Genomic DNA, 55,712 nt, shown 5'->3' on the forward strand with positions numbered 1-55,712 from the left:
ACGATTTCAACTTCGTCGCCGACTTTAACGATGCCGCGCTCAACACGACCGGTAACAACGGTACCACGGCCAGAGATTGAGAATACGTCTTCGATTGGCAGCAGGAACGGCATGTCGATCGCACGCTGTGGCTCTGGGATGTAGTTGTCCAGGTGCTCAGCCAGCTCGATGATTTTCGCTTCCCACTCAGCGTCGCCTTCCAGCGCTTTCAGAGCAGAACCACGAACGATTGGAGTGTCGTCGCCTGGGAAGTCATAGGCTGACAGCAGGTCACGCACTTCCATCTCAACCAGTTCCAGCAGCTCTTCATCATCAACCATGTCACACTTGTTCAGGAACACGATGATGTAAGGAACGCCAACCTGACGACCCAGCAGGATGTGCTCACGGGTCTGTGGCATTGGGCCATCAGTCGCAGCAACAACCAGGATCGCGCCGTCCATCTGCGCAGCACCGGTGATCATGTTTTTCACATAGTCGGCGTGGCCTGGGCAGTCAACGTGTGCATAGTGACGAGTCGGGGTTTCATACTCAACGTGTGAAGTGTTGATGGTGATACCACGTGCTTTCTCTTCTGGTGCGTTATCGATCTGATCGAATGCACGCGCCTGGCCGCCGTAAGTCTTAGACAGTACGGTGGTGATAGCTGCGGTCAGGGTGGTTTTACCGTGGTCGACGTGACCGATGGTGCCCACGTTTACGTGCAGTTTGTTACGCTGAAATTGCTCTTTCGCCATGGCGATAATTCCTTACGTTGTGCCTTCACCACGTGGGTGAAGGCATCAGTTCAAATTTAAACCGTAGCTTATTTGCTACGAGCTTCAATAACGGCCTGCGCTACGTTGTTCGGCGCATCGTCATACTTCAGGAACTCCATGGAGTAAGAAGCACGACCTTTGGTCAGAGAACGCAGCTGAGTTGCGTATCCGAACATTTCAGACAGCGGAACTTCAGCGTGAATCTGAACGCCAGTAGCGTTAGATTCCTGCCCTTTAAGCATACCACGACGACGGCTAAGGTCACCGATGACATCACCCGTGTTCTCTTCCGGAGTCTCTACTTCAACCTTCATGATAGGCTCAAGCAGAACCGGCTGCGCTTGTTTAAAGCCTTGTTTGAAGGCGATAGACGCGGCCAGTTTAAACGCCAGCTCAGAGGAGTCGACATCATGGTAAGAACCGAAGTGCAGACGCACGCCCAGATCCACAACCGGATAACCAGCCAGTGGGCCTGATTTCAGCTGCTCCTGGATACCTTTATCAACCGCAGGGATGTATTCACCAGGAATCACACCACCTTTGATGTCGTTGACAAATTCGTAGCCTTTCGGGTTCGAACCTGGCTCCAGTGGGTACATGTCGATAACAACATGACCGTACTGACCACGACCACCAGACTGCTTGGCGTGTTTACCTTCAACGTCGGTAACTTTAGTGCGGATCGCTTCACGGTAAGCAACCTGTGGTTTACCCACGTTTGCTTCCACGTTGAATTCACGCTTCATACGGTCAACGATGATGTCGAGGTGCAGCTCACCCATACCGGCGATGATGGTCTGGTTAGATTCTTCATCAGTCCATACGCGGAATGATGGGTCTTCTTTCGCCAGACGGCCCAGAGCCAGACCCATTTTTTCCTGGTCAGCTTTGGTTTTCGGCTCAACAGCGATTGAGATTACTGGCTCAGGGAACTCCATGCGCTCAAGGATGATGACGTTATCCGGGTCACACAGGGTATCACCAGTGGTCACATCTTTCAGGCCGATCGCAGCGGCGATATCACCCGCACGGACTTCTTTGATTTCTTCACGCTTGTTAGCGTGCATCTGAACGATACGGCCCAGACGCTCACGGTTTGACTTAACCGGGTTGAACACGGTGTCACCAGTGTTAACAACACCAGAGTAAACGCGGAAGAAGGTCAGGTTACCTACAAACGGGTCGGTAGCGATTTTGAACGCCAGTGCAGCAAACGGCTCGTTGTCGTCTGAGTGACGAACAGCCGGTGTGTCTTTACCGTCGTCCAGCATACCGTTGATCGCGGTAACGTCAGTCGGTGCTGGCAGATATTCAACAACGGCATCCAGCATCGCCTGAACACCTTTGTTCTTAAATGCAGAACCACAGGTTACCAGGATAATTTCGTTGTTCAGAACGCGCTTACGCAGAGCAGTTTTGATCTCTTCTTCGCTCAGCTCTTCACCGCTGAAGAATTTCTCCATCAGCTCTTCAGAGGCTTCTGCTGCTGCTTCGATCAGCTTGCCGCGCCATTCTTCAGCCAGTTCCTGCATATCAGCCGGGATATCTTCGTAAACAAAGGTTACACCCTGGTCTTCGTCGTTCCAGTTGATTGCTTTCATTTTCACCAGGTCAACAACACCGGTGAATTTCTCTTCTGCGCCGATAGCCAGCTGCAGAGGAACTGGAGTTGCACCCAGACGAACTTCCATCTGGTTAACAACTTTCAGGAAGTTTGCACCCATGCGGTCCATTTTGTTAACGAACGCAATGCGTGGAACTTTGTATTTGTTAGCCTGACGCCATACGGTCTCAGACTGTGGCTGAACGCCACCAACTGCACAGTAAACCATTACCGCGCCATCAAGAACACGCATAGAACGTTCTACTTCGATGGTGAAGTCAACGTGTCCTGGGGTGTCGATGATATTGATGTGGTGTGGTTCGAACTGCTTAGCCATACCAGACCAGTAACAGGTGGTCGCAGCGGAGGTGATAGTAATACCACGTTCCTGTTCCTGCTCCATCCAGTCCATGGTTGCTGCGCCGTCGTGTACTTCACCGATTTTGTGGTTTACACCGGTGTAGAACAGAACACGTTCGGTAGTGGTAGTTTTACCGGCGTCGATGTGCGCACTGATACCGATGTTACGGTAGCGAGCAATGGGTGTTTTACGAGCCATTTTATTCCTCGGTTTTTCGGACGTTCAAAATTAGTCAACCCCAGCGGGTTGGCCGTTTGGGCGCCCGCTGGTTTAACAATAACTACGCGACTGTTACCAGCGGTAGTGTGCGAACGCCTTGTTGGCTTCTGCCATGCGGTGAACGTCTTCACGTTTCTTAACTGCAGTACCTTTGTTCTCTGCAGCATCAGAAAGTTCGTTCGCCAGGCGAAGAGCCATTGATTTATCACCACGTTTACGAGCAGCATCTACGATCCAGCGCATTGCCAGGGCATTACGACGAACCGGACGGACTTCAACTGGTACCTGATAGGTAGAACCACCAACGCGACGTGACTTAACTTCGACAGTCGGGCGCACGTTTTCCAGTGCTACTTCAAAGGCTTCCAGGGAGTTTTTACCTGAACGCTGAGCCAGGGTCTCAAGCGCGGTATAAACGATAGATTCTGCAGTAGATTTTTTACCATCTACCATCAGGATATTTACAAATTTGGCCAGCAGCTCTGATCCGAACTTAGGATCTGGCAGAATTTTACGCTGACCAATGACGCGACGACGTGGCATGGAAATACTCCGTTGTTAATTCAGGATTGTCCAAAACTCTATGAGTTTATTTTGACATTTAATTTAAAACGTTTGGCCTTACTTAACGGAGAACCATTAAGCCTTTGGCTTCTTCACGCCGTACTTGGAGCGAGCCTGCTTACGGTCTTTAACACCTGAGCAGTCCAGCGCGCCACGAACGGTGTGGTAACGCACACCTGGCAGGTCTTTTACACGACCGCCACGGATCAGGATCACGGAGTGCTCCTGCAGGTTGTGACCTTCACCACCGATGTAGGAAGTCACTTCAAAACCGTTGGTCAGACGCACACGGCAAACTTTACGCAGTGCGGAGTTAGGTTTTTTAGGAGTGGTGGTGTACACACGAGTACAAACGCCACGTTTTTGCGGGCAAGCTTCCAGCGCCGGCACGTTGCTCTTTGCAACTTTGCGGACGCGTGGTTTGCGAACCAGCTGGTTAACTGTTGCCATTAAATAGCTCCTGGATTTGCTTTTGCTTCGTAAACACGTAATAAATCGCCTCGTAGAATTACGAGGAGGCAGAATTTTAGGGCTGCGTCAAAAGGGTGTCAAGAAATAACCAGGTTTTAGCCGATTACCAGACCATTTGTTGCGGATGCCTGATCGTTAGCGTGACAAAGCCATTATAGTCTACGGACCGCACAGTGGTCGAAATTTGTCCAGCCAGCCCGCGCGCCTGGACATCTTCGTCCAGAACCCACAGCGTCGCTTTGCAGGCTGACAGCTGAACCCATGCCCGACTGCCAGCCACGGCAGCCAGCACACCATCCTGTAGCAGCAGCAGATCATCACCGGCTTCCGCCATTAATAACAGCGTGTCGAGGTCGCTGTGCGACGGAGAGTGCATCAGAGTATGCAGCATTTGCGCCTCTTAAAAAGTCAGAATGCGATCGAAGCTGGCCAGCTGCTGGCGCAGTTCCGGCGCGTCCAGTAGCGTCACGTCCAGCAGCCGCCCGGCGTCAGCGTCCAGTCCGCGCGCAATCAGTGATGTCCGGCAGAGATAGCACTGCTCAATGTCATAGAGTGCCAGCACGCCAAACGTCGCGGCATAGTGACGGCTCTTTATGCGTTCAGGTTGCTGATGCAGATTAAGCTGCAGCACCCCATCGCCGATAAAGAACAGGCCGATATCGTCGCTGAGTGCGCCCGTTGCCAGTGCGGCATCCAGCCCCTCACGCCCTGCGCTGCTGCCATGGGGCGCACGGGTAAAGACAAAGGCAACCCGATTCATCAGAACTGCACCATGCGTTCACAGCTCAGCGCCGCTTCTGCCAGCGCACCCAGCCCGCTCAGGGTAAATCCCGGCTGCAGATTACTGGCCGCCAGGTGCAGACGAGCTGCCTCCTGCGGGTCGCTGATTCCACGCCGCAGTGCGGCCGCCACACAAATATTCAGTTCGACCCCCTGCTCCTGATGCAATGCCTGCCATGCCCGCACCAGATCAAACTCGTCGCTGGCTGGTGCCGTCAGCTGGTTAGCATTGAGCACCCCTTCACGATAGAAGAAAACGCTTTCAAGCTGATGACCCGCCGCCAGCAGTGCCCGGGCAAACAGCCAGGCACTGGTTGCCTGTTGCGTGCCGTAGGCCGGGCCGGTCACCAGCAGGGTGTAACGCATCAGCGATCCTGTCCCTGAAAATCGCCATTTTTAAACTGGCGGATGTAGAGATAGACGGTGTGCTTCGAGATGTTCAGCCGGTCAGCGACCTGGTTGATGGCATCCTTAATGTCGAAGATCCCCTTCTCATACAGGTTGAGCACAATCTGACGGTTCTTGGCGTTGTTGGAGACATTGCGGTCAGCGCTGACCTCTTCAATCGTAAACTCCAGGGTCTGCATAACCAGGTCATCGACCGAACTGGCGAAGTTAACGCTGGAGTCAACCTGCTGCATCTCGGGCGGCATAAAGGTCGACATAATCTGCGAGAACGGCACATCAAGATTCATGTTGATACAGAGCAGGCCGATAACCCGCTGCTGACGGTTACGAATCGCGATGGTCACGGACTTCATCAGCACGCCGCTTTTGGCGCGCGTGAAGTAGGCACGGGAAACATTACTGTCCGCGCCATGCATATCATGCAGCATCCGCAGGGCCAGATCGGTGATAGGCGAACCGACCTTACGGCCCGTGTGCTCTCCATTGGCGATGCGAACGGCTGAACACTTAAGATCTTCCAGTGAATGCAGGACGATTTCACAGTGCGAACCGATCAACATCGCCAGGCCATCCACGACAGCCTCGTACGATTTCAGAATATCGTAATCAGTTTGTTCGAACGGGCGCTGCTCCAGAAGATCGAAGTCGCTCAGTTCACCCGGATTGAATGGATTAGACATTGAAGAGTATCACCCTGAATGGCTGGAGCCTGTCACAGCGGCTTATGGGCAGACTCAATGTTGGGATAATTAGGCAGGCATTAGTCTGGCAAATGTCGTCGGCTTATGCCAGAGGTTTGTCGTGAAGGCGAAATGAAACCGCCGCCCGGAGGCGGCGGTCAGCAGATTACTGCGCTTTTTCTGCGGCAGCAGGCGCAGGCGCCTGTGCTTTTTCATCGGCTTTTGGGGCCGGTTTGATATCAAGCAGCTCAACATCAAACACCAGCGTGGAGTTAGCCGGAATACCCGGAACGCCATTTTTACCGTAAGCCAGCTGCGGTGGGATGACCAGCTTGATCTTGCCCCCTTTCTTCACGTGCTTCAGGCCTTCGGTCCAGCCCGGGATGACGCCATCCAGACGGAAAGAGAGGGGCTCGCCACGGGTGTAAGAGTTGTCAAACTCAGTACCATCAATCAGGGTACCTTTGTAGTTAACCACCACAGTGTCGCTATCTTTTGGTGCGTCGCCGCTGCCCTCTTTCTCAACTTTATAGAGCAGGCCGGTTTCCGTTTTCTTCACGCCGCTCTCTTTGGCGAATTTGGTCGCGTAAGCCGTGCCCTTTTCAGCATTCTCTTTCGCATCTTTTTCCATTTTCGCAGAGGCAGCGCCTTTCACGCGGCCTTCGAACGCCTGCAGTGTCTGCTCAATCTCTTCATCAGAGAGTTTGCTCTTGCCACCGAATGCATCCTGGACGCCCGCGATCAGCTGCTGCTTATCCAGTTTGATGCCCAGTTTTTCCTGCTCCTTCAGGGAGTTGTCCATGTAGCGACCCAGTGAAGCACCCAGTGCATAGGCTGACTGCTGGTCTTCATCTTTGAAAGCCGCATTTTTCGGTGCCTGAGGCGCAGACTGTGGCGCAGCAGCCGGGGCAGCCTGAGGAGCCGCAGCGGTTTCAGCCGCCATAGCCAGCGGAGCATTCAGCGCAACAGCCATGGTGGTAGCTAACAATGTGACTTTAAACAGTGATTTCATCCATTCTCCAAAACCGAAGCGTCTAACCTCGGGAAACATTGCGGACTTCAGGGTCCACACTATAACTTTACGTGGCAGTGTCGAACACTCCCACAATGTAATTACCCGGTTAACCTCCGACCTTTATAACAGCGGGAAGTTTCATCAGAGATGATGCCGCGCCACCTTTTTTCAAGCGCAACGTCTTCGGGCATGAAAAAAACAGGTGATTCCTAGCGTTCAGGTCGTAGAATCACGCCCTGAGTCGCACCTTAACAGAGGAACAGGTCATGCAACAGTCTGAGTGGGAACAGCGTCTGGAGACGTTAGAGAGCAAACTGGCCTTTCAGGAGATGACCATTGAGCAGCTGAACAGCGCCGTTGTTCAGCACGAGCTGGAGATGAGTAAAATGCGTGAGCAGATACGCCTTTTAACCGACAAGCTCAAAGCGAACGCAACCTCACTGGTGGCCTCACAGTCTGAAGAGACGCCGCCGCCACACTACTGATCGCGCGCTGTCGGCCCCTGTCCGTCCGGACCAGCGCCGGATAGCCGCCAAAAGAAAGGCCACCCGAAGGTGGCCTTAACCGATTGTCAGACTTAGTGGCTGCAGCCGCAACCGCCAGTGCCACAACCGCCTTTACCGTGATCGTGGTCGTGATCATGGCCGTGATCGTGGTCATGATGATGACCGTCTGCACCGTGAACATGGCCGTGAGCCAGTTCTTCCGGCGTCGCTTCACGAATCGCAACCACTTCAACGTTAAAGTTCAGGTTCTGACCCGCCAGCATGTGGTTACCATCAACCACGACGTGATCGTCTTCCACTTCGGTGATTTCAACCGGAACCGGACCCTGATCGGTTTCTGCCAGGAAGCGCATGCCAACCTGCAGTTCGTCGACGCCCATGAAGACATCTTTAGGAACACGCTGCACCAGGTTATCGTCATACTGACCGTAAGCGTCGTTTGCCGGGATATGCACGTCAAATTTGTCGCCGGCAACGTGGTTTTCCAGCGCATTTTCCAGACCAGAAATCAGGGAACCATGACCGTGCAGATAGTCTAACGGTGCGCTCACCGGTGACTCGTCAACTAACACGCCGTCTTCTGTACGTACCTGATAGGCCAGGCTTACCACCAGGTCTTTTGCTACTTTCATGATATCTCCTAACCGTTGAGAACTAAGATCCCGTCTCATTGGTCTATTCTTGCGTGCAATAACACCAACCAGAAAGGTTCGGGGCTGAGTGCAAGAGGGGTTTCACTTTCTCTTGCGACCACAGCGTTAATGGCGTCAATTGTAACGGAATTCAATCCCGCTGTAAGTTTAAGCGTAAAAAAAGCTGCGTCACTTCGCTACTCGGGATGGAAAATCCCGATAACCTGCTCGTTAGTGCGAACCTGATCGCGCGCCTGTTTATCCGCCTCGCGCATCTGATGTCCACACTTCACACACTCCACGACATCGACACTATTTTCACGCCACATCGCCAGCGTGTCCTTCTCCTGGCAGTGCGGGCATGTCGCACCAGCAATAAAACGTTTACGCATGAGCTTCAGCCTGTTTTAAAAGGTTATTGATCATCGTCCCAGCCATCGATCTGCCGCTTTTCGCGCTGCATTTCGCGCTGGAAGATATCTTCCAGTTCCCGCCGCGCTTCACGCACGCGCGACGCCTGCGCACTTTCAGAGAGGCTGGGCATCAGTTCACGCAGCATCCGCATGTCGAGCCGGCGGAAATGCTGCTGGGCGCGATGCGCCTGATGCGGATGCATCCCCAGAGACATCAGCGTCTTGCGTCCCAGCTCCAGCGCACTGGAGAAGGTTTCACGTGAGAACTGCGTCACGCCAGCCTGCAGCAGTTCGTGTGCCTCGACACGGCCCCGGGCGCGCGCCTGAATCTGCAGCTGCGGGAAGTGCTGCTGACATAAGTGCACGATGGTCATCACATCTTCCGGTTCATTACAGGTGATCACAATCGCCTGCGCGCTGGCTGCGCCCGCCGCGCGCAATAACTCCAGCTCGGTGGCGTCGCCGTAATAGACCTTGTAGCCATATTTGCGCATCAGGCTTACCGCACTGATGTCGCGCTCCAGCACGGTGATGCGTTTGTTGTTCGCCATCAGCAAGCGGCCAACCACCTGGCCGAAGCGACCAAAGCCCACCACAATCACCTGCGGCTGATCGTCTTCAACAAAGTGCTTCTCTGCTTCTTCATCGGGCTCATTGAAGCGATGCGCCAGCAGACGATCAATACCCTGCATCAGCAGAGGCGTGGTCATCATCGACAGGGTGACGGTCACCAGCAGCATCGGCAGCTGATCGCCGGAGAAGAGCTTCGCCGAAGAGGCTGCGGAGAAGAGCACAAAGGCGAACTCGCCCCCCTGACTCAGCACGCCGGCAAACTGCTGCCGCTCGGAACTGCGTAAGCCATAAATACGCGCCAGCAGATAGAGCACCAGCGTTTTCACCGCCACCAGCGTCACCACGCCGAGCAGGATGGTCACAATATGGGTATAGAGCACACCGAGGTTGAGCGCCATGCCAACGGAAATAAAGAATAGGCCCAGCAGCAACCCTTTGAAAGGGTCAATCGCCACCTCCAGCTCATGCTGGTATTCACTCTCTGCCAGCAGGATCCCCGCGATAAAGGTGCCCAGCGCCATCGACAGACCCAGCGCATCCATAAACAGCGCGGAGCCCAGCACCAGCAGCAGCGAGGCGGCGGTAAAGACCTCACGAACACCTGATGCGGCGATATAGCGGAAGATAGGCCGCAGCAGATAGCGCCCCCCCACCAGCATACCTGCGAAAGCCAGCACCTTCATGCCGACTTTCATCCAGTCAATATGGCCACTGTCGGTGCCCGCCAGCAGCGGAATCAGCGCCAGGGCCGGGATCACTGCGATATCCTGAAACAGCAGCACCGAAAAGCCCAGCTGCCCCGCTTCGCTGCGGTTCATGCCTTTATCCATCATCAGCTGCAGCGCCATCGCGGTTGAGGACATCGCCAGACCGATGCCGCCGATGACCGCCGCCTGCCAGCTAAAGTCGGTCAGCCACAGCAGGCCGCCCAGAATCGCCGCAGAGAAGATGACCTGCGCCGCACCGACACCAAAAATGGAGCGGCGCAGCGCCCACAGCTTTGCCGGGTTCAGCTCCAGGCCAATAATAAACATCAGGAAAACCACGCCCAGTTCCGAGAAATGGAGAATCTCATCGACGTCGCTGATAAAACCTAATCCCCACGGGCCGATAGCGATCCCCGCCACCAGATAGCCCAGTACAGCACCAATCCCGAGGCGAGCCGCCACCGGTACAATTAATACCGCCGCGACCAGATAAATCACCCCGGCGGTCAGCAGCGTTTGCCCTTCCATCTATATCCCTCCATTCGGCAGCGGAGCTGCGAGCCACTCGCCATAGGCGCGGGCATAATTTTTCATCAGTTCAGGACTCTGCCGACGCGCCCAGTAGACGATCATCGGCGGCATCCAGTGCATGCGGCACATCTGCGCGGTCAGCTCAAAGGGCCGCATGATGTCATTGAGTGAATAGCGGTTCAGCCCCTGCTGTTTAAAGGCGCTCTCCGGCTCCCCGGTCGTCACAACGCTGCGCCAGTATTTTCCTTCCAGCGCATTGCCATCCACGCCACTGGCAAAACCGCGCGACAGCACCCGGTCCAGCCACTCTTTCAGCAGGGCCGGACAGCTATAGGTATAGAGCGGATGCTGAAAAATGATGACATCATGTTCGCGCAGCAGCTGCTGTTCATGATGAATATCGATAAAAAAATCCGGATAGGTGGCGTACAGATCGTGTACGGTGACGTGTTCCAGCGCCTGCGCCGACTGCAACAAAATCCGGTTAGCGACGGAATCCTGTAATTCCGGATGAGCAAAAAGCAGTAACACGCGGGGTGGCTGCGACATCCTTTCCCTCCAAAGCGTCGTCATTGGTGCGGTTTTCGGCTACCATGCACGACGCAGCAAAATCTCATTATGTTGCCAGTAAATTAACATATTCTGACGATACGGCGCTTACATGATTGTCTTCTCTGCCTTACAAATTCGCCGCGGCATCCGCGTCCTGCTCGACAATGCCACCGCCACCATTAATCCCGGTCAGAAGGTCGGGCTGGTGGGTAAAAACGGCTGTGGAAAATCCACGCTGCTGTCGCTGTTAAAAGGTGAGATCACCAGCGATGCCGGCACCGTCACCTTTCCTGCTCACTGGGCGCTGGCCTGGGTTAACCAGGAAACCCCCGCGCTGGACAAAGCCGCGCTGGAGTATGTGATTGATGGCGACCGCGACTATCGCCAGCTTGAGGCTGAACTGGTGGAGGCGAACCGGCGGGACGACGGCAATGCGATCGCCCTGCTGCACGGCAAGCTTGATGCGGTGCAGGCGTGGAGTATCCATGCGCGCGCCGCCAGCCTGCTGCATGGTCTGGGCTTCAGTCAGGAGCAGCTGCAGCGCCCGGTCAGCGACTTCTCCGGTGGCTGGCGGATGCGCCTCAATCTGGCTCAGGCGCTGATCTGCCGCTCCGATCTGCTGTTGCTGGATGAACCGACCAACCACCTCGATCTTGATGCGGTGATCTGGCTGGAGCGCTGGCTGAAGAGTTACGAAGGTACCCTGATCCTGATCTCGCATGACCGTGACTTTCTCGATCCGGTGGTCGACAAAATCATTCATATCGAACAGGCGTCGATGTTCGAATATACCGGCAACTACACCTCCTTTGAGCGGCAGCGCGTCGCCAAACTGGCTCAGCAGCAGTCGCTGTATGAGAGTCAGCAGGAGAAGGTGGCGCATCTGCACAGCTACATTGACCGCTTCCGTGCCAAAGCCTCCAAGGCGAAACAGGCGCAGAGCCGCATCAAAATGCTGGAGCGCATGGAGATGATTGCGCCTGCCCATGTCGATAACCCATTCAGCTTCACCTTCCGTAAGCCGGAAAACCTGCCCAACCCGATTCTGAAGATGGAGAAGGTCACGGCGGGGTATGGCGATCGCATCATTCTCGACGCCATTAAGCTCAACCTGGTGCCGGGTTCGCGCATTGGTCTGCTGGGCCGCAACGGGGCGGGTAAATCGACCCTGATTAAGCTCCTGGCGGGCGAGCTGGAGGCGATGGAGGGCAGGATTGGCCTGGCGAAAGGGATCAAGCTCGGTTACTTCGCCCAGCATCAGCTCGAGTACCTGCGGGCCGACGAGTCCCCGCTGCAGCATCTGGCGCGCATTGCGCCGAACGTGCTGGAGCAGCAGCTGCGCGACTATCTGGGCGGCTTTGACTTCCGCGGCGATAAAGTCACGGAAATCACCGAACGCTTCTCCGGCGGTGAGAAAGCGCGCCTGGTGCTGGCACTGATTGTCTGGCAGCGCCCTAACCTGCTGCTGCTGGATGAACCGACTAACCACCTTGATCTGGATATGCGCCAGGCGCTGACGGAGGCGCTGATCGACTTCGAAGGCGCGCTGGTGGTGGTGTCGCACGATCGCCATCTGCTGCGCGCCACCACGGACGATCTCTATCTGGTGCACGACGGCAAAGTGGATGTCTTTGCCGGCGACCTCGAAGATTATCAGCAGTGGCTGAGCGATCTGCAGAAGCAGCAGGCGCAACAGGAGGCCGCGCCAAAGCAGGACAACGGCAACAGCGCCCAGGCGCGAAAAGATCAGAAGCGCCGCGATGCCGAACTGCGTGCGCAGACTCAGCCGCTGCGTAAAGAGATCGAAAAGCTGGAAAAGCAGATGAGCAAATGGCAGAGCCAGCTGGCCGATGCCGAAGCTCAGCTTTCGGACAGTGCCATTTATGATCCTGGCCGCAAAGCGGATCTGACCACCGCGCTGCAGCGTCAGGCAGAGAGTAAATCGGCGCTGGAAGAGGTGGAGATGGCGTGGCTGGAGGCGCAGGAGCAGCTCGAACAGATGATGGCGTCCTGACGGGCTGGCCTTCTCCCTGCGCGCAGGGAGAAGGCTGTGCGCTTAACGGGGTCTGTCGCCCAGGACGGTGGCCCGCTGCATAATCCGGCGCGCCGGATAGTAGTCGGCATTGGCGTAGTGCTGCGTGACCCGATTATCCCAGATAGCCAGATCGTTGGGCTGCCAGCGCCAGCGCACCTGAAACTCCGGTTTGGTGGCGTGAGCGAACAGAAAGCGCAATACCGCATCACTCTCCTTCTCACTTAACTCCACGATTCGCGTCGTGAACCCCTCATTCACAAACAGGGCTTTTTTGCCGCTGACCGGATGGGTGCGGATCACCGGATGCTGCACCGGCGGATGTTTATCGACCGCCTGCTGCCAGCGCTGATGCTCCTCCGGGGTTTTGCGGTACTTATACTCCTGAAAGGACTTTTTAAAATCGTGTTCCGCACTTAGGCCCGTCAGCAGTTGCTTAAAGGGTTCAGAGAGCGCCTCGTAAGCCGCTATCCCGCTGGTCCAGAGCGTATCGCCGCCCGCCGCCGGTAGCACCTTAGAAGCCAGCAGCGCAATCGCGGGCGGCGTGTCGATAAAGGTGACGTCGGTGTGCCAGTTATCATTATCCGGCGGGTTATCCTGGTGGGTATCCAGCACGATAATCTCCTCCACGCCTTCCGCATGCGGATAGACCGGATGAATATGCAGGTCACCGAAGCGCACTGCCAGCGCGCGATGCTGCTCCGGCGTAATCTGCTGATCGCGCAGAAACAGCACCTGATGACGCAGCAGGCCGTGATAGAGCTGCTCAAACTGCGCATCGCTCAGGGGGCGCGAGACATCCAGGTCAGAAACCTGTGCGCCAATATAGGGGCCAAGCGGGGTAAAACTGAGACGTTCACTCATGATTGTTCTCCACTCCAGGGCGTCAGACGGCGCTGCAATGCGCGGAGCCCGAGTTCTAAGCTAAAAGCGATAACGGCTATCACCGCGATACCTGCCAGCACCACATCGGTGGCAAGAAACTCTCCGGCCGACTGCACCATAAACCCCAGTCCTCGCGTGGCGGCAATCAGTTCAGCCGCCACCAGCGTCGACCAGCCCACGCCCAGACCGATGCGCAGTCCGGTCAGGATCTCCGGCAGCGCACCCGGCAGAATCACCCAGCGCAGCAGTTGCCAGCGGTTAGCCCCCAGCGAGCGGGCCGCCCGCAGCCGCACCGGCTGTGTGTTTCGTACCCCGGCCAGGGTGGAGAGCGTCACCGGTGCGAAGATGGCCAGATAGATCAGCAGAATTTTTGAGGTTTCGCCGATGCCGAACCAGATCACCATCAGGGGCAGATAGGCGAGAGGCGGAATCGGGCGATAAAGCTCAATCAGCGGATCGAGCAGTCCACGCGCAACCGGGCTGAGGCCCATCAGAATGCCGGTCGGAATACCGATGGCGGCAGCAGCGGTCAGCGCAATCAGCATGCGCGTCAGGCTGGCGGCCAGATGCTGCCAGAGCGTGGCATCCATAAACCCCTGTGCGCTGGCAATCAGCAGCAGCTTGCTGAACACCTGCTGCGGCGATGGCAGAAACAGCGGCGCGATCAGGCCCAGCGCGGTCACGCCCCACCAGAGCAGTAACAGCAGAGAGAGGCTCAGCAGGCTCAGCGTCAGGGCAGTTGAGAAAGGCCAGCGCAGCCGACGGCGCACCGGCAGAGATTTGTCGTTGATAAGCGCGCTCATGCAAATGCCTCCCGCTGATCAAACACCCGGCTCAGCACATACTCGCGCTGGGCGATAAACTGCGGATCGGATTTGATGCTGCGGCACGATTCACCCGCGGCAAAGCGCCGGCCAAAATCGGGGCGCAGCCGCTCGACAATGCGGCCCGGTCCGGGTGAGAGCAGAATCAGTTCGCTGGCGAGGAAAATCGCCTCTTCAATGTCGTGCGTAATCAGCAGGATCTGTTTACCGCTGTCACGCCACAGCGTCAGCAGCAGGGTCTGCATCTGTTCGCGGGTAAACGCATCCAGCGCACCGAAGGGTTCATCCAGCAGCAGCAGTTGCGGATCGGTCGCCAGCGCGCGTGCGATGCCTACCCGCTGACGCTGACCGCCAGAGAGCTGCCAGATGGCGCGCTTCTCCGCCCCTTCCAGCCCCACCTGTCTGATCAGGCGGCGCGCCACCGCCTCACGCGGCTGGCGGGGCATCCCGGCCAGCTGCAGGCCAAACGCGACATTATCCAGGACGTTGCGCCATGGCAGCAGCCCCTCATTCTGAAACACCACGCCGCGCTCCGCGCCCGGTCCGGTCACCGGCTGGTTATCCAGCGTAATGGAGCCCGACTCAACCGGCAGGAATCCGGCGACCAGATTCAGCAGCGTGGTTTTGCCGCAGCCGGAGGGGCCCAGTACCACCAGCAGTTCCTGGCTGTCCAGTTGCAGGTTGATATCCTGCAACACCGGCTGCCCGGCATACCGTGCATTAAGGTGAGCGATGCGCAGCATAGTGCCTCCTTACTGTTTAACGAGTGGCGCGACGAAGCGGGAAGTGACGTAGCTGCTGTAGTCGTTATCGGCCTGTGGCACTCGGCCCTGCGCTTTCAGAAACTGCGCGGTATCGACAATCGCTTTATTGACTGGCTTGCCCAGCTGCTCAACCTGCTGCTGCGCCGTCAGATAGGTATTCCCCTTCACCAGGTCCGGCACCTGCGCTTCCGGCACCCCGCTCAGGCGTGACAGTTTGCTGAGGTTTTCAGGCTGCTTCAGCCAGCTGTCGGGACTCTTCAGGTAGGCCTGTTGCGCCTCGATAGCGCTGCGGGCAAAGGCAGTGACGATCTCCGGATGCTGTTCGGCAAAATCTTTGCGTACGACCCAGACATCCAGCGTCGGTGATCCCCAGCTCCCCACCTGCGAAGAGTCGGTTAATACCCTGCCCTCTTTTTCCAGCTCATTCACCGCGGGTGCCCAGACATAGGCCCCGTCAATATCGCCGCGCTGCCAGGCAGCAATAATCGCGGGCGGCTGCAGATTGACCAGCTGAACCTGCGACGGCTTAATGCCCCAGTGTTTCAGCGCAGCCAGCAGGCTGTAGTGGGTGGTGGAGATGAACGGCACCGCGATGCGCTTGCCGATAAGATCTTTCGGGGAGGTGATGCTCTTTTTGACGACCAGGGCTTCCGAATTACCCAGCTGCGACGCGAGTAAAAAGGCTTCAATCGGCAGCTTCTGCGCCGCGGCCACTGCTAACGGACTGGAACCGATATTACCAATCTGGACGTCACCGGAGGCCAGCGCACGTAATACGCCCGCGCCGCTGTCAAACTTACGCCAGTCGACGCTGGCCCCGCTATCTTTGGCAAAACTGTTGTCCGCCTGCGCCACTTTTGCCGGTTCGGCGGAAGTCTGGTAGGCCACGGTGACATTCACCGCATCAGCCCGGAAAGCCAGCAGCGCCAGCGCGGCGGCTAAAAGTGTGAAACGTGTTGTTGCCATGATCGTTTTCCCCTGTTTTTTTATCGTGGGGGCAGTGTCTCTGCGCACTATAGTTTCATAAAGGAATTAAAAATTATCCCTAATAGAAATAAGTTCTTAGATCACTATCTGCAAACCTAAGTCAGAAATCGCAAATGCTGAAAATAGCTAAAGTAAGCAAAAATGTCAGGCGCTCACATTGTCCCTGTGTTATTGATATGTGTTCCCATTCATTGCCTGTTAAGGTCTCTGTAACCCGATGTCGATTGAGAAAGTCGCTCAGCTGGCTGGCGTCTCCAAAGCCACGGTATCGCGGGTACTCAACGCGCATCCTGGCGTCAAGCCCGATACGCGTGAGAAAGTTCTGGCGGCGATCTCTGCCTGCGACTATCAGCCCAACTTACTGGCACGTCAGCTGCGTACGGCGCAAAGCCACATGCTGCTGGTGCTGATCTCAGATATCACCAATCCCTTCTGCTCGCGCGTGGTGCAGGGGATAGAGGCAGAAGCTGAGCTGCATGGCTATCACATCCTGCTCTGCAACTCCGCTTCGCAGCTGCAGCGGGAAGCCGCCTATCTGAGTTTGCTGACCGGAAAAGTGGTGGATGGCGTGATTACCATGGATGCCGCGTCGGGCTTGCAGGATTTGCAGGCGCTGATCGCCGGTGCGCCGTGGGTGCAGTGCTGCGAGTTTGATCCGACGATCCCCGCCTCCTCGGTCACCATCGATCATCTTGAAGCTGCGCGTGACACCGTCCATTACCTGGCCGGTAAAGGACGTAAACGCATCGGGCTGGTGAATGGCGATATGCGCTACCTCTATTCACATCATCGTGAAAAGGGCTACCGGCAGGCACTGGAAGAGCTGGAGTATCCCTGGTCTGGCGTCGCTTATACCGATGAAATTTCCCCTGAGGCGGGCAGTCAGGCCGTGAAGGAGCTGCTGGCGCTGCCGCAACCGCCGGATGCGGTGTTTGCGGTTTCCGATGTGCTGGCGGTGGGTGTGGTGCATGCGGCACTGGAGGCAGGTCTGCGCGTGCCGGAGGATCTGGCGGTGGTCGGTTTTGATGGGATTCCGTTCACCCGCAGCCTGAATCCGCCGCTGACCACCATCGAACAGCCGATGAACCAGCTGGGCGCTCGCAGCGTGCAGCTGCTATTGCAGAAGATCCGTAATCCGAACGCGTCAGTGGTCCGCGAAGTACTGCCCTGGACGCGCGTTGAACGCGCATCCAGTTAACTCAGTGCCAGATTAACAGCACGCAGGCGGCAGTCAGCAGCCCCATGGCGAGGTTGAAGATTTTCCAGGCGCGACGGCTGCGCAGAATGCGGCCAATCATCGCGCCGAATCCCATCCAGATTGCGCCCGACAGCAGATTGACCATAAACATGCCGATGCTTATCGCGGCAATCGAATGGCGATAAGCGTCCCCTGCCAGGCTGAAGCTGGCGACCGCACCCAGCGCCATCAGCCAGGCTTTGGGGTTGATCAGCTGCAGCACGCCTCCCTGCCAGAATGGCATCGGCGCATCCGGGCCCTGGTCAGTTTCCAGCTTTTCATAGCTGGCTGTGGCGATTTTCCACGCCAGCCAGAGCAGATAGAGGCTGCCGGCGATTTTCAGCATCAGATGCAGTGACGGATAGAGCAGGATCAGGCCACCCACCCCAAAGGCCACCATCAGCAGCATCACCTGCATGCCGATCATGATGCCAATCATCAGCGGAATGGTGCGCACAAAGCCAAAATTAGCGCCCGAGGCGGTGAGTAACATATTATTAGGGCCTGGCGTAATGGCAGCGACCCAGAGAAACCCTAACATCGATAAGAAAAGACTCAGTTCCATGGCAATCGGGTACTCCTTACCCCTGCAAGAAAAAACCTTTCGAAGCTAACAGTGTGATATGGAACAGACAAGCTTTTACCCCATGAAATTTACCGGACCCGGAAATGAGCGCTTTATCCCGCCGGGCTCACTGCGTAATGCGCATCTGCAGACCGTGCTGCCGCGCCTGTTGCGGCGCCATGTCACTCTCCAGCCCCACTGGCAGCGTCTCGATCTGCCGGATGGCGATTTTGTCGACCTCGCCTGGAGCGAAGATCCGCACGCAGCGCAGCATAAGCCGCGTGTGGTGCTGTTTCACGGTCTGGAGGGGAGTTTTCACAGCCCCTATATCCATGGTCTGATGGCAATCTGCCGTGCGCGCGGCTGGCTGGCGGTGGTGATGCATTTTCGCGGCTGCAGCGGCGAGCCTAACCGACTGAACCGGATCTATCACTCCGGCGAAACGGACGATGCCCGCTTTTTCCTGCAGTGGCTGCATCGCCGCTGGGGACGCGTGCCCACCGCCGCCGTAGGCTTCTCGCTGGGCGGCAATATGCTGGGCTGCCTGCTGGGTCAGCAGGGTGCAGACGCCGGGGTTGATGCGGGCGTGATCGTCTCCGCCCCGCTGCAGCTGGAACCCTGCAGCCTGAGACTGGAGCGCGGCTTTTCTCGCGTCTATCAGTACTATCTGCTGGCGCAACTGAAGAAAAATGCCCGCCGCAAGCTACACGCCTGGCCGGATACGCTGCCGGTCAACCTGGCGCAGCTGAAAGCCCTGCGGCGACTGCGTGATTTTGATGACGCGATCACGGCCCGTGCCCACGGGTTTGCGGATGCGACCGACTACTATCAGCGTGCCAGCGCCATGCCGTGGCTGAAGCAGGTCAAAACACCGCTGCTGATCATCCATGCGAAAGACGATCCCTTTATGAGCGATGAGGTGATCCCGCACAGCAGCCAATTATCTGCCACTATTACTTATCAACTGAGCCCACACGGCGGCCACGTCGGCTTTGTCGGTGGAACGTTACGTCAGCCCGAAATGTGGCTGGAACAGCGCATCCCCCAGTGGATCGCCCCTATTCTGGATAACTGATCGCGTGATTATTCCCTGGCAACAGGTCTCCCCGGAGACCCTCGAAAACCTGATTGAAACGTTTGTGCTGCGCGAAGGCACCGACTATGGCGAACAGGAGCGCAGCCTGGTCGACAAGGTCGCGGATGTGCGTCGGCAGCTGGAGTCTGGCGAAGTGGTGCTGGTGTGGTCGGAACTGCATGAGTCGGTCAATATTATGCCGCGCAAAGAATTTCGCGGCTGATGCACCGGCGGGCATTTCATGATAACAATGCTCATTGCCCGACCACACAGGGAGCTTTTCTATGTCTGCTCGTCATCCCATTATCGCGGTGACCGGTTCCAGCGGCGCAGGAACCACCACCACCAGCCTCGCGTTTCGCAAAATCTTCCAGCAGCTAAATCTGCATGCGGCGGAGCTGGAAGGCGACAGCTTTCACCGCTTTACCCGTCCTGAAATGGATATGGCGATTCGTAAAGCGCGCGATTTAGGACGTCACGTCAGCTATTTCGGCCCGGAGGCCAACGACTTTGGCCTGCTGGAGCAGAGTTTCAAAGAGTATGGTCAAAGCGGACAGGGCCAGTCGCGTAAATATCTGCACACCTATGATGAGGCGGTGCCGTGGAATCAGGTGCCTGGCACCTTTACGCCGTGGCAGCCGCTGCCGCAGGACACCGATATTCTGTTCTATGAAGGCCTGCATGGCGGCGTGGTCACCGCGCAGCATAACGTCGCAGAACAGGTGGATCTGCTGGTGGGCGTGGTGCCGATTGTTAACCTTGAATGGATTCAGAAGCTGGTGCGGGACACCAGCGAGCGCGGCCACTCCCGCGAGGCAGTGATGGATTCGGTAGTGCGGTCGATGGAGGATTACATCAACTTCATCACGCCTCAGTTCTCCCGCACCCATATTAACTTTCAGCGCGTGCCGACCGTGGATACCTCGAACCCGTTTGCCGCCCGCGCTATCCCGTCACTGGATGAGAGCTTTGTGGTGATCCACTTTCAGGGACTGGAGGATATCGACTTTCCCTATCTGCTGGCGATGCTGCAGGGGTCGTTTATCTCGCACATCAATACGCTGGTGGTGCCCGGCGGTAAAATGGGGCTGGCGATGGAGCTGATCATGGGGCCGCTGGTGAAGCGGCTGATGGAAGGTAAACGGATAGAGTAAGAGGTCAGCAAAAAACCCTCAGAGAGCAGATGCCTTTTGCAAAAATGTAAAACCGGTTTTTCTGCGGATTAAGGCTTACTGCTGAGCAGGCTTCAGGGAGAATACGCCTTTCGTAAAGACGCAAAACCGCCATTCCTGGCCCGCTATGCTTTGCTACAGGCGTATGCTCCCTTCACTTCATGTCCGGTAGCCGCATCCGGTTTCAGTAAGGCCGCTACAAACAAAACCTGCATACAAAGAATCTGACAGCAACACGAAAGCTCATCATGCAGGGAACCGGGTCAGAAGAGGAAAGCGTCCCGCCGCCCGGATAAAAACGCCGGGAGCGTTTTTGAACAACGCAACGCGTTGGCCCGGCTACGGGCGCACCTCAGGGATGAGGTGCGTAATCGCGCGGGCCGAGCGGCCATGGATTGGCTCAAGCGACTTTCCGATCTGACCCGGTTTCCTGCGCAGGCACGGCCTGACAGCGAACCACCACAAATCGATCCGACCCGGTTTTCTGCGCAGGCACAGTCTCAAAGTGAATTCCCCCATCCAGGCACGGCCTCACACCGGACTGCCAGCAACTTTAAAAAAACCTGCGGCTATTACAGCTCAACCACCTCATAGCTGTGCGTCATCGTCACCCCTTTCCCCAGCATGATGGCCACCGAGCAATATTTTTCAGCAGAAAGATCCACCGCGCGTGAGACCGCTTTATCCTGGAGTGCTTTGCCACTCACGATAAAATGCAGGTTGATGTGCGTAAAGATTCGCGGCGCCTCTTCACGACGTTCTGAGGTCAGTTTTACTTCACAATCAGCCACATCGTTGCGGCCTTTTTGCAGAATTGATACCACATCGATCGCGCTGCATCCGCCCGCCGCCATCAGCACCATCTCCATTGGGCTGGGCGCTTTATCCCCTGAATTGCCATCCATCAGGATCTGATGGCCGGAGGATGACTCACCAAGGAATGTCATCCCTTCTACCCATTTCACTCTTGCCTGCATGATTTTTGCTCCGGAATACGCTGTTTTGTCGCCAGAGTACGCTTTCGCCTGATAAACAGCAATCCAGAGAAATCCGCCCTTAGCTGAAGCGAGACAACAGAAGACAGTCGGCAAAAGCTGTGCTACAAACAGAGCTGAAAATATTTTTCGTCACCCGATGGCGAAGCCGGGAAGAATGATGCGCACTGCGCCTGATGCGGCCCGAATAATTTCCTGAAAAGGAAACGCTTGAAGCTTTCACCGCCTGACAGGGAAAACTGCCCCCTGTATTTTGGGCACGATTACAACAGAGGATAATAGCGAATGGTTCTCGGCAAACCGCAAACAGACCCTACACTCGAATGGTTCCTGTCCCATTGCCATATTCACAAGTATCCATCCAAAAGTACGCTGATTCACCAAGGTGAAAAAGCTGAAACGCTTTACTACATCGTGAAAGGTTCCGTCGCGGTTCTGATTAAAGATGAAGAAGGCAAAGAGATGATTCTTTCCTACCTGAATCAGGGGGATTTCATCGGCGAGCTTGGCCTGTTTGAAGAAGGTCAGGAGCGCAGCGCCTGGGTTCGTGCTAAAAGCGCGTGCGAAGTGGCGGAAATCTCCTACAAGAAATTCCGCCAGCTGATTCAGGTGAACCCTGACATCCTGATGCGACTCTCATCGCAGATGGCGCGTCGCCTGCAGGTGACGTCAGAAAAAGTGGGTAACCTCGCTTTCCTCGACGTGACCGGACGCATTGCACAGACTCTGCTTAATCTGGCGAAACAGCCAGATGCCATGACGCATCCCGACGGCATGCAAATTAAAATTACCCGTCAGGAAATTGGCCAGATTGTAGGTTGTTCACGCGAAACCGTGGGCCGTATTCTGAAGATGCTGGAAGATCAGAATCTGATCTCTGCACACGGTAAAACCATCGTCGTTTACGGCACCCGCTAATTCCTGTCATCCACGGCGTGATGTTCGCATCACGCCGTTATTGTTTGTGCTGAGCCGATGTGGCGTCGAATTATTTATCACCCTGAAGTGAACTATGCCCTGCGGCAAACGCTGGTGCTCTGCCTGCCGGTCGCGCTGGGCTGGCTGGCTGGCGACCTGCAAAAAGGTCTGCTGTTCTCGTTAGTCCCCGCCTGCTGCAACATTGCCGGTCTCGATACCCCGCATAAACGCTTCTTCAAACGTCTGATTGTGGGCGGCAGCCTGTTTGCGCTTGGCAGCTTCCTGATCCAGTGGCTTACCCTGCATGCGGTTCCGCTGCCGCTAATCCTGTTTGCGATGCCCCTGTTGCTGGGTGTCACCGGGGAGATCAGCCCGCTGCATGGCCGCCTGCTCTCCGGCACCCTCATCGCCGCTATTTTTACCCTGAGCCTGACGGGCCGCATGCCCATCTATGTGCCGCCGCTGCTCTATATCGGCGGCACCCTCTGGTATGGCGTGTTTAACTGGTTCTGGTTCTGGCTGTGGAAAGAGCAGCCGATGCGCGAAAGCCTGAGTCTGATCTACCGCGAGCTGGCGAACTACTGCGACGCCAAATATACCCTGCTGACGCAGCTGACCGATCCGGAGAAGGCGCTGCCGCCGCTGCTGGCTCGCCAGCAGAAAGTGGTCGATTTGATCAACACCTGTTATCAGCAGATGCATATGCTGTCGGCGAGCCGCGACAATAGCCATAAACGGCTGACGCGCGCCTTTCAGGTGGCGCTGGATCTGCAGGAGCACATCTCGGTCAGCCTGCACCGGCCGGAAGAGGTGCAGAAACTGGTTGAGCAGAGCCATGCTGAAGCGGTGATCCGCTGGAACGCCAAAACCATCTCAGCCCGGCTGCGGGTGCTGGCCGATACCATTCTCTACCACCAGTTAGCCGATCGTTTTGCGATGGATAAACAGCTTGGCGCGCTGGAGAAGATCGCCCGTCAGCATCCCGACAATCCGGTGGGCCACTTCTGCCTTTATCACTTCAACCGCATTGCGCGGGTGCTGCGCACCCAGAAACCGCTTTACCAGCGCGACCTGATGGCTGACCGCCAGCGCCGTCTGCCGCTGCTCCCGGCGCTGCGCAGCTACCTCTCATTTCGCTCCTCAGCGCTGCGCACTGCCGGTCGCTTTGCGGTCATGCTGATGCTGGGCAGCGCGCTGGCGCTCTTCTTCAACATCCCTAAGCCCTACTGGATTCTGATGACGATCATGTTCGTCAGCCAGAACGGCTACAGCGCCACCCGCGTCCGTATCCAGCACCGTGCGCTCGGCACCTTTGCCGGTCTGGTGGTCGCGGCGGCCACACTGCGTCTGGCGGTGCCGGAACCTGTCGTCCTGCTGGTGATGCTGGCGATTACCTTTATCAGCTATCGCTTTACCCGTCAGTTTTATGGCTGGTCGATGATTGGCTTTACGGTCACCGCGGTTTACTCGCTGCAGCTCCTCTCACTGAATGGCGCGCAGTTTCTGCTGCCGCGACTGATGGATACGCTGATGGGCTGTCTGATCGCCTTTGGCGGCATGATCTGGCTCTGGCCGCAGTGGCAGAGTGGCTTACTGCGGCAAAATGCCCATGACGCGCTGGAAACCTATCAGGATGCGCTGCGCCTCCTGCTGGGAGAGGAACAGGCACCCGGCAAACTGGCTTATCAGCGTGTGCAGGTGAATCAGGCGCACAATGCGCTGTTTAACTCGCTGAATCAGGCGATGCAGGAGCCGGGTTTCAACGCCCAGTATCTGAAAGATATGCGGCTCTGGGTCACGCACAGCCAGTTTATCGTCGAGCACATCAATGCGATGACCATTCTGGCGCGTGAGCACACCATGCTGACCCCCTCGCTGGCGGAACGTTACCTGCAATCCTGTGAGATCGCGCTGCAACGCTGTCAGCAGCGGCTGGAATATGAGGGTGCCAGTTCGCAGGTTAATCTGCTGGATGAGCTGGGGAATATCAGTGAAGGACCGGTAACGGTGGTGGAGCAGCATGTGCGACGCATTCTCGATCATCTCAGCGTCATGCACACCATCTCCTCGCTGGCGTGGAGCCAGCGACCACAACATGGCCGCTGGCTGATCAGACACTTACGGAAAAAATCCGCTAGCCGTTGAGCACTTTGCCGACAGCCGTGGCAAAGCGGCTCATGCCCTCTTCGATGTCAGCAGGCTCGATGATCAGCGACGGGGCAAAACGCATCACGTCGGTGCCGGCGACCAGCACCATCACGCCTTCAGCGGCCGCGGCATTGAGGATGTCGCGCGACCGTCCGGCATGCTGCGGTTTCAGCGCCGCGCCAATCAGCAGCCCCTTGCCGCGAATATCGCTGAACAGATCGTACTTCGCATCGATAGCCTGTAAGGCGGTCACAAAGTGCTGACGACGCGCCTCAACGCCTGACAGCACCTCTGGCGTATTGATGATATCGAGTGCGGTTTCGGCAATGGCACAGGCCAGCGGGTTGCCGCCGTAGGTGGTGCCATGCACGCCTGGCGCCATCGTCGAGGCGATCTCATTAGTGGTCAGCATGGCGCTGACCGGGAAACCGCCGCCCAGCGCTTTGGCTGAGGTCAGGATATCGGGCTGAACACCATAGTGCTCATAGGCGAACAGCTTGCCGCTGCGGCCCATACCGCTCTGCACTTCGTCCAGCACCAGCAGCGCCTGATGCTTATCGCACAGCTCACGCAGTCCCTGCATAAAGGCCTGCGTCGCGGGCATCACGCCGCCTTCGCCCTGAATCGGTTCCACCACAATGGCGCAGGTGTGATCGTCGATAACCGCTTTTACCGCCTCCAGGTCGTTGAACGGCACATGCACGATGTCCGCCGGTTTCGGGCCGAAGCCGTCTGAATATTTTGGCTGACCACCAACCGTGACAGTAAACAGCGTCCGCCCGTGGAAGGCGTTATGAAAGGCGATGATCTTACTTTTGAAAGGGCTGTGTCGTTTGCAGGCGTAGTAACGCGCCAGCTTAAAGGCGGCTTCGTTCGCTTCGGCACCGGAGTTGGCAAAGAAAACGCGCTCCGCAAAGGTGGACTGGATCAGCTTACTGGCCAGGCGCAGGGCCGGTTCGTTGGTGAAAACGTTGCTGGTGTGCCACAGGGTTTCGCCCTGGCTTTTCAGCGCCTCCACCAGCGCCGGATGGCAGTGGCCCAGTGCGGTGACGGCGATCCCGCCGGAGAAATCGATATACTCTTTGCCCTGCTGATCCCATACACGACTGCCTTTGCCTTTTACCGGCACAAACTGCGCAGGTGCATAAACAGGCAAAATAACGTTATCGAACGTCTCCCGGGTAACCGCAATTTTTTCCGCCGCCATTGATGACCCCATTTGAATGATAGTTGTGCAACATTGAAATAATAATCACAAAATATGCATAAAAAATCACTCAAAGGCAACTTATTGCGTCAGGAAATTGCGCAGCAGCTGATGACCCTGCTCGCTGAGAATGCTCTCGGGATGAAACTGCACGCCTTCCAGCGCCAGCGTTTTGTGGCGGAAACCCATGATCTCGTCAGGCTCACCGTCGCGCAGACTCCAGGCGGTGACCTCGAACGCATCGGGCAGCGTCTCGCGCTGCACGATCAGCGAATGGTAACGGGTGACCGTCAGGGGATTGTTGAGATCGCGGAACACACCTTTGCCGGTGTGCTGAATGGCGGAGGTTTTGCCGTGCATCACCTGACGGGCGCGCACCACCTGCGCACCATACGCCTGCGCGATAGCCTGATGACCCAGACAAACGCCCAGCACCGGCAGCTGCCCGGCAAAGTGGCGGATGGCCGCCAGTGAGATCCCCGACTCCGAAGGCGTACAGGGGCCGGGGGAGATCACCAGATGGGTCAGCGGTAAGGCAGCCATCTGCTCCAGCGTGATGGCGTCATTGCGCACCACCTTAACCTGCGCATCCAGTTCGCAGAAATATTGATAAAGATTCCAGGTAAAGGAGTCGTAGTTGTCGATAAGCAGCAGCATGACTGATCCAGAATGATAAACCGCGCCGCTATTCTACGTGGTTAAGCCGCCTCACTCACCACTTTCGCAAAAACCGCCTCCAGCGGAGCCAGATCGCCCGCCACACCAGCCTGATTAGCCGCTTTCCAGCTCTCCGCATCGGTCTCTTCCCACGTCAGCAGATACCCGGCATGCAGCGCCAGCTGTTCGAAGAAGATGCGCTGAGCCCGCCCGTTGCCATGGCGGAACGGATGCAGCATGTTGATTTCACAATAGTAGTGGGCGATACGCGGGATAAAGGCATCACGCGGGAGGTCAGCCAGCCCCTTCTCCTCTTCCAGCGCGGCCATCAGGGCGTTGCCCTCTTTTTCGATATATTCGAAATGACAGAACGGCGTCTCATCGCGCCAGATATCGATGGTGCGCAGTTCACCGGCCCAGCTGTAGAGATCCTGGAACAGGGTGCGGTGAATCTGACGCAGCCAGGGCAAACCGGGGTTGCGGGGCCCCAGTTCCAGCGTGGCGAGACGCGCCGCACTGAAGCTCAGCTCCGCCTTACGCAACTGGGCGGCATCGTGGATTTCGGCCAGATTTTTCAGCACATTGTCGTGCTGCCACAGGTAAGGGTCCTGGCTGACGGCGCTGTTAGAGTCCATATTGCCTCCTCAGTGACGCCAGACGTGTTTCCGCATCGTCACTCTTCACGCTGATCTCATTTGGTGTGAAGCCCTCCAGCCGACAGCTGGCCTGATAGCTGGCGCTGCGCCGCTGTTGCCACAGTGTGACCTTCTGTTTTTCGGTGAGTTTGTTCGCCATGCCGCCTCCTGCTCAGGTTTTTGCCCTAAGTATAAGAGCAAATTCTGGCTTTGCCGGAGGCGGCGGGCGATCGCCATCCGCAGATGGCGACAAAAGGCGTTAAGGCAGGACTTTCGCGGAGAGGATAACGACCGGTTTAGACGGGACATTCTGGTAAGGGCCAACATCTTTGGTCGGCACCTGAGAAATTTTTTCAACCACATCCTGGCCTTTCACAATCTTACCGAAAACGGCGTAGCCAAAATCGCGCTGTCCATGGTCAAGGAAGGCGTTATCCGCCACGTTGAGGAAGAACTGGCTGGTCGCGCTGTCTTTATCCGCAGTACGCGCCATCGAGATGGTGCCACGCAGGTTGCGCAGGCCATTATCGGCTTCATTTTTGATCGGCGCGTTGGTCTGCTTCTGCTGCATATCGGTGGTGAAACCGCCGCCCTGCACCATAAAGCCCGGGATCACGCGGTGAAAAATGGTGTTGTTGTAAAAACCGCTGTTAACGTAATCAACGAAGTTTTTTACGGTAACCGGCGCTTTCTGGTTATTCAGTTCGAGTTCGATATTACCGGCGGAGGTGGTAAGCAGAACGTGCGTGTCGCCTTTTGCGGCCAGCGCCTGGGCGGAAACAGAGGAGAGCGCTAACAGGGTAATGGCCGCTGTTAAAGTACGTTTGAACATGAAAGATTCCTTACCCTGGAGAGTGGGGATCGAAAAAAGTGATTAAGTGTAAAGAGCATGGAATACAAGAGCCAGCGTTTTACCTATATTTACGCTGCCTGCGCAAAAGCGAGACGCAAACGTTAACCCTCAGCAATTACGTGATTAAAATCACACAACACATGAAATTTGGATCTGTAGTTTCACTGCTTGTTTATTAAGATCACAGTTCCGTTTACACTTTCTGACACTTTTTGGCACCCGGTCCCTAACAGGTTCAGAACATGACAAACCGAAATCGTATTGGCCTTACCTGGATAAGCTTTTTCTCCTATGCGCTGACGGGCGCACTGGTAATCGTTACCGGCATGGTAATGGGCGATATCGCAAAAGATTTCCAGATCCCTGTCTCCAGCATGAGTAACACCTTCACCTTCCTCAACAGCGGCATTCTGGCTGCGGTCTTCCTGAATGCCTGGCTGATGGTGATTGTGCCCCTGAAGCGCCAGCTGATTTTCGGCTTCGTTCTGATGGTCCTGGCGATCGTCGGATTGATGACCAGCCGCGATCTGACCATCTTCTCGCTCTGTATGTTTGTGCTGGGCGTGGTCAGCGGCATTACCATGTCGATCGGCACCTTCCTGATCACCCATCTGTATGAGGGTCGTCAGCGTGGTTCCCGCCTGCTCTTCACGGACTCCTTCTTCAGCATGGCGGGCACGCTGTTTCCGGTACTGGCCGGGATCCTGCTGGCGCGTCAGCTGCCGTGGTACTGGGTCTACGTCTGCATCGGCTTCATCTACGTCGCGATCTTCATCATGACGCTGTGTGTGGAGTTCCCGGTGCTGCGCAAGCCTGAAAACAGCCCGACGGTGGAAAAAGAGAAATGGGGTGTGGGCGTGCTGCTGCTGGCAGTGGCGGCTCTCTGCTACATTCTCGGCCAGCTTGGCTTCATCTCCTGGGTGCCGGAATATGCCACCAAAGTCATGGGCATGAACATCAATGATGCCGGACAGTTGGTGGGCAGTTTCTGGACAGCCTATATGGTCGGCATGTGGGTCTTCAGCTTCCTGCTGCGCTTCTTCGATCTGCAGCGCATTCTGATGGTGCTGGCGGGTCTGGCCACGGTGCTGATGTACTGGTTCGTCAGCAGCAACGATGCCGGCATGCTGAAATGGATCATCATGATTCTTGGCTTCAGCTCCAGTGCGATCTACACCACCATCATCACGCTGGGTTCGCTGCAGACCAAAGTCGCCTCACCGAAGCTGGTGAACTTTATCCTGACCTGTGGCACCGTCGGCACCATGCTGACCTTTGTGGTGACGGCGCCTATCGTTGAGAAAAGCGGAGTGCATACCGCACTGGCGACCGCCAACGCGCTTTACGCGGTGGTGTTTGTCATGTGTGCGCTGCTCGGCTTTGTCAGCCGTCATCGTACGCACGGTCACATCACGCATTAATGCTTCAGGGCGGCGATTTATCGCCGCCCTGCTCATTAACGCCGGAAATCTACGCGCTCCCGCTCCCGCCAGTAAATTTCACTTTCCGCTGGTTTTGTCTCCGCCACCACCACACCACGCCGCACCGAGTAGCGCACCGGAACCTGCCTTCTCACCGCATCAAAGCCACTCTCAGCCGGCAGAATGATCAGGCTCGCCTCGTTGCCGCTCTGAATGCCATAGCCTGCAAGCTGCATCGTCTTCGCGCTATTATGCGTAATCAGATCCAGCCCCGCATCTATCTGCTCGTAGCCCATCAGCTGACAGACATGTAAGCCCATGTGCAGCACCTGCAGCATGCTGGCGGTGCCCAGCGGATACCAGGGATCAAACACGTCGTCGTGACCGAAGCAGACATTAATCTCCGCCTCCAGCATCTCTTTCACCCGCGTAATGCCACGCCGCTTAGGATAGGTGTCGAAACGCCCCTGCAGGTGAATATTGACCAGCGGGTTCGCGACAAAGTTAATGCCCGACAGCTTCAGCAGGCGGAACAGCCGCGAAGTGTAGGCACCGTTATAGGAGTGCATGGCGGTGGTGTGGCTGGCGGTCACGCGTGCGCCGTTGCCGTCGCGATGGGCCAGCGCCGCCACAGTTTCCACAAAGCGCGACTGCTCATCATCGATCTCATCGCAGTGAACATCGATCAGCCGGTCGTAGCGGTTCGCCAGCGCAAAGGTCTTATGCAGCGACTCCACGCCATATTCGCGGGTAAATTCATAGTGCGGAATCGCCCCGACCACATCAGCACCCAGCCGCAGCGCCTCCTCCAGCAGCGCCTCCCCGTTGGGATAGGAGAGGATCCCCTCCTGCGGAAAGGCGACGATCTGCAGGGTTATCCAGGGGGCCACCTCCGCCTTCAGCTCCAGCATCGCTTTGAGCGCCGTCAGGGAGGGATCGGAGACGTCAACGTGGGTGCGAACAAACTGGATGCCGTTGGCGATTTGCCATTTCAGCGTCTGCATCGCCCGCTGTTTAACATCCTCGTGGCTGAGCATCGCCTTGCGTTCCGCCCAGCGCTCTATGCCTTCAAACAGGGTGCCGGACTGATTCCACGCGGGCTGACCCGCGGTCTGGGTGGTATCCAGATGAATGTGTGGCTCAATAAAGGGCGCACAGGCCAGACCGCCCTCACCGTCCAGTGACTGATCGGCCGGTGTCGCCTGCTGGGGCTGGGCCGAGAGGCGGACAATGCTGCCGTCGGCAATTTCGATCTGCCACAGACCTTCCCGCCAGGGTAAACGCACGTTGTTAATCCACTTGGGTGACCGCATTGCCAGCTCCTTATCCGGGTTTTGGTTAAAACTAGCACGAATCGTCGTCCCGGCGGCAATACCGGATTATCAGCGGGTTATCTCTTCCGGATAAAATCAATTCAAATCAACCACCTAACCCTAAATAGGTATATGGACGGGTGGTTGATGTACATCAATAAGCGCCAGAAAGGGCGCGCTATTGTAGCCGCAGAAATCGCAAATCTGAGGCAAAAATGAGCAAGCACAATGTCGTCGTTATCGGTAACGGCATGGTCGGCCACCGCTTCATAGAAGAGTTAATGGAGAAAGCGGAACCTGACCAGTTTTCGCTGACCGTCTTTTGTGAAGAACCGCGCGTCGCCTACGATCGTGTCCACCTCTCGGCTTACTTCTCCCACCACACCGCAGAAGAACTCTCGCTGGTGCGTAAAGGGTATTACGAGAAACATCAGGTCACGCTGCTGCTGGGCGAGCGCGCCATCACCCTTAACCGTGATGAGAAACTGATCCACTCCAGCACCGGTCGCACGGTCCGCTACGACACGCTGATTTTTGCCACCGGCTCTTATCCCTGGGTCCCGCCGATTAAGGGGGCGGACGGCAGCGACTGCTTTGTCTACCGCACCCTTGACGATCTTGATGCGATTGAGGCCTGCTCACGCCGCAGCACACGTGGCGCGGTGATTGGCGGGGGTCTGCTGGGCCTGGAAGCGGCGGGTGCCCTGAAAAATCTGGGCATAGAAACCCACGTCATTGAATTTGCCCCCGTGCTGATGGCAGAACAGCTGGATCAGCAAGGCGGAGAGCAGCTCCGTCGCAGGATCGAAGAGATGGGTGTACGGGTCCACACCGGCAAAAATACCCAACAGATTGTGCATCATGCGCAGGGCGGCAAAACGCTGCAGTTTGCCGATGGCAGCACGCTGGCGGTCGATTTTATCGTCTTCTCCACCGGTATCCGTCCGCAGGACGCGCTGGCGAAGCAGTGTGGCTTAACGCTGGGGCCGCGCGGCGGCATCGCGATTGATGACCAGTGTCGCACCAGCGACCCCGCTATCTACGCGATAGGTGAGTGTGCCGCCTGGCAGAACCGCGCCTATGGCCTGGTGGCACCGGGGTACAAAATGGCCCAGGTTGCCAGCGACCATCTGCTGGGCCGCGACAATGCCTTTACCGGCGCGGACATGAGCGCGAAGCTCAAGCTGCTCGGGGTCGATGTCGGCGGGATTGGCGATACGCGCGGCACCACACCAGGCGCCCGCAGCGTGGTCTGGCTGGACGAAGGCAAATCGATCTATAAACGCCTGATTCTCAGCGAGGATCAGAAAATCCTGCTGGGGGCCGTACTGGTGGGCGACACCCGCGACTATGGCAACCTGCTGCAGCTGGTGCTGAACGCGATTCCGCTGCCTGACCAGCCGGAAGCGCTGATTCTGCCCACAGGCAGCGGCGAAAAACCGGCTATCGGCGTCGACTCTCTGCCGGAGAGCGCGCAAATCTGCTCCTGCTTCGACGTCACTAAAGGCGATATTGTGCAGGCGGTCCAGGCGGGCTGCCACACCGTGGCTGCACTGAAAACCACCACCCGTGCAGGCACCGGCTGCGGCGGCTGTATTCCGCTGCTCACACAGGTGCTCAACAGTGAGCTCAGCCGCCAGGGGATTGCGGTCAGCGACCATCTTTGCGCCCATTTTGCGTATTCCCGTCAGGCGCTGTATCACCTGATTCAGGTAGAAGAGATCAAAACCTTTGATGAACTGCTGGCCCGCTATGGCCAGGGCTACGGCTGTGAAGTCTGCAAGCCCACAGTGGGTTCGCTGCTCGCCTCCTGCTGGAATGAGTATGTGCTCAAACCCCAGCACGCGCCGCTGCAGGACAGCAATGACCTTTGCCTGGGCAATATTCAGAAGGATGGCACCTACTCTGTGATCCCGCGCTCCCCCGGTGGGGAAATCACGCCGCAGGGACTGAAAGCGATAGGTGAGATCGCCGGGCGCTACCAGCTCTACACCAAAATCACCGGTTCACAGCGCATCGGCCTTTTCGGGGCGCAGAAAGACGATCTGCCCGCCATCTGGTCACAGCTGATCGACGCCGGCTTCGAAACCGGCCAGGCCTACGCTAAGGCACTGCGAATGGCGAAAACCTGCGTCGGCAGCGCCTGGTGCCGCTATGGAGTCGGCGACAGTCTCGCTCTGGGCGTGATGCTGGAGAACCGCTACAAAGGGATCCGCACCCCGCATAAGATGAAATTTGGCGTCTCCGGCTGCACCCGCGAGTGCGCGGAAGCCCAGGGGAAAGATGTCGGCATCATCGCCACCGAAAAAGGCTGGAACCTCTACGTCTGCGGCAACGGCGGCATGAAGCCGCGGCATGGCGACCTGCTGGCCGCCGATCTGGATCAGGAGACCCTGATCGCCGCGCTTGACCGCTTCATGATGTTCTATATCCGTACCGCCGATCGTCTGCAGCGCACCTCGCTGTGGCTGGAGAGCATGGAGGGCGGCATCGACTATCTGCGTTCGGTGATCATGGATGACCGGCTCGGTCTCAACAGCCAGCTGGAGCAGCAGCTGGCTGCGCTGCGCGCCACTGTCCGCTGCGAATGGAAAGTCACGCTGGAAGAGAAACCGTCCCTGTCGCGCTTCGCCCACTTTATCAACTCGGCGCAGCGCGACCCTGTCATACAGCGGGTGGCCGAACGCGACCAGCACCGTCCGGCCCGCGCCGACGAGCGTATTGCCATCACCCTGACAGAGGAGACGAAATCATGAGCCAGTGGCATCCGGTATGCGCGCTGACGCAGATCCTGCCCGCCACGGGCGTCTGTGCGCTGGTCAACGGCGAGCAGATCGCCATCTTCCGTCCACGCGATGATGAACAGCTCTATGCCATCAGCAATATCGACCCGTTCGCCGGGGCCAGTGTGCTGTCGCGCGGCATTATCGCGGAACATCAGGATGCGCTCTGGGTGGCCAGCCCGCTGAAAAAGCAGCGTTTTCGCCTCAGCGATGGTGTCTGTATGGAGGATGCCTCGCGCAACGTGGCCGCCTGGCCGGTGCGGGTCAATGCCGGACAGGTCGAAGTCTGCCTGTAACTCTCTTCACAGCCCGCTCCGGCGGGCTTTTTTAAGGATCGCTGATGGACTACTTCCCCCTCTTCTGCCGCCTGCAGGGCCGGCGCTGTCTGCTGGTGGGTGCGGGTGATGTGGCGGAGCGCAAAGCCCGCCTGCTGCTGGAAGCCGGTGCCGAACTCCGGGTGGGTGCTCCTGATTTTTCGCCCGCCTTCCGGGCGTGGGCACAGCAGCGTGCGGTTACGCTGCTGCCGGGACATTTCGATCCGCACTGGCTGAACGGCTGCTGGCTGGTGGTGGCCGCTACCAGCGACAACGCGGTCAATCAGCAGGTGGCGGAAGCGGCGGAAAGGCAGCAGATCTTCTGCAACCTGGTGGATGCACCGCAGCAGGCCAGCGCGATTGTGCCATCGATCATCGATCGTTCCCCGCTGATGGTGGCGGTGTCGTCCGGCGGACGGGCGCCGGTGCTGGCGCGCCTGCTGCGGGAGAAGCTGGAGGCGAGGCTGCCGCAACATCTCGGCCAGCTGGCGCAGCTGGCCGGTCACCTGCGCGCGCGGGTGAAAAAGCAGTATGGCGCGCCAGGTGCCCGCCGCCGCTTCTGGGAGCGCTTCTTTCACAGCGAGCGACTGGCGCAATCGCTGGCGAACGGCGACAGGCCGCGTGCAGAGCAGATCGCTGACGCGCTTTTTGACGCCAATCCGGCCCGCCAGGGGGAGGTGGCGCTGGTCGGTGCCGGGCCGGGCGATGCCGGACTACTGACCCTGAAAGGCTTACAGCTTATTCAGCAGGCGGACGTCATCGTCTATGACCGCCTGGTCTCCGATGCGGTCCTGAAGCTGGTGCGCCGCGATGCCGAGCGTATCTTCGTGGGTAAACGCGCCGGACATCACTGCGTGCCGCAGGCGTCGATTAATCAGCTGCTCTGCGAACAGGCGCAGCGCGGAAAGCGGGTGGTACGGCTGAAAGGGGGCGATCCCTTTATCTTTGGACGGGGCGGCGAAGAGCTGGAGGCGCTGGCGCAGCAGCAGATCCCCTTCAGCGTGGTGCCGGGGATCACCGCCGCGTCAGGCTGCGCGGCCTACAGCGGCATTCCCCTGACCCACCGCGATCATGCGCAGAGCGTCAGGCTGGTTACCGGCCATCTGCAGAAAACGGGCACCCTCGCCTGGCAGACGCTGGCGGCGGAACAGCAGACGCTGGTCTTTTACATGGGGCTGACGCAGGCCGGAGAAATTCAGCAGCAGCTGATAAAACATGGGATGCGCAGCGATATGCCGGTGGCGCTGGTGGAAAACGGCACCAGCACGCGTCAGCGCGTGGTGACCGGAATACTGAATGAGCTTGAAGCGTTAGCCGGTCAGGTGAGCAGCCCCAGCCTGATGATCATCGGCAGCGTGGTGAGTCTGCGCGACAGCCTGCGCTGGTTCTGAATCGACAAATAAAAATGGCGGACATCATGTCCGCCGTTTCATTGACTGCTCAGCCGTTACGGCATCGCAACGAAGCCCACCGCCTCATACACCTTTTTCAGGGTTTCCTGCGCCTGTGCGCGTGCCTTCGCCGCGCCATCACGCATCACCTGCTCCAGCAGCGCTTCGTCGTTGCGGAAGGTGTGATAACGCTCCTGCAGCTCAGAGAGCATGCCCGACACCGCATCCGCCACTGCACCTTTCAGATGGCCATACATCTTGCCCTCAAACGCCTGCTCAAGCTCGGCGATACTCTGACCGGTCACGCCCGACAGAATATCCAGCAGGTTAGAGACGCCCGCCTTCTCTTTCACGTCGTAGCGCACCACTGGTGGTTCTTCAGAGTCGGTGACGGCGCGTTTAATCTTCTTCACCACCGCTTTCGGATCTTCCAGCAGGCCGATCACGTTGTTGCGGTTGTCGTCAGACTTGGACATCTTCTTCGTCGGTTCCAGCAGCGACATTACGCGCGCGCCAGACTTCGGAATGAACGGCTCCGGCACCTTGAAGATGTCGCCATACAGCGCATTGAAACGATGCGCGATATCACGGCTCAGCTCCAGATGCTGTTTCTGATCTTCACCGACCGGCACCTGATGGGTCTGATAGAGCAGAATGTCCGCCGCCATCAGCACCGGATAGTCGAACAGACCGGCATTGATGTTCTCTTCGTAGCGTGCGGATTTATCCTTGAACTGCGTCATGCGGCTCAGCTCACCGAAATAGGCGTAGCAGTTCAGGATCCAGCTCAGCTGCGTATGCTCCGGCACATGGGACTGAACAAAGATGGTGCTTTTTTGCGGGTCGATGCCGCAGGCAAGGTAGAGCGCCAGCGTGTCCAGCGTCGCTTTACGCAGTGCGGCAGGGTCCTGACGCACGGTGATAGCATGCAGATCAACGATGCAGTAAATGCAGTGGTAATCATCCTGCATCTGCACCCACTGACGCAGCGCACCCATATAGTTGCCGATGGTCAGTTCGCCGGACGGCTGTGCGCCGCTGAAAACGATGGGTTTCATACTTAAGTCCTGATATTTACAGCCCCAGAGCGGGCAAAAGTTCGTCGAAAGAGTCGAGAGTTAAATCGGGCTGGCTGGTGGCAATCGGCTCGCCATAGTTATAGCCATAGGTCATGGCCACATTGGGCACGCCTGCCGCCTGCGCCGCCTGGATATCATTGCGGGAGTCGCCGACAAACAGCAACTGATCCTGCAGCACCCCAAAGGTGCCAAGCACCATAAAAATGGCGGCCGGATGCGGTTTTTTAACCGGCACATCATCGCCACCAATAATCAGCGAAAACGCATCGGCAATCCCCAGCGATTCCAGCAGCGGCGCCACAAACGGCGTCGGCTTGTTGGTGACAATCGCCATCGGCAGTCCGCTCGCCTTAAGGGCTGCCAGCGTCTGCTTCACGTGCGGAAACAGCGTACTGCCCGCCTCCACGGTATCGGCGTAGTGCCGGTCAAACAGCGCCCGCGCATCGCGCTGCTCTTCCGGCTGCGGTTCGCGGCCCAGCGCAAAGGTCAGCGCGCGCGCCATCATGATATCGGCACCGTTGCCAATCCACGTGGAGACCCGCGCCAGGCCCGCCCGCGGCAGACGCAGGTCGTTCAGCGTGCGGTCGATAGCCTCGGCAAGGCCGGGTGCGCTATCCACCAGGGTGCCATCCAGATCAAACGCCAGCGCGCGAATATCAGTGAAATGAGCCATTGGCCTTCTCCAGTTCGTTGCGCATGTCGTCGATGACTTTTTTATAGTCGGGATGACCGAAGATGGCGGAACCGGCAACAAACATGTCGGCACCGGCGGCGGCAATCTGGCCAATGTTATCGATCTTCACACCGCCATCCACTTCCAGACGGATGTTGTAGCCGCTCTGATCGATACGCCGGCGCGCTTCACGCAGTTTATCCAGGGTGCCCGGGATAAATGACTGACCGCCAAAGCCCGGGTTTACGGACATCAGCAGAATGATATCCAGCTTATCCATGACGTAATCGAGGTAGCTCAGCGGGGTTGCCGGGTTAAAGACCAGACCGGCTTTGCAGCCATGCTCTTTAATCAGCTGCAGGGTGCGGTCAACGTGTTCGCTGGCTTCGGGATGAAAGGTGATATAGGTGGCACCCGCTTTGGCGAATTCCGGGATCAGCGCATCGACGGGTTTCACCATCAGATGCACATCGATAGGGGCGGTGATGCCATAGTCACGCAGGGCTTTCAGCACCATCGGACCCATGGTCAGGTTTGGCACGTAGTGGTTGTCCATCACGTCGAAGTGAACCACGTCACCTCCGGCCGCCAGCGCTTTGGCTGTATCTTCGCCCAGGCGGGCAAAGTCCGCCGACAGGATTGAAGGGGCCAGCAAATATTGTTTCATCCGATTCTCCCACTGTTGTGCGCCAGCACTCAGGCTGGCGTAATGCGTTGGTCGCGGACGAAACAGACTAGCGATAAAGTGCCAGCAGTTCGTCGACCTTGGTGCGACCGGTTATGCTCCGGCTGATAGAACGCCGGGCTTTGACCACATGTAACACTGCATCCTGATACCACAGACGCGTCAGTGCAGTGTCGTGGTTAGAAATCAGTACCGGAATCCGGTGCTCCGACGCGGCCAGCTGTGCCGCCAGCATCGCCAGATTCTCCTGCTCACGCAGGCTGAAGCTGTTGGTGTGATAAGCCGTAAAGTTGGCCGTTGCCGACAGCGGCGCATAAGGGGGGTCACAATAGACCACCGAGCCTTTGCCGGCACTGGTCAGGGTAACATCGTACGATTCACAGACAAACGTCGCTTTTTGCGCTCGCTCGGCAAACCATAACAGTTCAGCTTCCGGAAAATAGGGTTTGCGATAGCGGCCAAACGGCACGTTGAACTCACCACGCAGGTTATAACGGCAGAGGCCGTTATAACAGTGGCGGTTCAGATAGAGGAACAGCAGCGCGCGCTGGTAGGCATCCGTGCTGAGGTTAAATTCGGTGCGACGCTGGTAGTAACAGGCTTCGGTGTTCCCTTCCGGCGTGAACAGCAGTTGCGCGTCACGAATGAAATCCGCGGTGCGCAGTTTGACGATGTTATAGAGATTAATCAGGTCGCTGTTGATGTCAGCGAGATGATAGCGATCAAATTCGGTGTTCAGAAACACCGAACCCGCGCCAACAAATGGCTCGACCAGGCAGTCGCCTTGCGGCAGATGGCGATGGATCTCTTCGACTAAGGGAAATTTTCCCCCTGCCCATTTCAGGAAAGCGCGATTTTTTTTCATGCTGTCGTGGTAATTACATCTTATTGTGAGGCTGTGGCTGGACCGACAGCAGATCTGCGCTTAAAACGGGGCCAGAGACTGGCCCCCTGTCCGCTATTGACTGGCTTCTTTCTTCACCTGGCTGACCGGTTTTACCCACGGATTTTTCGCGCGTACGTCTGCAGGCAACGAGGCGACAGCGCGTTTGGCATCAGCCGGTGTGGCATAGGAGCCGCTCACCAGCACATACCACGCCTGACCATTACGGGTGGTTTTGTAGACGTGATAGCCGCTCAGATTCTGCTGCTTCGCCCAGGCATTCAGGCTTTCTGCTTTGGACGCGCCGCTCAGCTGCAGGGTGTAGCTGCCGCCTGGCAGTGATTTGCTGGCCGTGCTGCTGCCTGCTGCCGATGTAGCGGGCGCAGAACTGACGGGTGACCGTGCTGGCGTCGTGTGTGTTTTGCTGTCGCGGGTTGCCGGCTTCGCAGCCGCTTTGTGCGCGGTGTCGTGCGCCGGACGGGAGGCCGCGTTTGAGCGGGCTGGCGTCTGACGCGTCACCGGTGCGGTAACGGGATTTGCCGCCGTTCCGGCATTGCCGCTGACGGTGGCAGGCGCGGTCGGCAGTGAGCTGCCGCCCTGCGAGCCCATTGCCGCACTGTCGACCTGCTGCTGCTGATTGCTCAGCGCACTGTTCAGATCGCCTGGCAAGGTGACGCGCTGCTGATTCGCTGGGGCGTCAACCGGTGCAGCCTGGGTCGGCGTAGAGGCAACAGGCGGCATTGAGACGTCACGCGCCTGGCCGGACGCCGCCTCACCGCTGGCCGCCGCGTTATTGTCGGTGGTGGCCGGCGTGTTCTGAGCGCCCGACATGGAAGAGGAGCCGGTCAGGTCGATATTCTTCTCACTGCCGGTGCTGCCACCCGCAGCAGGCGTAGTGCCCGCTGACGCGGGTTTTTTCTCATCAGGGCCGTTCAGCGCGGAACCAATCCCCAGAACCAGTAACAGCAGAACCAGAATCCCGACGCCCATCATGATGCGCTGGCGCGAAACCGGTATTCTGGCTGCGGTAGACGACTTACGAGGGCGCGAGGGACGGCGGTCGCTGGCGTCAGGTTTTAACTCATCTTCCGGTTTAAACTCATCCATTTTGCCTCCTCCGTAAAGCGGCATTCCGCACTGCGCACCCTGCGCGCCGCGTCACCACTCAACTGCTTATTCTCAGGGTTGCTGACAATCGTTAATTGCAGCCAGCACCATATCATGTGCCACGCCGCCACGCACTTCAGAGCGGCCGATCGACAACGGCAGAACCAGCCGCAGTTCGCCCGCCAGAACTTTTTTATCGCGCATCATGTGCGGCAGGTACATCTCTGCACGCATCGCCTGTGGGCCATGCACCGGTAAACCGGCACGCTGCAACAGGGCAATGAGGCGTTCTGTCTCGTGCGGCTGGAACTGCCCCAGCCGTTCCGCCGTGCGCGCCGCCATCACCATACCTGCGGCAACCGCTTCACCGTGCAGCCAGTTGCCGTAGCCCATATGCGCTTCAATCGCATGGCCAAAAGTGTGCCCCAGATTGAGCAGCGCCCGCTGACCGTTTTCACGCTCATCAGCCGCCACCACCTCTGCTTTCAGCTCACAGCAGCGACGAATGCAGTACGCCAGCGCCTGTTCATCCAGCGCCAGCAGCGCATCAATATTCTGCTCCAGCCACTGGAAAAAGGCGCCGTCGAGAATAACGCCATACTTGATCACTTCTGCCAGACCGGAGGCCAGCTCACGCGCCGGCAGCGTCTGCAGACAGGCGGTATCGATCACCACCGAGGCAGGCTGATAAAAGGCGCCGATCATGTTTTTGCCCAGCGGATGGTTCACAGCGGTTTTGCCACCCACCGACGAGTCCACCTGCGACAGTAAGGTGGTCGGAACCTGAATAAAGCGCACGCCACGCTGATAGCTGGCCGCAGCAAAACCGGCCAGATCGCCAATGACGCCGCCGCCTAAGGCAACCAGCGTCGTATCACGACCGTGCGGCTTCTGCAGCAGTGCGGTAAAAACCTGATCCATCACCGCCAGCGTCTTATATTGTTCGCCATCGGGTAAGATCACCTGATCAACTTTTACGCCTGCCGCCGTCAGCTGCGCCGTTATCCTGTCAAGATAGAGCGGTGCCAGCGTCTGGTTGGTCACCACCATGGCGTTTTCGCCCGCGGTCAGCGGCCAAAAAGAAGCCGGATCGTTAAACAGTCCGGCGGCGATAGTGATGGGGTAACTGCGTTCCCCCAGTGAGACGGTGATCTTCTCCATGATGCTCAATACCTGTCAGAGAGCCTTCGAACGTTGGATCAACTTTTTTCCAACATGTGGATAATCTGATTCGCCACGACTTTCGCACTTTGGTCGTCTGTACGAATGGTCACATCGGCGATCTCTTCGTAGAGCGGGTTACGTTCGCCAGCCAGCGCTTCAAGCACCTCACGCGGCGGGGAGTCCACCTGCAGCAACGGACGTTTTTTATCGCGCTGAGTGCGCGCCAGTTGCTTCTCGATCGTAGTTTCAAGATAAACCACAACACCACGGGCGGAGAGACGGTTACGCGTTTCCCGGGATTTGACGGAACCACCCCCTGTCGCCAGGACGATGCCTTGCTTCTCGGTCAGTTCGTTAATGATTTTTTCTTCGCGATCGCGAAAGCCAGCTTCGCCTTCGACATCAAAAACCCAGCCCACATCCGCTCCGGTGCGTCGCTCAATTTCCTGATCGGAATCGAAGAACTCCATGTTGAGTTGCTGAGCCAACTGACGGCCAATAGTGCTTTTGCCGGCACCCATCGGCCCAACCAGAAAGATATTGCGTTTCTCTGCCATTTTGTCGGTATTACTAAGAATTCGTTAATGATACCCCGCGTTCAGCTTTTGCTGGCGGGACAGGAACTGAGACCTCATGAGCGTTAGCAAGAGTCAGATGAAAAATTATCTCAACACTCAAGGCTGTTTGGCAACCGATTATATTGCCTTCAGCACATCCATTTCTGAATTGGCCTGTGTTCGCGAAACTGTAACGCGCCAGCGCTGCGTCTTTTACCACGCTGCTTACAGAGGAGTTGTCTGATCTGTTAACCGGGATTTATCCGGTTCAGACGGTTACACCGTATTGAAAATCGCTAAACCTTGTAAGCTAATTCCTCTTCTGCGTCAACGCAGATGACCCCGAGGGCCTCATTTTCCGTTTTATCCCGTCGTAAGCGCTGCTTCCCTGACCAATCGCGGCGTAATAAAGATAACCAGCTCTCTTTTTTTGCGCTGCGCCGATTGCTGGCGAAACAGTCCGCCAATCAGCGGCACCTTTCCCAGCAGCGGCACCCTGTTCTCTCCCCGGTTTCGCTGCTGCTGAAAGATGCCGCCTAAGGCCAGCGTTTGCCCGTCGCTGACCGTGACCTGGGTCTCTATTTCCTGTTTATCGATGGATAAGATGTCGCTGTCACCGGTCCGGATGCTGCGCCCCGGCATATTCTGACTGATATGGATCTTCAGCCGGATGCGGCCGTTTCCGGCGATAGTGGGCGTCACCTCCATGCCCAGCACCGCTTCTTTAAACTCAATCGAGGTGGCGCCGCTGTTGCCTGCCGACACTTCATAGGGAATTTCAGTGCCCTGCTTAATCGAGGCGGTCTGCTGGTGCGAGGTGAAGAGGCGCGGACTGGCGATGATCTCAATCTGGTTCTCCTGCTCCAGGGCGCTCAGCTCCAGATCCAGCAGGGCGCCGCCGATACGCGCCAGCGCCATCCCTGCGCTGATACCGGGTGAACTTACCGCCAGCGGAACAGCGAGCCGGGGATGATGCAGGCTCTCTGTCACCGCTGCATCTCCCGCCAGCATGCCCCACTGCACCCCCAGCTCCTGCAGGTGCTCCTCACTGATGGTGACGATATGGGCAGAGAGTTCAATCTGCTCCAGTGGCCGATCCAGCCCCTGAATCCAGCGCGCCGTCTCTTTCAGTGCCGCGGCGGTATCGCGCAGAAGCAACGCGTTGGTGCGTTTATCCACCGTCACGCTGCCACGCGGCGTCATCAGTGACTGGCGTTCACTCAGCAGGCTGGCATGAACGTCGCTGGCGCTGGCATAACGGAGTGTGACCGTGCGCTGTTGCAAAGGCGTCTGCTGTAACTGCGCCTGCCGCTCTGCCTCCCGGGCCGCGTCCTGCGCCTGCTGCCAGCGCAGCGGATAGACCAGCAGAACATTATCCTGCTCAATAACCGCCAGTTTTGCCATCCGCGCCACCAGCGCCAGCGCCTGACGCCACGGCAGGTTATCCAGCCGCAGCGATAGCGTCCCCTCAACCTCAGGCGCGATCAGCAGGTTGACCTGCTGATAGTCAGCCAGCGCCTGCAGAATCTGCTCTACCGGTGCGTGGTCAAAAGCGAGGCTGAGCGGCGCCTCGTCAGCGGCGTAAACCGGCCGCAGGCTGCTGATGAGGAGCAGGGTCGCTATCCTTAACATGCGCATATCCTTTTAAATAAAATGTGGTTCGCTGAGCGTGACAGCTCGCTGGCACGGCAAGCGTGAGGCTGCGGGAGGTGATCGCCACCAGTTGCCAGGGCGTCAGCGGAAAAGGCGTGTCGCTGCCCACCGTGACGCGCTCTCCCTGCGGGGTAAGCAGCCAGGCCTGATAGCGGGTTTCCCGCCCGGCAATCCCCTGCAGACGCCAGCCGGTGAGCGGGGCTACCGCCGCCTGACACAGGGAACCGGCAACAGGCCGGAAGGGATCGCGTGCCAGCACATCCCCCCAGCACAGCAGCAGAATCAGCAGGCTATGGCGCATCGGCTGGCTCCAGCCAGAGTTGCGCCTCCAGGTCGTGCGGCTGCGCCAGCAGCAGGAAATGCACAGGCAATGGCGCAGAGGCCTGGGCAAACTCAGCAAAGAGTGTCCGGAACGCCTGCCAGGGCAGATGCAGCGTCAGCAGGCGGGCGGGGCCATCCGGCTGCCACGCCTCCAGCTGGTGAGGGCGGCCCGCCAGAATATCGTCGATAGCCCCCTCCGATGCGGCTGCGCGAGTCAGAGCGCGCTGCATCGTCTCCCGCTGCGCCTGCAGCTGCGCGATGGCGGGATGCTGACGCCACTGCTGCTGGCGCTGCTGCAGAGTTCGGGTTAACTGTGACAGCGCCGCCCGTTCAGCGGCCAGTGCCTGCTGCTGAGGCCGTAAGCCCGGCAGCCAGATAAGCAAAAGCAGACCCAACGCGAGAAGGAACAGCAGGCCGTAGCGCGGAACAGCCGCCATCTGACACCAGCGATCAATCATCGCGTCCCCCGGCTATCTGCGCCCGTAGCGAAAAATGGTAGCGGCCATCCGCCTGACGCCGGACCCCACCCTGCTGCACCTGACCCAACAGGGCGGCGGTAGCGAGCTGCTGGCGAAACTGCCTGATTGCTGCCATATCCTGCGCCTGCCCCTCCAGGATCAGGCGGTTATCGCGCTTCTCCAGCCGGGTCAGCCAGGCGGTATCGGGCAGCATGCCAGGCAGATCGCGCCAGAACTGTTGCCACCCGGCCAGCTGCGCAGCCTTGTCACGCTGTTTCGCCTGCTGTTTTTGCAGAAGCGCGAGCTGTTCCAGCAGCTGCTTCTGCTGCGCTAAACGCGCAGCCAGTTTCTCCAGCGCCTGCTGCTGCATCCTGCTCTCCTGCGCTATCCGCTGGCGCGCCTCATGGACCCGGTACGCCTGCTGCATCACCAGCAGCAGCAGACCGCCCATCACCAGTGCCAGCACCAGCAGGCTCTGCCGTCGCTGCCGTTGCCGCCGTTGCTGCCGCCACGGCAGCAGATTTACCGCCACGCCGGCTCATCTCCGCTGGTCAGCGCCAGCCCGGTCGCCAGTGCAAAGGCTCCCGGATTCGCGGGCAACGGGGGCTGCTGATAACGAAGCAGATCAAAAGGGGAAAACGCGACAGCGTCAGCGGGCAGCGCGGCTGGCGTGGCGGCACACCAGGCGATGGCCGTTGCCTGGGGAAAGGCCTGCTGTTTCAGTGTGTCCAGTGTGACGGCGTCGTCACACTCCGCTGCGGTCTGCGCATCGCTCCAGAGCCAGCGCTCCTCCTGCTGCAGCACCAGCACCGTGCCGACCGGCAGCCGCGCCTGCCGGGCCAGCCGCTTCAGCGCATCGGTGGTCAGTTCCAGCACCTGCGGCCTGAATCCCGCCTGTAACAGGGGCATCATCCACTGGTCAACACTCTCCCGCCGGGCCGCCGTGACGCAGAGCTGACGGTTTCCGGCCTCCTCGTGATAGTCCAGCGCCAGCGTGTCAGGCTCCAGCGGAAAGAGACGACGCGCGGCCACCTGCACGTAGTGGCCCAGCGCTGGCTCCCTGAGTGACTGTGCGGGCAGCGGAAGCGGCCGCTGCAGCACCAGCCGGGCGGGGAACCCGACCCTCAGCGAGTAACGGCGCGGCAACTGCTGACGCCAGGCTGTCAGGACCGCCTGTAATTCAGGCGAAGATTGCAGCACGCCGTTTCTTAACGTATCTTGCGGCAGCCGTTGCAGCCACCAGTGGCGTAGCTGCCAGCCATCACGACGACGCTGGAGGGCCAGGCCACACATCTGCCTGTTCTGAATATCCAGCCCGATTTGCCAGGTATGAAAAGCCATGCGCGCGATCTCCTTATCGTCCGGGAAAATGGACATATCAAAGCGTCTGGCTTGCCTTTATACTACCGCGCGGTTGTTTATAAACTGCTCAAACGACAATAGATGGGAAACTCCAGGTGAAGTTCGTAAAGTATTTATTGATCCTTACAGTGTGTTGCATCCTGTTGGGAGCTGGCTCGATTTATGGCTTGTACAAGTACATCGAGCCACAGCTGCCTGACGTCAACACGCTGAAAGATGTGCGTCTGCAAACCCCTATGCAGGTTTACAGCGCCGACGGCGATCTGATCGCCCAGTATGGCGAAATGCGCCGTATTCCTTTGACCCTGCAGCAAGTGCCACCTGTGATGGTGAAAGCGTTTATTGCAACCGAAGACAGCCGTTTTTATGAGCACCACGGTGTGGACCCGGTGGGGATTTTCCGGGCGGCCAGCATCGCGCTGGTCTCCGGTCACGCCTCCCAGGGGGCAAGTACCATCACTCAGCAGCTGGCCCGTAACTTCTTCCTGAGTCCGGAACGCACCCTGATGCGTAAAATAAAGGAAGCGTTTCTGGCAATCCGCATTGAGCAGTTACTCAATAAGGATGAAATTCTTGAGCTCTACCTGAATAAGATCTACCTCGGCTACCGGGCTTATGGCATCGGTGCTGCTTCGCAGGTCTATTTTGGTAAGCCGGTTGACCAGCTGTCGCTGAGTGAAATGGCGATGATTGCCGGTCTGCCGAAAGCGCCGTCCACCTTTAACCCGCTCTATTCGCCGAGCCGCGCCCTGTCGCGTCGCAACGTGGTGCTGGCGCGTATGCTGGATCAGCACTACATCACGCAGCAGCAGTATGATGAGGCACGCAATACGCCGCTGGTGGCGAAGTATCATGGCCCGGAAATCGCCTTCTCTGCCCCTTATCTCAGCGAGATGGTGCGCCAGGAGATGGTGAAGCGCTACGGCGACAACGCCTACACCGACGGCTATAAGGTTTACACCACCGTGACCCGTCGCCTGCAGGAAGCGGCTCAGACTTCGGTGCGTAACAACGTCATCGCCTACGATATGCGTCATGGCTATCGCGGCCCGACCAGCGTGCTGTGGCGGGTGGGCGAGCCCGCCTGGGATCAGACTAAGATCGAGAAAGCGCTGAGTGCGCTGCCGGTCTATGGCCCGCTCTATCCGGCGGTGGTCACGGAAGCGCGCAGTGATGAAGCAACCGTGATGATGAAAGATGGCAGCAATGTGTCGCTGGCCTTAGCGGGTGTGCGCTGGGCGCGTCCTTATAAGTCTGACACCGTGCAGGGCCCGACGCCGAAAAGCGTGACGCAGGTGCTGCAGCCAGGCCAGCAGATCTGGGTGCGCAAAGTGGGTGATGCGTGGTGGCTGGGCCAGGTACCGGATGTGAACTCGGCGCTGGTCTCACTCGATCCGAATGATGGTGCGGTGCGGGCGCTGGTAGGCGGCTTCGCCTTTAACCAGAGCATGTTTAACCGTGCAACCCAGGCACTGCGCCAGGTCGGCTCTAACATCAAGCCGTTCCTCTACACCGCCGCGATGGATCGCGGACTGACGCTGGCGTCGATCCTGAACGACGTGCCGATTTCACGCTGGGATGCCGGTGCGGGTGCCGACTGGCGTCCGAAAAACTCACCGCCAACCTACGATGGACCGATTCGCCTGCGTCAGGGACTTGGCCAGTCGAAAAACGTGGTGATGGTGCGTGCGATGCGCGCCATGGGCGTGGATTATGCCGCAGAGTATCTGCAGCGCTTTGGATTCCCGGCGCAGAACATTATTCATACCGAGTCGCTGGCCCTGGGGGCGGCCTCGTTCACCCCGTTACAGGTGGTGCGCGGCTACTCCGTGATGGCGAATGGCGGCTTTCTGATTGACCCGTACTTCATCACCCGGATTGAGAATGAACAGGGCGGCATTGTCTTTGAAGAGAAACCGAAGATCGCCTGTCCGCAGTGCAATCTGCCGGTGATCTACGGCGAAACGAAGAAAGCGCTGGCGCTGAACGAAGAGAGCGTTGAGAACGTGGCCGCGTCAGACAGCAATCAGAACCAGGCGGTGCCACAGCCTGCACTGGAGCAGGTTCCGGCCCAGGCACAGCAGGGCGAACAGCAATATGCCCCGCATGTCATCAACACCCCGCTCAGCTTCCTCATCAGGAGCGCCCTGAACAGCAACATCTTCGGTGAACCGGGCTGGATGGGAACCGGCTGGCGTGCCGGTCGTGACCTGAAGCGTAATGACATAGGCGGAAAAACCGGTACCACGAACAGCTCGAAAGATGCCTGGTTCTCGGGTTATGGCCCTGGTGTCGTGACCTCCGTCTGGATCGGTTTTGATGATGCGCGCCGCAATTTAGGCCGCAGCACCCTTTCCGGCGCGATTCCCGATCAGATTTCAGGCTATGAGGGCGGCGCTAAGAGTGCGCAACCGGCATGGGATGAATATATGAAGAGTGCGCTGGAGGGGGTACCGGTGCAGCCGTTAACGCCGCCGGATGGCGTGGTCACGGTCACGATTGACCGCAGCACCGGCAAGCTGGCAAATGGCGGAGGCAATACGCGTCAGGAGTACTTCATCAACGGCACCCAGCCGACCGAATATTCCGTTCATGATGTGGGCACCACCATTATGGACAACGGCGAGAGTCACGAGCTGTTCTGATGTGACCCGCACACTTAACCTGTTAAAAGGCCGACATCAGTCGGCCTTTTTTATTCAGTAGCGCAGACGCCCCTGCTTCACCAGCCATTCGCGCGCCATAAAGAGCGCACTGACGTTGCGTGCCTCGCGAAAATCGGGCTCCTCCAGCAGCGACAGCATATCGCTCAGCGGCCAGCGGTGAACAATCAGCGGCTCCGGCTCGTCACCTTCCAGCTTATCGGGATAGAGGCCTTCTGCCACCACGATATTCATTTTGCTGGAAAAGTAGGAGGGGGCCATCGTGAGCTTGCCCAGCGGCGTGAGGTGCTCAGCCCCAAAACCGACCTCTTCTTTCAGTTCCCGCACCGCCGCCTCACTCACGGTTTCGCCTGCATCAATCAGCCCTTTGGGAAACCCGAGTTCATAAGTTTCCAGTCCGACGGCATACTCCTGAATCAGGATCAGATGGTTATCAATAATGGGCACAATCATGACCGCTTCACGTTCTGACGGCTTCATCCGCTCATAGACGCGACGCGCCCCATTACTGAAGGCGAGATCGACCGATTCGACGGTAAACAGCCGCGAACGCGCCACGGCGGTGATATTGAGGATGTCAGGTTTTTTTGGAATTTTCATATCAGCCTCAAAAGTTTCTGCGCCGGCTATCAGGAACGAATTAGCATACCTAACCCCAGGCAATTGTGCGACAGTCTCACCATAACGATATCGTTACATAGATTCCGGCAATTGAATAACAGCCTTTGGTTATCAGTTAAGACTGAATTTGCATTAGTCAATATGCTGCGATAAGTTTCAGATAATACCGATATTTAATCCAGTCTGAGCCGGTTACCATTCGGACAAGGCAGGGTTTAATAAATGCTAATCAGATATTCCCTGGCACTATTTAATCGGGTGTCTGACTCCTCAGGATTATATAATCTTCCGGAATGCCTCTTCAGAAGTGAGCATCCCCCGGAGCGTACGTTTAAAGTGAAGGCAGCATTTTGGCTGAATTGAGCAGAGCATGAGCACAATCTTTATGATCCTGGCCATAGTGCTGACCTGTTCAATCCTGGCAGGTATTGGGTTCTGGTACGCTATGCGGCATCGTCCGCCGTTGGCGAAACCGCTGCCATTTATCAGTCCGCCCTGCCGTAAGCTTTCCCCTCAGGAGCGCGAGGCGGTAGACAAATATGTCACCGCACTGGCAAAACAGCCCCGCACCGCCGTGACGACCGACAAGCGCAGCGCGTCTGAACGCCTGACGCTGACCGCGCAGAGCAACAACGTCTATCCGGTGACCCGCGCCATTACCCGCTACGGCCTCTCAACGGACGATCCCCATAAATGGCGTTACTATCTGGATGAAGTCGAAGTTCATCTGCCGCCGCTGTGGGAGCAGTACATCACCGACGAAAACTACGTCGAGTTAATCCGCACCCAATCCATTCCGCTGGTGATTTCGCTCAACGGCCATTCGCTGGTGGATTACGCGGTGGATCAGCAGTCCCTGCCGACGCTGATGCGTCCGGTGTCGACCAACGCCTCGATCCGCAAAGCAGAAACGGAAAACGTTGAACTGCTGCAGGTGCGTAAAGAGACCCCGGAAGAGTATCGCCTGTCGCGGCCAGACGGCACGCGTGAAGGGGTGATCATCTCGCTTGCCTTCTTACTGTTCTTCTTCAGTCTGCTGGTGCCCACGACTCTGATGATCTGGCTGGTGCTGGCCGGTGCGGGAATGATCGCAGCCAGCCTGTGGCTGCTCTATCGCATTCCGGGTGAGCGCGGCCTGCGTGACATCCACTGCCTGCGCGGCGCGCCGAAGCGCTGGGGTCTGTTCAGCGAATCGAACCAGGAGCAGAGCAACATCACGCTGGGAATTATCGATCTCGCCTATCCGGCGCACTGGCAGCCCTATGTCGCGCACGACCTCGGTCAGGTGACCGACGTGGAGATCTACCTTAACCGTCAGGTGGTGCGTCAGGGCCGCTTTTTATCCCTGCAGGATGAGGTCAAAAATTTCCCGATTCAGCGCTGGCGGAAAAATGTGGTGCTGGCCTGCGGCTCGCTGCTGGTGCTGACCCTGCTGGTCACCTGGATCCCGCTCGGGATGCCGATCAAGCTCAGTCTCGCCTGGGCCAGAGGCACCGACAGCCTGGAGGTCAACAGCGTCGATAAACTCAGCAGCGTGGCCCTGAATATTGGCGACAGCCTGAAGGTGAGCGGTACCGGCATGTGTTCAGTGCCGGATAACTACCAGAGCAACCGGAGTTACGCCTTTATGCCGTTCGACTGCTCAGCCATCTACTGGAATAACGCGAAGCCGTTGCCGCAGCCGCAATCTGACATTATTGATAAAGCCGCTGCCCTGCTGGATACCACGACCCGGCAGCTACACCCGGAAACCAATACCGATCCCAAACTGAACCCGCAGCTGGCGTCAGCGATCCAGAAGTCCGGCATGATTCTGCTGGATGACTTCTCCGATCTGGTCATGAAGACCCAGGATCTCTGTAATCAGCCGCAGGATTGCGTGCGCCTGAAAAACGCGCTGGTAAACCTGGGCAACGCCAAAGACTGGGAGGCGCTGATGCGCCGCGCCGACTCCGGCCAGCTAAACGGCATGAACGTGCTGCTGCGACCGGTCAGTGCGGAAGCGCTGGAGAACCTGGTGAATACCGCCACCTCGACCTTCTTTTTCCGTGAAACCCGCCGTGCGGCTGAAAACCTCAATAGCCCGCCGCCGGGAGGATTCCTGATCGTCAGTGACGAGGGTCGCCAGCTGGTCAGTCAGCCTCAGCCTGCCGTGTCACTGTTCGATCTCGATCCGCCCGCTCAGTGGCATGAGCTGCAGCGCATCTCCGCCATGCTGCTGCATACGCCTTTCAGCGCCAGCGGCATCATCACCAGCATCACCACCGATGCCAACGGCACGCGTCACATCGCGCTGCACAATGAACCGGATGCCATGGCGCAGTGGCGCTATCTCGGCACCGTACTGCTGCTGATGGTGCTGCTGGCCTGCGGCGTGATCAACGGACTGCTGGCCCTGCGCCGCATGCACCGTAATCGCCAGCGCATGATCGATATCCAGCTCTACTACGACAAGTGTTTCAACCATAATCTCAGCACTTTGCAGAGCGTGCGCTCGATATTCTGAGCCCTGCCCTTCTGTGCTACCCTGTCGCCCGGTTTTTTTACAGGGTGAGAGCCACGATGCTCAACTGGTCTGAAATTGACACCGTGCTGCTCGACATGGATGGCACGCTGCTGGATCTGGCGTTTGATCGTCATTTCTGGCTGGAGCATGTGCCCGCGGTGCTCAGCCAGCAGCGCGGTATCACCCTGGCTGACGCTGACCGGATCATCACGGAAAAGTATCAGGCCGTCGCCCATACGCTAAACTGGTATTGTCTGGATTACTGGGCAGAGGCGCTGGCGCTGGACATCCGTGCCATGACCTGGGCGATGCGCAGCCGGGTCGCACTGCGTGACGACACCCTGCCCTTTTTGCAGGCGCTGCGTCGCGCCGGCAAGCGCACCATCCTGCTGACCAACGCGCATCCCTATAATCTCGACGTCAAACTGGCGCAGACAGGTTTAGCGCCACACCTTGATTTATTACTTTCCACCCATACCTTTGGGTATCCGAAAGAAGACCCGCGTCTGTGGCAGGCGGTACAACAGCACACCGGCTTTTCTGCGCCGCGCACGCTGTTTATCGACGACAGCGAAGTGATTCTGGATGCTGCGGCGTCATGGGGCATCGGCTGGTGCTTAGGCGTAAAAAATCCCGATTCGGGTCGTCCTGAGCAAATCTTTCAGCGTCACCGCGCCACCGGCGACTACCGGACGCTGATCTGAGTCAGGAGCAGCAATGAAAGAGAAAAGCAGCGAAGAGGTTCGCCTCGACAAATGGCTGTGGGCGGCGCGCTTTTACAAAACCCGGGCGATTGCGCGGGAGATGATTGAAGGCGGCAAAGTGCACTACAACGGTCAGCGCAGTAAACCCGGCAAGATCGTCGAGCTGAATGCGGAACTGACCGTGCGTCAGGGCAACGATGAACGCACCGTGGTGGTGGCGAATATCAGCGCTCAACGCCGCCCCGCCAGCGAGGCACAGCAGCTCTACCGCGAAACCGATGCCAGTATCGAGAAACGCGAAAAAATGGCGCAGGCACGCAAACTGAATGCGCTGACTATGCCCCATCCCGATCGGCGACCTGACAAAAAAGAGCGTCGCGATTTGATGAAGTTTAAATTATCGGGCGATGAGTAATGCCGTCTTCGCGGACGCGCCATCGCCCCGTTCCAGTGAGAGAAAAAATATGTCAGTCCAGGATCAACTGCACCGTTATCTGTTTGAAAATGCCGCTGTGCGCGGCGAGCTGGTGAACGTCTCCGACACCTGGCGTGAAACCGTGAAGAACCACGACTATCCGGCTCCGGTTAAGACGCTGCTGGGTGAGATGCTGGTCGCCACCAGCCTGCTGACCGCCACGCTGAAGTTTGACGGTGAAATTACCGTGCAGCTGCAGGGTGACGGTCCGCTCTCTCTGGCGGTGATCAACGGCAACAACAATCAGGAGCTGCGTGGCGTGGCGCGCATTAAAGGCGACATCCCGGCCGACAGCACCCTGAAAAGCATGGTGGGCAACGGCTACCTGGTGATCACCATCTCCCCTGAAAAAGGTGAACGCTATCAGGGCGTGGTGGGACTGGAAGGTGAAACGCTGGCGGAATGCCTGGAAGATTACTTCATGCGTTCTGAGCAGCTGCCTACGCGGCTGTTTATCCGCACCAGCGACCAGGGTGCCGCCGGTATCCTGCTGCAGGTTCTGCCGGCACAGGAGACAGAGAAAGAGGCGTTCGACCACCTGGCGACCCTGACGGAAACCATCAAAACCGACGAGCTGATCACCCTGCCGGCCAATGAGGTGCTGTGGCGTCTCTACCATCAGGAAGAGGTCACCCTCTATGATCCGCAGCCAGTCATCTACAAATGCACCTGTTCGCGTGAACGCTGTGGTGAAGTGCTGACCACGCTGCCGAAGGAAGAGGTGGATGAGATCATCGCGGAAGATGGCAAAATTGACATGCACTGCGATTACTGCGGTTCAGACTACGTGTTTGACGCGGTCGATATCGCGGCGATTCGCAGCCATTCTCACGGGAATGACGAGCGTCTGCACTGATTCACCGGGCGGCGTCTGCCGCCCCGTTTTCCTCTCCCCCTCCTATCCCCATAATTTCTCAGACAAATTATCTTTTTTTACTTTCATAACATCTTTAAAACGTTCGAAACATAGCCTTAACGCGCCCTGAGTCGCATTTTTAGATCGCTGCCCTTTTTCCCTCAACGCAGAAGAGTAAACTGCGCGCGATCGTGCAGCCGCCCGGAAGGCAGAGGCAGAAGCCCTGATAAGCCTGGTTGTGCCTGCAGGCTGAGGTGACGACGCGCTGTGACTTTTCAGTGCGTCGTCGCATCAGTGCAACAGCCGGCCGTACGATCCCAACCTATCTCTGCTTTGCAGAACAGACACCGATTTAAGGAGCAGTAAAATGCGCGTTAACGGCCTGACCTCGCAAGACCTTGCCGCTTTGGGCATCGTGGATACCACGGAAGTGGTTTACAACCCTGATTACGACACGCTCTTTCAGGAAGAGACGCGCCCGGACCTCGAAGGTTTTGCACGTGGCACCCTGACGCAGAGCGGTGCGATTGCAGTAGACACCGGGATTTTCACCGGGCGATCGCCAAAGGATAAGTACATTGTGCGTGACGACACCACGCGCGATACCCTGTGGTGGAACGACCAGGGCACCGGCAAAAATGACAACCAGCCCCTGTCGCAGGAGACCTGGAACGCGCTGAAAAGCTGCGTCACCCGGCAGCTCTCCGGCAAGCGCCTGTTTGTCGTGGATGCCTTCTGCGGTGCCAATGCTGACTCCCGTCTGAGCGTGCGTTTCGTCACCGAAGTGGCCTGGCAGGCCCACTTCGTCAAAAATATGTTCATCCAGCCGACCGACGCTGAGCTGGCCGACTTCACGCCCGATTTTGTGGTGATGAACGGCGCGAAATGCACCAACCCGGACTGGCAGGCGCAGGGTCTGCACTCTGAGAACTTTGTCGCCTTCAACCTGACGGAGCGCATGCAGCTGATTGGTGGCACCTGGTACGGCGGCGAGATGAAGAAAGGTCTGTTCGCCATCATGAACTACCTGCTGCCGCTGAAAGGCATCGCTTCGATGCACTGCTCTGCCAACGTTGGCAAAGCGGGCGACGTGGCGGTCTTCTTTGGCCTGTCGGGCACCGGGAAAACCACTCTTTCGACCGATCCTGATCGCCAGCTGATTGGCGATGATGAACATGGCTGGGACGATGACGGCGTGTTTAACTTCGAGGGCGGCTGCTACGCCAAAACCATCAACCTCTCAGAGCAGGCTGAGCCGGAGATCTACCGCGCCATTCGCCGTAATGCGCTGCTGGAGAATGTGGTGGTGCGCGAAGATGGCAGCGTGGATTACGCCGACGGCAGCAAAACCGAAAACACCCGCGTCTCTTACCCGATCAATCACATCGACAACATCGTGCAGCCGGTCTCAAAAGCGGGCCATGCGAAGAAGGTGATTTTCCTGACCGCCGATGCGTTTGGGGTGCTGCCACCGGTTTCCCGTCTGACGCCGGAGCAGACACAGTATCATTTCCTGTCCGGTTTTACCGCCAAACTGGCCGGGACCGAGCGTGGCGTGACTGAGCCAACACCGACCTTCTCTGCCTGTTTTGGCGCCGCATTCCTGACCCTGCACCCGACGCAGTATGCTGAAGTGCTGGTGAAGCGGATGGAGGCGTCCGGGGCGCAGGCGTATCTGGTCAATACCGGCTGGAACGGCAGCGGCAAGCGCATCTCGCTGAAAAATACCCGTGCCATCATCAACGCGATCCTGGCGGGTGAACTGGATGATGCCCCGGTAGAAACCCTGCCGATCTTCAATCTGCAGATGCCGGTGACACTGGGTGAGCTGGACAGTGAGACGCTCGATCCGCGTCGCAGCTGGGAGAGTGAAGAGAAGTGGACCGCCGCCGCCGAAGGTCTGGCGCAGCGCTTTATTGATAACTTCGATAAGTACACCGATAACGCAGCCGGTGCGGCGCTGGTAAAAGCGGGCCCGCAACGCTGACGGAACGGGCGCGGCAGTCCTCCTGCCGCGCCGGTTTTATCCGCCTGAGACGCTGTTGCTGCCGTTGTTATGGCTCAGCGCCATATTTTCCGTCAACGGCAACCAGGCGCGAATACGCAATCCCCCGCGCTCGCTCTCGCCAATCTCCAGCGACCCCTGATGCGCATCAATAATACGCTGTACAATCGCCAGGCCGAGACCGGTTCCGCTGGTGCTGCGGGCACTGTCGCCGCGCACAAACGGCTGGAAGAGATGCGCCAGCTGATCGGGCTTAATACCCGGCCCGTCATCTTCCACCTGAAACCAGGCGCGATGCAGTTCCCGTCCGCTGCTGACTTTAATCCAGCCATTGCCGTATCGCGCGGCGTTGACCACCAGGTTAGCCAGTGCGCGTTTGATCGACAGCGGGTTGATATCCAGCATTAACTCTTCCGGCATCACCGCATTTTCGATCTCACGTTCGTAGCCACTCTCTGCGGCTACCACCTCGCCCAGCACGCTGTTCAGATCGGCGCGCTCGGTCTGCATCTCCTGACCGGTACGCAGGTAGTCGATGAACTGTTCGATGATGGCGTTGCACTCTTCGATATCTTTGTTAATCGATTCGGCCAGATAGCCATCCTGCTCGCTCATCATCTCGGTGGCGAGACGAATACGGGTCAGCGGCGTGCGCAGGTCGTGACTGACCCCCGCCATGAGCAGCGTGCGGTCATCCGCCAGCTGTTTTACCCCGGCCGCCATCTGGTTAAAGGCCCGGGTCACCGATCGGACCTCGGACGCGCCATACTCGCGCAGCGGCGGCGGAATAATCCCGCGCCCGACCTGCAGAGCGGCGTGCTCCAGATCCACCAGCGGCCGGTTCTGGATGCGGATAAACAGCCAGGCGCCGCCAATCGCCAGCAGCATTATCGCCAGGGTATAGCGGAACAGCGGCGAGAAGTCGCCCTGATGGATTTCCGTCAGGGGTACCCGCACCCAGATATCAGGCGACAGCCAGGTTTTCAGCCAG

The 55,712-nt window shown here is 57.9% G+C and carries 57 protein-coding genes (1 of these 57 running past the window's edge); 18 read left to right on the forward strand and 39 right to left on the reverse strand.

Annotated features, from left to right (window positions below):
• The 9 genes from AC1V0D_RS17565 to fkpA all read right to left on the reverse strand — a co-directional run.
• The coding region (locus AC1V0D_RS17565) for an elongation factor Tu (protein ID WP_482907822.1) at positions 1-737 on the reverse strand (737 nt) is incomplete at its 3' end.
• 68 nt (positions 738-805) lie between these two features.
• A complete protein-coding gene (gene fusA, locus AC1V0D_RS17570; protein ID WP_009087601.1) occupies positions 806-2,920 on the reverse strand; it encodes an elongation factor G in 2,115 nt (704 codons plus the stop codon).
• A gap of 93 nt (positions 2,921-3,013) precedes the next feature.
• Entirely contained in the window at positions 3,014-3,484 is a 471-nt protein-coding gene (gene rpsG, locus AC1V0D_RS17575) for a 30S ribosomal protein S7 (RefSeq protein WP_009087603.1), read from the reverse strand.
• A 96-nt stretch (positions 3,485-3,580) separates the two neighbouring features.
• Positions 3,581-3,955 carry a 30S ribosomal protein S12 gene (gene rpsL, locus AC1V0D_RS17580; RefSeq protein WP_003852912.1) on the reverse strand — a complete coding sequence of 125 codons (375 nt, stop codon included), beginning with the start codon at positions 3,953-3,955 and terminating at the stop codon, positions 3,581-3,583.
• Between the two features lie 124 nt (positions 3,956-4,079).
• The gene (gene tusB, locus AC1V0D_RS17585) at positions 4,080-4,367 is read right to left on the reverse strand and encodes a sulfurtransferase complex subunit TusB (RefSeq protein WP_009087606.1); all 288 of its coding nucleotides are present in this window, start codon (positions 4,365-4,367) and stop codon (positions 4,080-4,082) included.
• Positions 4,368-4,376: 9 nt separating this feature from the next.
• The gene (gene tusC, locus AC1V0D_RS17590) at positions 4,377-4,736 is read right to left on the reverse strand and encodes a sulfurtransferase complex subunit TusC (protein WP_009087608.1); all 360 of its coding nucleotides are present in this window, start codon (positions 4,734-4,736) and stop codon (positions 4,377-4,379) included.
• The gene (tusD, locus tag AC1V0D_RS17595; protein ID WP_009087610.1) at positions 4,736-5,122 is read right to left on the reverse strand and encodes a sulfurtransferase complex subunit TusD; all 387 of its coding nucleotides are present in this window, start codon (positions 5,120-5,122) and stop codon (positions 4,736-4,738) included. The genes tusC and tusD overlap by 1 nt, the downstream gene beginning before the upstream one ends.
• Positions 5,122-5,844, reverse strand: coding sequence for a helix-turn-helix transcriptional regulator (locus AC1V0D_RS17600; RefSeq protein WP_009087612.1), 723 nt, complete (start codon positions 5,842-5,844; stop codon positions 5,122-5,124). The genes tusD and AC1V0D_RS17600 overlap by 1 nt, the downstream gene beginning before the upstream one ends.
• Before the next feature lie 166 nt (positions 5,845-6,010).
• Positions 6,011-6,856 (reverse strand): FKBP-type peptidyl-prolyl cis-trans isomerase, encoded by an 846-nt coding sequence (gene fkpA / locus AC1V0D_RS17605; RefSeq protein WP_111207896.1) that lies wholly within the window; start codon positions 6,854-6,856, stop codon positions 6,011-6,013.
• 269 nt (positions 6,857-7,125) lie between these two features.
• Here fkpA and AC1V0D_RS17610 point away from each other — a divergent pair, with 269 nt between their 5' ends.
• The gene (locus tag AC1V0D_RS17610; protein WP_009087615.1) at positions 7,126-7,344 is read left to right on the forward strand and encodes a SlyX family protein; all 219 of its coding nucleotides are present in this window, start codon (positions 7,126-7,128) and stop codon (positions 7,342-7,344) included.
• Between the two features lie 92 nt (positions 7,345-7,436).
• Here the strand turns inward: AC1V0D_RS17610 and slyD are convergent, their stop codons facing one another.
• The 4 genes from slyD to kefG all read right to left on the reverse strand — a co-directional run bounded on the left by slyD (position 7,437) and on the right by kefG (position 10,770).
• Positions 7,437-7,997, reverse strand: a complete 561-nt coding sequence (slyD, locus tag AC1V0D_RS17615; protein WP_009087618.1) for a peptidylprolyl isomerase — start codon at positions 7,995-7,997, stop codon at positions 7,437-7,439.
• A 197-nt stretch (positions 7,998-8,194) separates the two neighbouring features.
• Complete coding sequence (locus tag AC1V0D_RS17620; RefSeq protein ID WP_046100701.1) at positions 8,195-8,389, reverse strand: YheV family putative zinc ribbon protein; 195 nt, start codon at positions 8,387-8,389, stop codon at positions 8,195-8,197.
• Between the two features lie 23 nt (positions 8,390-8,412).
• Entirely contained in the window at positions 8,413-10,218 is a 1,806-nt protein-coding gene (gene kefB / locus AC1V0D_RS17625; RefSeq protein ID WP_009087622.1) for a glutathione-regulated potassium-efflux system protein KefB, read from the reverse strand.
• Complete coding sequence (gene kefG, locus AC1V0D_RS17630; protein ID WP_009087624.1) at positions 10,219-10,770, reverse strand: glutathione-regulated potassium-efflux system ancillary protein KefG; 552 nt, start codon at positions 10,768-10,770, stop codon at positions 10,219-10,221.
• Between the two features lie 112 nt (positions 10,771-10,882).
• Here kefG and AC1V0D_RS17635 point away from each other — a divergent pair, with 112 nt between their 5' ends.
• On the forward strand, positions 10,883-12,787 hold the full coding sequence (locus AC1V0D_RS17635) for an ABC transporter ATP-binding protein (RefSeq protein ID WP_140925665.1): 1,905 nt from the start codon (positions 10,883-10,885) through the stop codon (positions 12,785-12,787).
• A gap of 42 nt (positions 12,788-12,829) precedes the next feature.
• On the opposite strand, the gene tauD is transcribed toward AC1V0D_RS17635, so the two are convergent.
• Genes tauD through tauA form a run of 4 tightly spaced genes read right to left on the reverse strand, consistent with a single transcriptional unit; the run spans position 12,830 to position 16,244 of the window.
• Complete coding sequence (tauD, locus tag AC1V0D_RS17640; RefSeq protein ID WP_046100704.1) at positions 12,830-13,669, reverse strand: taurine dioxygenase; 840 nt, start codon at positions 13,667-13,669, stop codon at positions 12,830-12,832.
• Complete coding sequence (tauC, locus tag AC1V0D_RS17645) at positions 13,666-14,493, reverse strand: taurine ABC transporter permease TauC (protein WP_009087631.1); 828 nt, start codon at positions 14,491-14,493, stop codon at positions 13,666-13,668. The genes tauD and tauC overlap by 4 nt, the downstream gene beginning before the upstream one ends.
• Positions 14,490-15,257, reverse strand: a complete 768-nt coding sequence (gene tauB, locus AC1V0D_RS17650) for a taurine ABC transporter ATP-binding subunit (protein WP_009087632.1) — start codon at positions 15,255-15,257, stop codon at positions 14,490-14,492. Before tauB ends, tauC begins: the two co-directional genes overlap by 4 nt.
• Positions 15,258-15,266: 9 nt before the next feature.
• Positions 15,267-16,244 (reverse strand): taurine ABC transporter substrate-binding protein, encoded by a 978-nt coding sequence (gene tauA / locus AC1V0D_RS17655; protein ID WP_009087634.1) that lies wholly within the window; start codon positions 16,242-16,244, stop codon positions 15,267-15,269.
• Between the two features lie 238 nt (positions 16,245-16,482).
• On the opposite strand from tauA, the gene AC1V0D_RS17660 reads away from it, so the two are divergent.
• Complete coding sequence (locus tag AC1V0D_RS17660) at positions 16,483-17,463, forward strand: LacI family DNA-binding transcriptional regulator (RefSeq protein WP_267372219.1); 981 nt, start codon at positions 16,483-16,485, stop codon at positions 17,461-17,463.
• A gap of 1 nt (position 17,464) precedes the next feature.
• Here AC1V0D_RS17660 and AC1V0D_RS17665 read toward each other — a convergent pair whose 3' ends face one another.
• Positions 17,465-18,067, reverse strand: a complete 603-nt coding sequence (locus AC1V0D_RS17665; protein ID WP_009087637.1) for a LysE family translocator — start codon at positions 18,065-18,067, stop codon at positions 17,465-17,467.
• A gap of 58 nt (positions 18,068-18,125) precedes the next feature.
• Here AC1V0D_RS17665 and AC1V0D_RS17670 point away from each other — a divergent pair, with 58 nt between their 5' ends.
• From AC1V0D_RS17670 to AC1V0D_RS17680, 3 genes are all read left to right on the forward strand, one after another.
• Entirely contained in the window at positions 18,126-19,142 is a 1,017-nt protein-coding gene (locus tag AC1V0D_RS17670) for a hydrolase (RefSeq protein ID WP_267372217.1), read from the forward strand.
• 4 nt (positions 19,143-19,146) lie between these two features.
• Positions 19,147-19,365: a YheU family protein gene (locus tag AC1V0D_RS17675; RefSeq protein ID WP_009087640.1), complete on the forward strand. Its 219-nt coding sequence runs from the start codon at positions 19,147-19,149 to the stop codon at positions 19,363-19,365.
• 61 nt (positions 19,366-19,426) lie between these two features.
• Positions 19,427-20,296 (forward strand): phosphoribulokinase, encoded by an 870-nt coding sequence (locus AC1V0D_RS17680; protein WP_009087643.1) that lies wholly within the window; start codon positions 19,427-19,429, stop codon positions 20,294-20,296.
• A 590-nt stretch (positions 20,297-20,886) separates the two neighbouring features.
• Here AC1V0D_RS17680 and AC1V0D_RS17685 read toward each other — a convergent pair.
• Positions 20,887-21,291, reverse strand: coding sequence for an OsmC family protein (locus tag AC1V0D_RS17685; protein WP_009087644.1), 405 nt, complete (start codon positions 21,289-21,291; stop codon positions 20,887-20,889).
• Between the two features lie 303 nt (positions 21,292-21,594).
• Here AC1V0D_RS17685 and crp point away from each other — a divergent pair, with 303 nt between their 5' ends.
• Both crp and AC1V0D_RS17695 read left to right on the forward strand, forming a co-directional pair.
• Complete coding sequence (crp, locus tag AC1V0D_RS17690; RefSeq protein WP_003852956.1) at positions 21,595-22,227, forward strand: cAMP-activated global transcriptional regulator CRP; 633 nt, start codon at positions 21,595-21,597, stop codon at positions 22,225-22,227.
• A 57-nt stretch (positions 22,228-22,284) separates the two neighbouring features.
• Positions 22,285-24,372 carry a YccS/YhfK family putative transporter gene (locus AC1V0D_RS17695; protein ID WP_009087646.1) on the forward strand — a complete coding sequence of 696 codons (2,088 nt, stop codon included), beginning with the start codon at positions 22,285-22,287 and terminating at the stop codon, positions 24,370-24,372.
• Here AC1V0D_RS17695 and argD read toward each other — a convergent pair.
• The 5 genes from argD to ppiA all read right to left on the reverse strand — a co-directional run bounded on the left by argD (position 24,362) and on the right by ppiA (position 27,706).
• Entirely contained in the window at positions 24,362-25,582 is a 1,221-nt protein-coding gene (gene argD / locus AC1V0D_RS17700) for a bifunctional acetylornithine/succinyldiaminopimelate transaminase (RefSeq protein ID WP_058957839.1), read from the reverse strand. The two genes, AC1V0D_RS17695 and argD, sit on opposite strands and share 11 nt — an antisense overlap.
• A gap of 81 nt (positions 25,583-25,663) precedes the next feature.
• Entirely contained in the window at positions 25,664-26,239 is a 576-nt protein-coding gene (locus AC1V0D_RS17705) for an aminodeoxychorismate/anthranilate synthase component II (protein WP_482907823.1), read from the reverse strand.
• A 41-nt stretch (positions 26,240-26,280) separates the two neighbouring features.
• Positions 26,281-26,874: a putative adenosine monophosphate-protein transferase Fic gene (locus tag AC1V0D_RS17710; protein ID WP_009087652.1), complete on the reverse strand. Its 594-nt coding sequence runs from the start codon at positions 26,872-26,874 to the stop codon at positions 26,281-26,283.
• On the reverse strand, positions 26,864-27,034 hold the full coding sequence (locus AC1V0D_RS17715; RefSeq protein WP_009087653.1) for a YhfG family protein: 171 nt from the start codon (positions 27,032-27,034) through the stop codon (positions 26,864-26,866). Before AC1V0D_RS17715 ends, AC1V0D_RS17710 begins: the two co-directional genes overlap by 11 nt.
• 99 nt (positions 27,035-27,133) lie before the next feature.
• On the reverse strand, positions 27,134-27,706 hold the full coding sequence (gene ppiA, locus AC1V0D_RS17720) for a peptidylprolyl isomerase A (RefSeq protein WP_111207891.1): 573 nt from the start codon (positions 27,704-27,706) through the stop codon (positions 27,134-27,136).
• Positions 27,707-27,969: 263 nt separating this feature from the next.
• Between ppiA and tsgA the strand changes: the two genes are divergently transcribed.
• Entirely contained in the window at positions 27,970-29,148 is a 1,179-nt protein-coding gene (gene tsgA / locus AC1V0D_RS17725; RefSeq protein WP_009087656.1) for an MFS transporter TsgA, read from the forward strand.
• A gap of 35 nt (positions 29,149-29,183) precedes the next feature.
• Here the strand turns inward: tsgA and AC1V0D_RS17730 are convergent, their stop codons facing one another.
• Positions 29,184-30,461: a cytosine deaminase gene (locus AC1V0D_RS17730; protein ID WP_482907824.1), complete on the reverse strand. Its 1,278-nt coding sequence runs from the start codon at positions 30,459-30,461 to the stop codon at positions 29,184-29,186.
• A gap of 215 nt (positions 30,462-30,676) precedes the next feature.
• Here AC1V0D_RS17730 and nirB point away from each other — a divergent pair, with 215 nt between their 5' ends.
• From nirB to cysG, 3 genes are read left to right on the forward strand one after another with little or no spacing between them, the layout of a single operon-like run.
• Positions 30,677-33,217: a nitrite reductase large subunit NirB gene (nirB, locus tag AC1V0D_RS17735; protein WP_482907825.1), complete on the forward strand. Its 2,541-nt coding sequence runs from the start codon at positions 30,677-30,679 to the stop codon at positions 33,215-33,217.
• A complete protein-coding gene (gene nirD, locus AC1V0D_RS17740; protein WP_009087662.1) occupies positions 33,214-33,540 on the forward strand; it encodes a nitrite reductase small subunit NirD in 327 nt (108 codons plus the stop codon). Before nirB ends, nirD begins: the two co-directional genes overlap by 4 nt.
• Positions 33,541-33,584: 44 nt before the next feature.
• Positions 33,585-34,949 carry a siroheme synthase CysG gene (gene cysG / locus AC1V0D_RS17745; RefSeq protein ID WP_482907826.1) on the forward strand — a complete coding sequence of 455 codons (1,365 nt, stop codon included), beginning with the start codon at positions 33,585-33,587 and terminating at the stop codon, positions 34,947-34,949.
• Positions 34,950-35,005: 56 nt separating this feature from the next.
• On the opposite strand, the gene trpS is transcribed toward cysG, so the two are convergent.
• The 12 genes from trpS to pilM all read right to left on the reverse strand — a co-directional run bounded on the left by trpS (position 35,006) and on the right by pilM (position 44,870).
• Positions 35,006-36,007, reverse strand: a complete 1,002-nt coding sequence (gene trpS, locus AC1V0D_RS17750; protein ID WP_009087666.1) for a tryptophan--tRNA ligase — start codon at positions 36,005-36,007, stop codon at positions 35,006-35,008.
• A gap of 16 nt (positions 36,008-36,023) precedes the next feature.
• Complete coding sequence (locus AC1V0D_RS17755; RefSeq protein WP_482907827.1) at positions 36,024-36,701, reverse strand: phosphoglycolate phosphatase; 678 nt, start codon at positions 36,699-36,701, stop codon at positions 36,024-36,026.
• A complete protein-coding gene (gene rpe, locus AC1V0D_RS17760; RefSeq protein WP_009087670.1) occupies positions 36,685-37,368 on the reverse strand; it encodes a ribulose-phosphate 3-epimerase in 684 nt (227 codons plus the stop codon). The genes AC1V0D_RS17755 and rpe overlap by 17 nt, the downstream gene beginning before the upstream one ends.
• Positions 37,369-37,435: 67 nt before the next feature.
• The gene (gene dam / locus AC1V0D_RS17765) at positions 37,436-38,251 is read right to left on the reverse strand and encodes an adenine-specific DNA-methyltransferase (RefSeq protein WP_009087673.1); all 816 of its coding nucleotides are present in this window, start codon (positions 38,249-38,251) and stop codon (positions 37,436-37,438) included.
• A gap of 93 nt (positions 38,252-38,344) precedes the next feature.
• Positions 38,345-39,376 carry an SPOR domain-containing protein gene (locus AC1V0D_RS17770; protein WP_046100718.1) on the reverse strand — a complete coding sequence of 344 codons (1,032 nt, stop codon included), beginning with the start codon at positions 39,374-39,376 and terminating at the stop codon, positions 38,345-38,347.
• 72 nt (positions 39,377-39,448) lie between these two features.
• Positions 39,449-40,537: a 3-dehydroquinate synthase gene (gene aroB, locus AC1V0D_RS17775; RefSeq protein WP_482907828.1), complete on the reverse strand. Its 1,089-nt coding sequence runs from the start codon at positions 40,535-40,537 to the stop codon at positions 39,449-39,451.
• 38 nt (positions 40,538-40,575) lie between these two features.
• Positions 40,576-41,097, reverse strand: coding sequence for a shikimate kinase AroK (aroK, locus tag AC1V0D_RS17780; RefSeq protein WP_003852989.1), 522 nt, complete (start codon positions 41,095-41,097; stop codon positions 40,576-40,578).
• 363 nt (positions 41,098-41,460) lie between these two features.
• Positions 41,461-42,729: a DNA uptake porin HofQ gene (gene hofQ, locus AC1V0D_RS17785; RefSeq protein ID WP_482907829.1), complete on the reverse strand. Its 1,269-nt coding sequence runs from the start codon at positions 42,727-42,729 to the stop codon at positions 41,461-41,463.
• Positions 42,671-43,051: a HofP DNA utilization family protein gene (locus AC1V0D_RS17790; protein ID WP_140029826.1), complete on the reverse strand. Its 381-nt coding sequence runs from the start codon at positions 43,049-43,051 to the stop codon at positions 42,671-42,673. The genes hofQ and AC1V0D_RS17790 overlap by 59 nt, the downstream gene beginning before the upstream one ends.
• Positions 43,041-43,529, reverse strand: coding sequence for a HofO family protein (locus AC1V0D_RS17795; RefSeq protein WP_482907830.1), 489 nt, complete (start codon positions 43,527-43,529; stop codon positions 43,041-43,043). Before AC1V0D_RS17795 ends, AC1V0D_RS17790 begins: the two co-directional genes overlap by 11 nt.
• Positions 43,522-44,061: a PilN domain-containing protein gene (locus AC1V0D_RS17800; RefSeq protein WP_482907831.1), complete on the reverse strand. Its 540-nt coding sequence runs from the start codon at positions 44,059-44,061 to the stop codon at positions 43,522-43,524. The genes AC1V0D_RS17795 and AC1V0D_RS17800 overlap by 8 nt, the downstream gene beginning before the upstream one ends.
• Entirely contained in the window at positions 44,052-44,870 is an 819-nt protein-coding gene (gene pilM / locus AC1V0D_RS17805; protein WP_482907832.1) for a type IV pilus biogenesis protein PilM, read from the reverse strand. The genes AC1V0D_RS17800 and pilM overlap by 10 nt, the downstream gene beginning before the upstream one ends.
• A 116-nt stretch (positions 44,871-44,986) precedes the next feature.
• Between pilM and mrcA the strand changes: the two genes are divergently transcribed.
• Complete coding sequence (mrcA, locus tag AC1V0D_RS17810) at positions 44,987-47,536, forward strand: peptidoglycan glycosyltransferase/peptidoglycan DD-transpeptidase MrcA (RefSeq protein ID WP_009087693.1); 2,550 nt, start codon at positions 44,987-44,989, stop codon at positions 47,534-47,536.
• A 54-nt stretch (positions 47,537-47,590) separates the two neighbouring features.
• Here the strand turns inward: mrcA and nudE are convergent, their stop codons facing one another.
• On the reverse strand, positions 47,591-48,154 hold the full coding sequence (nudE, locus tag AC1V0D_RS17815) for an ADP compounds hydrolase NudE (RefSeq protein WP_482907833.1): 564 nt from the start codon (positions 48,152-48,154) through the stop codon (positions 47,591-47,593).
• 391 nt (positions 48,155-48,545) lie between these two features.
• On the opposite strand from nudE, the gene AC1V0D_RS17820 reads away from it, so the two are divergent.
• The 5 genes from AC1V0D_RS17820 to pckA all read left to right on the forward strand — a co-directional run bounded on the left by AC1V0D_RS17820 (position 48,546) and on the right by pckA (position 54,703).
• Positions 48,546-50,681, forward strand: a complete 2,136-nt coding sequence (locus AC1V0D_RS17820) for an intracellular growth attenuator family protein (RefSeq protein WP_111207883.1) — start codon at positions 48,546-48,548, stop codon at positions 50,679-50,681.
• Between the two features lie 56 nt (positions 50,682-50,737).
• On the forward strand, positions 50,738-51,385 hold the full coding sequence (yrfG, locus tag AC1V0D_RS17825) for a GMP/IMP nucleotidase (protein WP_009087698.1): 648 nt from the start codon (positions 50,738-50,740) through the stop codon (positions 51,383-51,385).
• A 13-nt stretch (positions 51,386-51,398) separates the two neighbouring features.
• The gene (gene hslR, locus AC1V0D_RS17830; protein WP_009087700.1) at positions 51,399-51,800 is read left to right on the forward strand and encodes a ribosome-associated heat shock protein Hsp15; all 402 of its coding nucleotides are present in this window, start codon (positions 51,399-51,401) and stop codon (positions 51,798-51,800) included.
• 49 nt (positions 51,801-51,849) lie between these two features.
• Positions 51,850-52,716 carry an Hsp33 family molecular chaperone HslO gene (hslO, locus tag AC1V0D_RS17835; RefSeq protein ID WP_009087701.1) on the forward strand — a complete coding sequence of 289 codons (867 nt, stop codon included), beginning with the start codon at positions 51,850-51,852 and terminating at the stop codon, positions 52,714-52,716.
• Positions 52,717-53,083: 367 nt separating this feature from the next.
• Positions 53,084-54,703 (forward strand): phosphoenolpyruvate carboxykinase (ATP), encoded by a 1,620-nt coding sequence (gene pckA, locus AC1V0D_RS17840; RefSeq protein WP_009087703.1) that lies wholly within the window; start codon positions 53,084-53,086, stop codon positions 54,701-54,703.
• A 36-nt stretch (positions 54,704-54,739) separates the two neighbouring features.
• Here the strand turns inward: pckA and envZ are convergent, their stop codons facing one another.
• Positions 54,740-55,712, reverse strand: partial view of a two-component system sensor histidine kinase EnvZ gene (gene envZ / locus AC1V0D_RS17845; protein ID WP_009087704.1) — the 3' portion only. Its footprint extends 398 nt past the window's final position; only the last 973 of its 1,371 coding nucleotides appear in the window; its start codon lies beyond the right edge, outside the window; its stop codon occupies positions 54,740-54,742.

The organism is Pantoea sp. PA1, assembly GCF_056856975.1.

What these genes read in the sequence shown, in the direction of transcription:
- fusA (WP_009087601.1), bottom strand. Translation starts at nt 2,920, where the DNA reads ATGGCTCGTAAAACACCCATTGCTCGCTACCGTAACATCGGTATCAGT.
- rpsG (WP_009087603.1), bottom strand. Translation starts at nt 3,484, where the DNA reads ATGCCACGTCGTCGCGTCATTGGTCAGCGTAAAATTCTGCCAGATCCT.
- rpsL (WP_003852912.1), bottom strand. Translation starts at nt 3,955, where the DNA reads ATGGCAACAGTTAACCAGCTGGTTCGCAAACCACGCGTCCGCAAAGTT.
- tusB (WP_009087606.1), bottom strand. Translation starts at nt 4,367, where the DNA reads ATGCTGCATACTCTGATGCACTCTCCGTCGCACAGCGACCTCGACACG.
- tusC (WP_009087608.1), bottom strand. Translation starts at nt 4,736, where the DNA reads ATGAATCGGGTTGCCTTTGTCTTTACCCGTGCGCCCCATGGCAGCAGC.
- tusD (WP_009087610.1), bottom strand. Translation starts at nt 5,122, where the DNA reads ATGCGTTACACCCTGCTGGTGACCGGCCCGGCCTACGGCACGCAACAG.
- AC1V0D_RS17600 (WP_009087612.1), bottom strand. Translation starts at nt 5,844, where the DNA reads ATGTCTAATCCATTCAATCCGGGTGAACTGAGCGACTTCGATCTTCTG.
- fkpA (WP_111207896.1), bottom strand. Translation starts at nt 6,856, where the DNA reads ATGAAATCACTGTTTAAAGTCACATTGTTAGCTACCACCATGGCTGTT.
- AC1V0D_RS17610 (WP_009087615.1), top strand. Translation starts at nt 7,126, where the DNA reads ATGCAACAGTCTGAGTGGGAACAGCGTCTGGAGACGTTAGAGAGCAAA.
- slyD (WP_009087618.1), bottom strand. Translation starts at nt 7,997, where the DNA reads ATGAAAGTAGCAAAAGACCTGGTGGTAAGCCTGGCCTATCAGGTACGT.
- AC1V0D_RS17620 (WP_046100701.1), bottom strand. Translation starts at nt 8,389, where the DNA reads ATGCGTAAACGTTTTATTGCTGGTGCGACATGCCCGCACTGCCAGGAG.
- kefB (WP_009087622.1), bottom strand. Translation starts at nt 10,218, where the DNA reads ATGGAAGGGCAAACGCTGCTGACCGCCGGGGTGATTTATCTGGTCGCG.
- kefG (WP_009087624.1), bottom strand. Translation starts at nt 10,770, where the DNA reads ATGTCGCAGCCACCCCGCGTGTTACTGCTTTTTGCTCATCCGGAATTA.
- AC1V0D_RS17635 (WP_140925665.1), top strand. Translation starts at nt 10,883, where the DNA reads ATGATTGTCTTCTCTGCCTTACAAATTCGCCGCGGCATCCGCGTCCTG.
- tauD (WP_046100704.1), bottom strand. Translation starts at nt 13,669, where the DNA reads ATGAGTGAACGTCTCAGTTTTACCCCGCTTGGCCCCTATATTGGCGCA.
- tauC (WP_009087631.1), bottom strand. Translation starts at nt 14,493, where the DNA reads ATGAGCGCGCTTATCAACGACAAATCTCTGCCGGTGCGCCGTCGGCTG.
- tauB (WP_009087632.1), bottom strand. Translation starts at nt 15,257, where the DNA reads ATGCTGCGCATCGCTCACCTTAATGCACGGTATGCCGGGCAGCCGGTG.
- tauA (WP_009087634.1), bottom strand. Translation starts at nt 16,244, where the DNA reads ATGGCAACAACACGTTTCACACTTTTAGCCGCCGCGCTGGCGCTGCTG.
- AC1V0D_RS17660 (WP_267372219.1), top strand. Translation starts at nt 16,483, where the DNA reads ATGTCGATTGAGAAAGTCGCTCAGCTGGCTGGCGTCTCCAAAGCCACG.
- AC1V0D_RS17665 (WP_009087637.1), bottom strand. Translation starts at nt 18,067, where the DNA reads ATGGAACTGAGTCTTTTCTTATCGATGTTAGGGTTTCTCTGGGTCGCT.
- AC1V0D_RS17670 (WP_267372217.1), top strand. Translation starts at nt 18,126, where the DNA reads ATGGAACAGACAAGCTTTTACCCCATGAAATTTACCGGACCCGGAAAT.
- AC1V0D_RS17680 (WP_009087643.1), top strand. Translation starts at nt 19,427, where the DNA reads ATGTCTGCTCGTCATCCCATTATCGCGGTGACCGGTTCCAGCGGCGCA.
- AC1V0D_RS17685 (WP_009087644.1), bottom strand. Translation starts at nt 21,291, where the DNA reads ATGCAGGCAAGAGTGAAATGGGTAGAAGGGATGACATTCCTTGGTGAG.
- crp (WP_003852956.1), top strand. Translation starts at nt 21,595, where the DNA reads ATGGTTCTCGGCAAACCGCAAACAGACCCTACACTCGAATGGTTCCTG.
- AC1V0D_RS17695 (WP_009087646.1), top strand. Translation starts at nt 22,285, where the DNA reads ATGTGGCGTCGAATTATTTATCACCCTGAAGTGAACTATGCCCTGCGG.
- argD (WP_058957839.1), bottom strand. Translation starts at nt 25,582, where the DNA reads ATGGCGGCGGAAAAAATTGCGGTTACCCGGGAGACGTTCGATAACGTT.
- AC1V0D_RS17705 (WP_482907823.1), bottom strand. Translation starts at nt 26,239, where the DNA reads ATGCTGCTGCTTATCGACAACTACGACTCCTTTACCTGGAATCTTTAT.
- AC1V0D_RS17710 (WP_009087652.1), bottom strand. Translation starts at nt 26,874, where the DNA reads ATGGACTCTAACAGCGCCGTCAGCCAGGACCCTTACCTGTGGCAGCAC.
- AC1V0D_RS17715 (WP_009087653.1), bottom strand. Translation starts at nt 27,034, where the DNA reads ATGGCGAACAAACTCACCGAAAAACAGAAGGTCACACTGTGGCAACAG.
- ppiA (WP_111207891.1), bottom strand. Translation starts at nt 27,706, where the DNA reads ATGTTCAAACGTACTTTAACAGCGGCCATTACCCTGTTAGCGCTCTCC.
- tsgA (WP_009087656.1), top strand. Translation starts at nt 27,970, where the DNA reads ATGACAAACCGAAATCGTATTGGCCTTACCTGGATAAGCTTTTTCTCC.
- AC1V0D_RS17730 (WP_482907824.1), bottom strand. Translation starts at nt 30,461, where the DNA reads ATGCGGTCACCCAAGTGGATTAACAACGTGCGTTTACCCTGGCGGGAA.
- nirB (WP_482907825.1), top strand. Translation starts at nt 30,677, where the DNA reads ATGAGCAAGCACAATGTCGTCGTTATCGGTAACGGCATGGTCGGCCAC.
- nirD (WP_009087662.1), top strand. Translation starts at nt 33,214, where the DNA reads ATGAGCCAGTGGCATCCGGTATGCGCGCTGACGCAGATCCTGCCCGCC.
- cysG (WP_482907826.1), top strand. Translation starts at nt 33,585, where the DNA reads ATGGACTACTTCCCCCTCTTCTGCCGCCTGCAGGGCCGGCGCTGTCTG.
- trpS (WP_009087666.1), bottom strand. Translation starts at nt 36,007, where the DNA reads ATGAAACCCATCGTTTTCAGCGGCGCACAGCCGTCCGGCGAACTGACC.
- AC1V0D_RS17755 (WP_482907827.1), bottom strand. Translation starts at nt 36,701, where the DNA reads ATGGCTCATTTCACTGATATTCGCGCGCTGGCGTTTGATCTGGATGGC.
- rpe (WP_009087670.1), bottom strand. Translation starts at nt 37,368, where the DNA reads ATGAAACAATATTTGCTGGCCCCTTCAATCCTGTCGGCGGACTTTGCC.
- dam (WP_009087673.1), bottom strand. Translation starts at nt 38,251, where the DNA reads ATGAAAAAAAATCGCGCTTTCCTGAAATGGGCAGGGGGAAAATTTCCC.
- AC1V0D_RS17770 (WP_046100718.1), bottom strand. Translation starts at nt 39,376, where the DNA reads ATGGATGAGTTTAAACCGGAAGATGAGTTAAAACCTGACGCCAGCGAC.
- aroB (WP_482907828.1), bottom strand. Translation starts at nt 40,537, where the DNA reads ATGGAGAAGATCACCGTCTCACTGGGGGAACGCAGTTACCCCATCACT.
- aroK (WP_003852989.1), bottom strand. Translation starts at nt 41,097, where the DNA reads ATGGCAGAGAAACGCAATATCTTTCTGGTTGGGCCGATGGGTGCCGGC.
- hofQ (WP_482907829.1), bottom strand. Translation starts at nt 42,729, where the DNA reads ATGTTAAGGATAGCGACCCTGCTCCTCATCAGCAGCCTGCGGCCGGTT.
- AC1V0D_RS17790 (WP_140029826.1), bottom strand. Translation starts at nt 43,051, where the DNA reads ATGCGCCATAGCCTGCTGATTCTGCTGCTGTGCTGGGGGGATGTGCTG.
- AC1V0D_RS17795 (WP_482907830.1), bottom strand. Translation starts at nt 43,529, where the DNA reads ATGATTGATCGCTGGTGTCAGATGGCGGCTGTTCCGCGCTACGGCCTG.
- pilM (WP_482907832.1), bottom strand. Translation starts at nt 44,870, where the DNA reads ATGGCTTTTCATACCTGGCAAATCGGGCTGGATATTCAGAACAGGCAG.
- nudE (WP_482907833.1), bottom strand. Translation starts at nt 48,154, where the DNA reads ATGAAAATTCCAAAAAAACCTGACATCCTCAATATCACCGCCGTGGCG.
- AC1V0D_RS17820 (WP_111207883.1), top strand. Translation starts at nt 48,546, where the DNA reads ATGAGCACAATCTTTATGATCCTGGCCATAGTGCTGACCTGTTCAATC.
- yrfG (WP_009087698.1), top strand. Translation starts at nt 50,738, where the DNA reads ATGCTCAACTGGTCTGAAATTGACACCGTGCTGCTCGACATGGATGGC.
- hslR (WP_009087700.1), top strand. Translation starts at nt 51,399, where the DNA reads ATGAAAGAGAAAAGCAGCGAAGAGGTTCGCCTCGACAAATGGCTGTGG.
- hslO (WP_009087701.1), top strand. Translation starts at nt 51,850, where the DNA reads ATGTCAGTCCAGGATCAACTGCACCGTTATCTGTTTGAAAATGCCGCT.
- pckA (WP_009087703.1), top strand. Translation starts at nt 53,084, where the DNA reads ATGCGCGTTAACGGCCTGACCTCGCAAGACCTTGCCGCTTTGGGCATC.